Origin of the sequence: Comamonas serinivorans, assembly GCF_002158865.1 — a bacterium.
In the GTDB taxonomy this organism is placed as follows: domain Bacteria; phylum Pseudomonadota; class Gammaproteobacteria; order Burkholderiales; family Burkholderiaceae_C; genus Comamonas_E; species Comamonas_E serinivorans.
The window spans coordinates 970,545-1,026,947 of record NZ_CP021455.1; the positions used below are offsets into that span (position 1 = coordinate 970,545).

The following is a 56,403-nucleotide window of genomic DNA, read 5'->3' on the forward strand; positions in this document are numbered from 1 at the left end:
CGCTGATCGCGTGCCTGGTGGCCGCGGTGCTCAATTTCGTGATCGAGAAGGTGGCCTACCGGCCGCTGCGCAACAGCCCGCGGCTGGCGCCGCTCATCACGGCCATCGGGGTGTCCATCCTGCTGCAGGCCATCGCCATGATGATCTGGCGTCCCAGCTACAAGTCCTTTCCGTCGCTGCTGCCCACCGAGCCCTACCAAATTGGCGGCGCCTTCATCACACCCACGCAGATCATGGTGCTGGGGGTGACGGCGGTGTCCCTGGCCATCCTCATGTGGCTGGTCAACTTCACGCGCATGGGCCGCGCCATGCGCGCCACGGCCGAGAACCCGCGCGTGGCCGGCCTCATGGGTGTGCGGCCGGACATGGTGATTTCCGCCACCTTCATCATCGGTGCCGTGCTGGCGGTGATTGCCGGCGTCATGCTGGCCATGAACTACGGCACCGTCTACCACACCATGGGTTTCCTGCCGGGCCTCAAAGCCTTCACGGCCGCCGTGTTCGGCGGCATTGGCAACCTCGGCGGCGCGGTGATCGGCGGCCTGTTGCTGGGCCTGATCGAGTCCATCGGCTCGGGCTACATCGGTGACCTGACCGGCGGCGTGCTGGGCAGCAACTACACCGACATCTTCGCCTTCGTCGTGCTCATCATCATCCTCACGCTGCGCCCCTCGGGCCTGCTGGGTGAGCGTGTGGCCGATCGTGCGTGAGGAGGCCCGCATGACCACCGTGAAAACCGATCCCAAGAAAACCGCCTGGGTGATCGCCGGCGCCATCGCCCTCATCGTGCTGCCCTTCGTGCTGCAGATGTTCGGCAACTCGTGGGTGCGCATCATCGACCTGGCGCTGCTTTACGTGATGCTGGCATTGGGCCTGAACATCGTGGTCGGCTACGCCGGCCTGCTTGACCTGGGCTACGTGGCGTTCTTTGCCGTGGGCGCCTACCTGTTCGGGTTGCTGGCCTCGCCCCACTTGACGCAGAACTTTCCGGCCATCGCCGCCATGTTCCCGAACGGCCTGCACCTGTCGTTCTGGCTGGTGATTCCGCTGGCGCTGCTCGTCGCGGCCATCGTGGGCATGCTGCTGGGCGCGCCCACGCTCAAGCTGCGGGGCGACTACCTGGCCATCGTGACGCTGGGTTTTGGCGAGATCATCCGCATCTTCATGAACAACCTGGACCAGCCTTACAACATCACCAACGGTCCCAAAGGCATCAGCGACATCGACTCCGTGCACGTCTTCGGCGTCGACCTGGCGCGTTCGCTGACCATCGGCGGCTTCGAGATCGCCTCGGTCACGCTCTACTACTTCCTGTTCCTGGCGCTGGTGCTCATCACCATCGGCATCTGCGCGCGCCTGCAGGACTCGCGCATCGGCCGTGCCTGGATGGCCATCCGCGAAGACGAAATCGCCGCCAAGGCCATGGGCCTGAACACGCGCAACCTCAAGCTGCTGGCCTTTGGCATGGGGGCGTCGTTCGGCGGGGTGTCAGGCGCGCTGTTCGCGTCGTTCCAGCAGTTTGTGTCACCGGAGTCGTTCAGCCTCATGGAGTCCATCATGATCGTCGCCATGGTGGTGCTGGGCGGTCTGGGTCACCTGCCGGGCGTGGTCACCGGGGCTTTGCTGCTGGCGGCTTTGCCCGAGGTGCTGCGCCATGTCGCGGGTCCTTTGCAGGCCATGACCGATGGCCGCATCGACGCCGCCATCCTGCGCCAGTTGCTGATCGGCCTGGCCATGATCGTCATCATGCTGATGCGCCCGCGCGGCCTGTGGCCCTCGCCCGAGCACGGCCAATCGGCCCAGCCCGATGCGGCCGGCACCATGCCGGTGTCGGCCCAGGACAACCCGCCCGGCGTGGACTTTCCGGCCGATGCGGCGCCGGGCAGCACCGGCGTGCGCCAGTCCGCCATCAACCCCTGAAGGAGTCCGTCATGAGCACAGCAGACACCATCCTTCAGGTGCAGGGCGCGTCCAAGCGCTTTGGCGGCCTGCAGGCCCTCTCCGACGTGAGCCTGCAGATCCAGCGTGGCCAAATTTATGGCCTCATTGGCCCCAACGGCGCCGGCAAGACCACGTTCTTCAACGTCATCACCGGCCTGTACACGCCCGACAGCGGCCGTTTCGAGCTGGGCGGCAAGGCCTACGAGCCTGCCGCCGTGCACCAGGTGGCGCAGGCCGGCATCGCGCGCACGTTCCAGAACATCCGCCTGTTCGCAGACATGACGGCGCTCGAGAACGTGATGGTCGGGCGCCACGTGCGCACCCACTCGGGCCTGTTCGGCGCCATCTTCCGCACCCCGGGGTTCAAGGCCGAAGAGCGCGCGATTGCTGAGCGCGCGCAGGCCTTGCTGGACTACGTCGGCATCGGCAAGTTCGCGCCTTACAAGGCGCGCACGCTCTCGTACGGCGACCAGCGGCGGCTGGAGATCGCCCGGGCGCTGGCCACCGAGCCGCACCTGCTGGCGCTGGACGAGCCGGCCGCCGGCATGAACGCGACCGAGAAGGTCATGCTGCGCGGCCTCATCGACCGCATCCGCGCCGATGGCAAGAGCGTGCTGCTCATCGAGCACGACGTGAAGCTCGTGATGGGCCTGTGCGACCGCGTGACCGTGCTGGACTACGGCAAGGTCATTGCGGCCGGCACGCCGGCGCAGGTGCAGCGCGACGAGAAAGTCATTGAAGCCTACTTGGGCACCGGAGGACATTGAGATGGCGCCCACCCTGTTGCAAGCGAAACAGCTGCGCGTGGCCTACGGCGGCATCGAAGCCGTCAAGGGCATCGACTTCGAGGTGCACGAGGGCGAGCTGGTCTCGCTCATCGGCTCCAACGGCGCTGGCAAAACCACCACCATGAAAGCCATCACGGGCGGTCTGCCGCTCAAGGGCGGCGAGGTGCTGTACCTGGGCAAGCCCATCAGCGGCCAGGGCCCGTGGGACCTGGTGCGCCAGGGCCTGGCCATGGTGCCCGAGGGACGCGGCGTGTTCACGCGCATGAGCATCACCGAAAACCTGCTCATGGGCGCCTACACACGGCGCGACAAGGCCGAGATCGCGGCCGACATCGAGCGCGTGTTCACCACCTTCCCGCGCCTGCGCGAGCGCAAGGATCAGCTGGCCGGCACGATGTCGGGCGGCGAACAGCAGATGCTGGCCATGGGGCGCGCGCTGCTGAGCCGGCCCAAGGTGCTGCTGCTCGACGAGCCATCCATGGGGCTGTCGCCCATCATGGTCGACAAGATCTTCGAGGTGGTGGCCCAGGTTCATGCCCAGGGCACGACCATCGTGCTCGTGGAGCAGAACGCCAGCCGTGCGCTGGCCATCGCCGACCGCGGCTACGTCATGGAATCGGGCCTCATCACCATGACGGGCACGGGCAAGGACCTGCTCAACGACGAGAAGGTGCGCGCGGCCTACCTGGGCGAGTGAGGCTTCGGCCTGACCCAGCCCGATCGGCGCGCGTGCCGCCAGCACGGGCTCACGCCTCGCGGCCCCGTCCATGCCACTGGGGTGAGGGAAGGTTAAATGTCAAGCAGTATGGGCCCATTGCCGTTCAACATTGAACGGCAATGGGCCCATACTCATGGATGATCTTCAATAGCTGGTCAACGGGGCGCAGGTCCTGACCGCACGATGAATTCGCCATCCAGCGCATTCACGTCGCGGCAGCCCAGCAGGCCGAGGTTGCGGTCGATCTCCGCCCCCAGGATGTCGATCACGCGCGCCACCCCGGCCTGACCCGCGACGGCAGCGCCGTACAGCATGGGCCGGCCCAGAAACACCAGGCGCGCGCCCAGGGCCATGGCCTTGAGGATGTCGCTGCCGCGGCGGAAGCCGCCGTCGATCATCACGGGGAAGTCGCGCGGCACGGCGGCGACCACGCTGGGCAAGGCGTCCAGCGAGGCCTGCGCGCCGTCGAGCTGGCGCCCGCCGTGGTTGGACACGATGACGCCGTCCAGCCCCAGCCGGTGCGCCCGTTCGGCGTCGGCCGGGTGCGCCACACCCTTGAGCACGATGCGGCCCGGCCATTGCTCGCGCATCCAGGCCATGTGACGCCAGTCCAGTTTGTCGCGGCCCTGGCGCAGGCCGCCCTGGGGCTCTTCGGTGATGCGCCAGCCGTGCGTGTCGGCCACCGCGTTGCAGAAGCGCGGAATCGCGCGGTCGGTGAGCAGGGTGCGTGCAAACACGTTGGCCGACCAGCGGGGGTGGCGCACCCCATCCCAGAACAGGCCGTTGCTGAACTGGAAGGGGATGGTGAAGCCGTTGCGCTGGTTGTTCTCGCGGTTGGCGCCAATGGGCGTGTCGATGGTGACGACCAGCACCTCCACGCCGCTTGTTCGCAACCTTTGCATCAAGGGCGCCAGCACGGCCTGGTCGCCGGGGATGTAGCCCTGGTACCAGAAGGGCAGGCCGGCGTCGCGCAGCTGCTCCATGGGCAGGGTGGAGAAGCCGCTCAGCACGAAGGGGATGCCCGCTTCGGCCGCAGCCTGCGCCAGGTGCTGCTCGCAGCGGTGCCGGCACATGGCCGTCACGCCCATGGGGGCAATGCCGAAAGGTTGACGCCAGGTCTGGCCCCACAGCGTGACCGACTGCGAACGCTGTGCCACGCCCGCCAGGCCCTTGGGCCGAAACTGCACGTGGCGAAAAGCCTCGCGATTCGCTGCCAGCGTCAGGCCATCTTCGGTGCCGCCGTTCACGTAGCCAAAAACGGAACGGGGCAGCAGGGCTTGGGCGCTGCGTTCGAAATCGGCGACCGACAACAGGTGATTCAGGTTCATTGCAGTGGAATCTGGGCTTGCGTGATCTTGGCCTGCCAGAAGTCGCGCTCCTGTCGCATGCGTTGGCCGAAGGCGCTGGCCGAGGTGTCGGTGAGCATGAAGCCCAGCGCGTCCATCTTCTGCCTGAACTCGGGCGTTTGCTTGACGGCGGCGATGCCGGCCTCCAGCTGCTTGAGCACCTGCGGTGGCAGCTTGCCCGGGCCCATGACGCCGGTCCAGCCATTGACGTCGATGCCGCGGTAGCCGCTTTCCGCCATGGTCGGCACCTGGGGCAGGGCCGGATGCCGCTGGGGCGAGGTGATGGCCAAGGCCCTGAGCTTGCCGCTGTTGACCAGGCCGATGGCGCTGTCGGTCTGGGCGAACACGAAGCTCACCTGGCCGGCCATCACGTCGTTGATCGCAGGCGCGTTGCCTTTGTAGGGCACGTGCATCATGGGTGCGTTGGCGGCGCGCGAGAACAGCTCGCCCGCCAGGTGGTTGGTGCCGCCAACGCCCGACGAGCCATAGGTGACGGCATGGGGGTTCTGCCTGGCGTGATCCACCAGGTCTTTCAGCGTTTTGGCGGGCGTTTGCGGCCCGGCCAGCAGCACCAGCGCGTAGTCCACCACGGCCGACACGGCGGTGAAGTCCTTCACCACATCCAGGCGGAAGTGGGGCTGCGTGAGCGGCGCAATCGCCGTCACCGGCGAGGCCATGACGCCCAGCGTGTAGCCGTCGGCTGGTGCCCGTGACAAGGCCGTCAGCGCCACGAGGCCGCTGGCGCCAACGCGGTTGTCCACCACCACGGCCTGGCCCCAGAGTGTGCTCAGGCCGTGTGCCAGCTGACGCGCCACCAGGTCGGTGGGTCCGCCAGCCGCATACGGCACCAGCAGCGTGATGGGTTTGTTCGGGTAGGCGGTGGCATCGGTGCGATCCTGGGCGTGGCTGGGTGCGGCGCCCAGGCCCAGCGTGGCCAGGGCCAACACAGCCAAGGTGGCGCGGCGCGTGCGCATTCGCACCGGGTGGTGTGGGTGAGGCATGGTGTTGGCGTGTCCGGTCAGTCCAGGGTGATGTGGGCGGCCTGAACCGTCTTGCCCCACATCTCGGCCTCTTGAAGGATGAAACGCTGGAAGGCCTCGGGTGCCATGGGTCGGCTGCTCACGCCCATGTCTTCGAAGCGCTTGACCACGGTCGGCGCGGCCAGCGCCTCCGTCAGGGCGGCGTGCAGCTGCGCGATGACCGGGCGCGGGGTGCCCGCGGGTGCCACGATGCCGTTCCAGGCCGACACCTGGTAGCCGGGCAGTGTTTCGGCCAGGCTGGGCACGTTGGGCGTCATGGGTGAGCGTTGGGCCGTGGTCACGGCCAGGGCCTTGAGCTTGCCGGCCTTCACGTGCGGCAGGGCCGAGATCATGGTGTCGAAGCTCAACTCGCACACGCCGGCCACCGTGTCTGCGATGGCGGGGGCGCTGCCCTTGTACGGCACGTGCGTGATCCGCACGCCCGCGCGGTGGCAGAACAGCTCGCCCGCCATGTGGGTGGAGTTGCCTTTGCCCGAGCTGGAGAAGTTCAGTTTGTTGGGGTTGGCCTTGGCGTAGGCGATCAGTTCGGCCACCGAGTTCACGGGCAGGCTGGGGTGGGCCACCAGCATGATGGGCCCTTCCTGCAGGAAGCCGATCGGCGAGAAGCTGGCCTTCAGGTCATAGCCCGGCTTGGCGTACAGCCAGCCGTTGATGGGGTGGGCCGTGGTCAGGATGCCCAGCGTGTAGCCGTCGGCTTCGGCGCGCGCCAGGGCCTCCAGCCCCAGGTTGCCGCCTGCGCCCGGGCGGTTGTCGACCACGAAGGGCTGGCCCAGCGCGCGGGCCATGCCGTCGGCCGCCAGGCGCGCCGCGATGTCCGTCGAGCCGCCAGGCGTGAAGGGCACGATGACCCGCACCGACTTGCGCGGCCAGGCGGTGTTGGCCCAGGCTGCCGGGGCCAGGGCGGCCAGCGTGCCGGCGCCGGCCTGTTTCAGCACGGTGCGTCGCGTGCAATCCATGTCTTGTCTCCTTGTGGGTGTGCAGAGCCAGCGCGGGCCGCCGGGTGGTGGGCGCGAACCTTAGCGCACAGCCCTCAAAAATCCAATTAATGATTCATCCATTGAAATTATTATTTCTTTTTGATATGTTAAACGCCTTCATTTGGACCCCACGAGGCACACCTTGGCCATCACCTACGGCACCCGGCCGGCGACGTCCGCCGAACTCATCGCAGCCTTTCAGGGCCTGGCCACCAGCACCATCGGCAACGTGCTGGACGACCTGGGCATTGGCGGCATCGGGCTCAACCTGCGTCCGGTGGCGCCGGGCATGCGCTTCGTGGGGGCGGCGCTCACGGTCAAAGAGGTCACGGGGGCGCAGCACGCCTACCTGGCCTCGGAATTCGGCCTGGGCGCCGTGGTCGACCTGTGCCAGCCGCTGGACGTGGTCGTGATCGACAACGGCGGCCAGCAGGTGTCGACCTGGGGCGGCGTGGCTTCGGTGGCGGCGGTGCAGAACGGCACGGCCGGCCTGGTGGTGGATGGCGGCGTGCGCGATGCCGACGAGATCACCGAGCTGGGCTTCCCGGTGTTTTCCCGCCACGTCGTGCCGCTGTCGGGCAAGACGCGGGTCAAGGTCATCGAGATCAACACCACCGTGAAAATCGACGGCATGGCGGTGCAGGCGGGCGACATCGTCGTGGGCGATGCCAGCGGCCTGGTGGTGGTGCCGCTGGCCCGGGCAGCCGAGGTGGCGCGTCTGGCCAGCGAGCTCGAACGCCAGGACCGGCAGGCCAGCGACGAGATCCGCAAGGGCCTGAGCTTCACGGAAGCCCTGCGCAAGTTCGCTAAACTCTGACGCCGCCTGGCGCCCGCGCCGGCAAGCCGTTGACGCGTGGGCCGCAGCGGGCGTCGGCCTGGGCAAGCATCGCCCGGCTGTGGGCCCGTGGCCAGCCGGATTGGCCGGCTCGTGCGAAGGCCCGGCGCTGCCGGCCAACGCCATCGGCGCGGTGCCGCGCTGCCGAGCAGGCAATGCTTTGATTTGATGGGGTATGGGTGTATTGCCGTTCGAAATACAACGGAAGTGGCCCCATACTGCCTCGATTGCGGCTGGTCTTGCCCGTTCCAGGCTGCGCCTTGCTGACCGATTCCTCACCCACCGTCCATGCCCAGAACCCGCAAGACCCCGTCCCCTGGCCTCGATCCCGCGCGCGACGCGCAGGGCGCCTCGCCCGACGCCGCACCGCGCGACAGCGTGCCGACTGGCGTGCCGATCGGCGTACTGGACGCCGCCGAGGGCAAGGGCAAGGGCAAGGGCCTGGCCGGCACCTTGCTGCGGGGCTTGGCCATCCTCGACGCCCTGATCGCGGCGGGCCACCCCATGACGCTGGCCGAGCTGGCGGCCGGCGTCCAGCTGGACCAGAGCACCACCTTGCGCCTGCTGCGTTCGCTCGAAGAGGCCCAGCGCGTCATCCGCGTGGGGGACGGCAAGCACTACCTGGCCTCGCCGTCCACGCTGCGGCCGCTGCCGCTCAAGCACCCGCTGGAAGAGCTGCGCCGCCAGGCCGACCCGCTGGTGCGGGCGCTGGCCAACAAGATCCAGCAATCGGTGGTGCTCGTGGCCTACATCGGCGGCGAGCGCGTGGCGGTCGACGTGATGCAGGCGGGCAGTTCGCTGAACCCCTATTACGCCACCTGGCTGCACGGCCCGCTGCACGCCTCGGGGCCCGGCAAGGCGCTGCTGCTGGCGAGTGACCCGGCCCGGCGCGAGGCCCTGCTGGGCGCGCCGCCTTACGTGGCCCGCACCGCAAAAACCCTCACCACGCGGGCCGAGGTCGAGGCCGACCTGGCGCTGGCCGCGAGCCGCGGCTACGTGCTGGTGCGCGACGAGTTCTACGACGGGCTGAGCGCCATCGCCGCCAACTTCCAGGCCTGGGACAAGACTGCCCTGGGCTGCCTGGCCGTCACCGGCTACACGGCTGACTTTGACGACGACACCGTGGCCGCCATCGCCAAAGAGCTGCTGGCCTGCACCCGGCTGGTGCCGCTGCAGGTGCCGGCGCTGCAGCAGATTGCCCAGTTCTCGGGTCGTTGAATGATCTGAGGGTATGGCGCCATGCCCGTTTGAAGGCAAACGAAAGCATGGCCATACTCGCCTGATTCTCGCGCGCCTTCGCCGATCACGGGCGCCCGCATCGGGTCATGCCCTGGCAGCTGGACCCCTTGACCCGCCCAGGCGCACGCGATGCCGACCACACGCCCAGGTGCGAACCCGGCGCCGAGTGGGCCAACACTGCGGACGTCATCGACCGCAATGCGGCCTCAAGCCCGGGCTGAGGTCCAGGATCGGGGGGCTTGAGTCCGTGAACGAAGCGACGCGGCCCGGACCCGGTGTGGATCGACGCCATGCGCCATCGACACCCCGATGGACGTGGCGGGCCCGTCGGTGGCATCCAGGGGACGCTTCCTCGCAGCGCAGCAGGGTCGACGCGCGCAGCGCTCCCGTCAGCAGCATGTAGTTGGCCGACAGGCCTTTGACGAACGGCTGGGTGTTGCCCTCGATGCGCGCCTTCTGGCCGTCGATTTCCTTGTGGTCACCCAAGCCCAGCGTGGCATGGGCTCCAGCCGCCCCACACCATTGGCCACGCCCACTCACCCGCGGCCCCGGCCTGCGGCCACGGCGGCGTCGCGCACCTGCGTGAGCGTGAAGGCCGGGCTGATGGCTTCGGGGTCGATCACGCAGTGCACGATGGCCGGCAGGCCCGACGCACGGGCGCGTGCGAAGGCCGGGGCGAAGTCCTCGGTGCGCTCCACGCGCTCGCCATGGCCGCCAAAGGCCCGCGCATAGGCGGCGAAATCGGGGTTGCGCAAGGCGGTGGCGCTGACGCGGCCCGGGTACTCGCGCTCCTGGTGCATGCGGATGGTGCCGTACATGCCGTTGTCCACCACGATGACCACGATGGGCAGCCCATACTGCACGGCGGTGGCGAACTCCTGGCCGTTCATGAGGAAGCAGCCATCGCCCGCGAAGGCCACCACGGTCTTGTCGGGGAACACGCGCTGCGCCCCCACGGCCGCGGGCACGCCATAGCCCATCGAGCCCGAGGTGGGGGCCAGCTGCGTGCCATAGCCGTTGAAGCGGTAGAAGCGGTGCACCCAGGTGGCGTAGTTGCCCGCGCCGTTGCAGACGATGGCATCGGCCGGCAGCACCTGGTTCAGGTGGTCCATGACCTGGGCCATCTGCAGCTCGCCCGGCGTGGTGATGCCCTCGGTGCTGCTCCAGGCCTCGTAGATGTCGCGCAGCCCGTGGGCATAGGCCGTGCGCGATGCCGCAGCGGGCAGGGGCTCGCCCAGGGCCTGGACGAACGCGGCCGGCGTGGCGCAGATGCCCAGCGTGGGCGCGTAGACGCGGCCGATTTCGGCGGCATCGGGGTAGACGTGAATCAGCGTCTGCTGCGGCACCGGGATGTCGAGCAGCGTGTAGCCCTGGCTGGGCGTTTCGGACATGCGGCTGCCGATCAGCAGCACCAGGTCCGCGCGCTTGACCTGCTCGACCAGCTGTAGGTTGGGACCGAAGCCCAGGTCGCCGACGAAGGCGGTGTTCGCCGTGGGAAACAGCATCTGGCGGCGCAACGACACCGTCACCGGCAGGTTCGAGGCCTCGGCCCAGCGGGCGAACTGCGCCACGGCGTCGGCGTCCCAGCGCGAGCCGCCCAGCACCACCAGCGGCCGCTCGGCGCGGGCGAGCAGGTCGCGCGCCTCGGCCACCTGGTCGGCGCCGGGATGGGCAGCCACCTCGCGCACGGGCCGGGCGTCGGCGCAGTCGGCGCGCTCCACCAGCATGTCTTCAGGCAGGGCAATCAGCACCGGCCCCGGCCGGCCTGAGGTGGCCGTGTGCACGGCGCGTGAGACCACCTCGGGGATGCGGCCGGCGTCGTCGATCTCGGTCACCCACTTGGCGATGTGGCCAAAGGCCGCGCGGTAGTCCAACTCCTGCAGGGCGCCGCGCTCGCGCACACCGCGTTCGACCTGGCCCACGAAGACCAGCACCGGTGTGGCGTCGTGCGTGGCGATGTGGATGCCCGGCGTGGCGTTGGTGGCCCCGGGGCCGCGGGTGACGAAGCAGGCCGCGGGCTGGCCCGTGAGCTTGCCGTGGGCCTCGGCCATCATCATGGCGCCGCCTTCCTGGCGGCAGACGGTCACCTCGAGGTCGGCGTCGTGCAGGGCATCCAGCACGGCCAGGTAGCTTTCACCGGGCACGCAGAACACATGGCGAATGCCATGGATGCGCAGCTGGTCGACCAGGATCTGGCCGCCTGTGCGCGCAGCGGGGGAGGGGGAGGGGGAGGGGGAGTTGGAACAGGCGTGCATGGCAGAAGGGAGGCAGGCCGGAGCAGCACCGCCTCATCAATTTTGACGAATTGAAATCATAAAAATGAAATTTAAATTTCACAATAGGGGTTTGACGCCAGGGCGATGCGGGCCGCGGCGTCCAGGGTGGAGAGGGGCACGCGTGAGGGGCATGACCAGTTGCTGGCAGTAGCTGGGGTCGGTCAGGATGTCCTGATAGCCCGTCATGGCCGTGGGCTTGGCTGGGGCAGCGGGCACCGTGCGGTCGCCCTTCCCTCGCGTTGCTGGGACGCCGAAAGGGAGGAGCCGCCCGTGTACCGGCACCGTGCGGGCGTCCAGGGCGGGTGTCCGGGGCGGGTGTCCGGGGCGGGCAAATGCAGCGTGGTGGTGGGGCGAAGGTGCGAGCGGCAAGCACTCAGGGCACAGACCCTGGCTGGACGGCCTGGGTGCCCCATGCCGCAGGACCGCTGTGCGGCGATGAATGAAATGGCAGTATCGGCTGGATTGCGCTGTTGACTCAACGACAAAAGACCGATACTGCATGATGAATTGTGCAACCCGTCGCCAAGGCTGCACGGCGAGGGCGATGATCGGGCGGCCGCGGCAGCGCGGCCCGTTCTGTCTTGGTCCGACGCCGCGGCCCGGCCCTGCGGCAGGCCGGTGTGCTGCGACGGGTCTGCCGTGCGTCACATGGCCTGGCGGCCGATCAGCAGGAACTCCATCAACGCCTTTTGCGCGTGCATGCGGTTTTCGGCTTCGTCCCAGACCACGGACTGCGGACCGTCGATGACCTCGGCCGTCACCTCCTCGCCGCGGTGGGCGGGCAGGCAGTGCATGAAGAGGGCGTCGGGCTTGGCGGCGGCCATCATCTCGCTGTCCACGCACCAGTCGGCAAAGGCCTTCTTGCGGGCCTCGTTTTCCTCTTCGTAGCCCATGCTGGTCCACACGTCGGTGGTGACGAGGTCGGCGCCCTGGCAGGCCTGCAGCGGGTCCTGGAACAGCTTGTAGCAGCCGGCGCGCGGCTGGTGATCGCCAAAGGCGAGCTTCTCGTCCACCTCGTAACCGCTGGGCGTGGCCACGTGCACGGTGAAGCCCAGCAGGTCGGCCGCCTGCAGCCAGGTGTTGGCCATGTTGTTGCCGTCGCCCACCCAGGCCACGACTTTGCCTGCGATGGAGCCGCGGTGCTCGGTGAAGGTGAAGATGTCCGCCAGGATCTGGCAGGGGTGGAACTCGTTGGTCAGGCCGTTGATGACGGGCACGCGCGAGTACTCGGCAAAGCGCTGGATGCGCGCCTGCTCGAAGGTGCGGATCATGACCAGGTCGGTCATGCGACTGATGACGCGCGCCGTGTCCTCGATGGGCTCGGAGCGGCCCAGCTGGCTGTCGGTGCTGGTCAGGTGCACGACAGCGCCGCCGAGCTGGTACATGCCCGCCTCGAAGCTCACGCGCGTGCGGGTGCTGGCCTTCTCGAAGATCATGGCCAGCGTGCGGTCGCTCAGCGTGTGGTGCTTGTCGTAGGCCTTGAACTTGCGCTTGATGAAGGCCGCGCGGGCCAGCAGGTAGGCGTAGTCGTCGGCCGTCAGGTCGGCAAATTGCAGGTAATGCTGGAGGGGGGCAGCGTGCGTGCTCATGGCTCAGCCTTGTTCATCCAGAAAGGTGTTGACCACCGGAACCAGTTTGTCGATGAGTTCATCGACCTCGGCATGCGTGATGATGAGCGGCGGCAGGATGCGCACGACCTTGTCGGCCGTGATGCTGACCAGCAGCCCGGCTTGCAGGAAGCGCTGCAGCAGCTCGCCACAGGGTTTCGCCAGCTCCATGCCGATCATCAGGCCCTGGCCGCGCACGTCGACGACGCCGGGGCGGCCTTCGAAGGCGGTGCGCAGCCGGCCCATGAGGTAGGTGCCCATCTCGGCGGCATGCTGCAGCAGGCCGTCGTCTTCCATGATGGTCAGGGTTTCGATGCCTGCGCGCATGGCCAGCGGGTTGCCGCCAAAGGTGGTGCCATGGTTGCCGGGCTGGAAGATGGTGGCGGCGCGGGTGCCGGCCAGCACGGCCCCGATGGGCACGCCCGAGCCCAGGCCCTTGGCGAGCTGCACCACGTCGGGCACGATGCCGGCCCATTCGAAGGCGAACCACTTGCCGGTGCGGCCGATGCCGCACTGCACCTCGTCGATCATCATCAGCCAGTCGTTGGCGTCGCACAGCTGGCGCACCTGCTGCAGGTAGTCCACGCGCATGGGGTGGATGCCGCCTTCGCCCTGGATGGTCTCGAACATCACCGCCACCACGTTGGGGTTGCCTGTGGTGGCGCGCTTCAGCGCTTCGATGTCGTTGAGCGGCACGCGGATGAAGCCGTCGACCAGCGGGCCGAACCCTTGCTGGATCTTGAAGTTGCCGCCCGCGCTGAGCGTGGCCAGCGAGCGGCCATGGAAGGCGTGCTCGTACACCACGATCTGCGGGTTGGCGATGCCTTTGTCATGACCGAACTTGCGCGCCATCTTGATGGCGGCTTCGTTGGCTTCCAGGCCCGAGTTGCAGAAGAAGGCGTTCGTCAGCCCGCTGAGCGCGGTCAGCTTCTTGGCCAGCACTTCCTGGCCGGTGACGTGGTAGTAGTTGCTGGTGTGGATCAGCGTGGCGACCTGCTCCTGCAGGGCCGGGACCAATTTGGGGTGGGCGTGGCCCAGGGTGTTCACCGCGATGCCGCCCAGCCCGTCGAGGTATTCGCGACCCTCGGTGTCCCAGACTCGGCACCCCACGCCGCGTGCCAGAGCGATGGGCAGACGACCGTAGGTGTTCATCACGTGGGGGGACATGGGGTCAGCGGGGGACATGGGGGCTCCTGAAAAAAGCACGAGCCCGACAGCGGGCCCGTGCATGCATTCTAGGCGGCGATGGTGGCGCCGGGATGACCGCTTTCATGCAGATTGAGCAACACAGCGATGCGGCACTGGCCCGGGTTTTCACCCATCCACTAGAATGCGCGTTGCGTCAAAAGCGCGTGTTGTCAAGCATGCACCAGACAGGTGCGTGCCTTTTGTGAGCCTCCTGCATCCATGGACCAACCCATTTCCGATTTCGTCTTGATTCAAGGCGTCACCGCCTCGGGCAAGACCTTTCGGCCAAGTGATTGGGCAGAGCGACTGGCAGGGGTCATGAGCGAATTCCACCCCGCCAGCCGAGCCGGCGGCCGACGCATCGGCTATTCGCCGTGGTGCGTGCCCACCACCTGTGCCGGCACCAAGAGCGTCATCGTCAACCACAAGCTCAAGCACTACGAGCCCATGGCCTGGGACTTCGTGATGAACTTTGCGCGCGACAACGACCTGCGTGTGCTGGCTTGCGATGCCGACGGCGTGCCGCTGAATCCGGCGTGAGCCTGACCAGGCTTTGGCCATCGTGTGCAGCAGCAGGCTGGCAGCACGGGGTGCGGTGCTGACACGCCGCTGTCACCAAGTCGTTCAAGCTTCATTGGCAGTATCTGCCGATTGCCGTTGAAAAGATAACGGCCACGCAGTCATACTGCCAAATCGTTCGATTGCATGCGGATCAATTGATCGCGTCGATCTGCTGTAAATGACGCCCGGGCGACAAACTTTCCATCTGTTCGATTGACAGCCACTGGTTTTCCCTGTTTGGGACAAACCCTCTGCTGATCGCCCCCCAAACTCTCTAAGCTGCGCCCTGTTCAACGGGTGGCGGCATGCGCTGCCCGGAGCATTCACCTCGTGTGCAAACCGGGCGCCTGGCGGTTCTGGATTGCACATGCCCCGCAGTAGCCAGCCGCAGTGACATGAGTGACTTCATCCTCGAAACCGAGCACCTGAGCAAAGAGTTCAAGGGGTTTGTGGCAGTCAACGATGTCGACCTGCAGGTGCGACGCGGCAGCATCCACGCCTTGATCGGCCCCAACGGTGCCGGCAAGACCACCTGCTTCAACCTGCTGACCAAATTCCTGACGCCCACGCGGGGTCGCATCGTGTTCAACGGTGTCGACATCACGGGCGACAAGCCGGCGCAGATTGCCCGGCGCGGCGTCATCCGCTCGTTCCAGATTTCCGCGGTGTTCCCGCACATGACGGTGCTCGACAACGTGCGCGTCGCGCTGCAGCGCCAGCTGGGCGTGTCGTACCGCTTCTGGATGCGGGACGCGGTGCTGAACCAGCTCAACGACCGGTCCCTGGACCTGCTGGAGCAGGTGGGCCTGCGCGAGTTCGCGAGCGAGCTGGCGGTCAACCTGCCGTATGGCCGCAAGCGTGCGCTGGAAATCGCCACCACGCTGGCGATGGAGCCCGAGCTGATGCTGCTCGACGAGCCCACCCAGGGCATGGGCCACGAAGATGTGGACCTGGTGACCAGCCTCATCAAGCGCGTGTCACAAGGCCGCACCATCTTGATGGTGGAGCACAACATGAAGGTGATCGCGAGCATTGCGGACCAGATCACGGTGCTGCAGCGCGGCGCCGTGCTGGCCGAAGGGGCTTACGACGAGGTGTCGCGCAACCCCAAGGTGATGGAGGCCTACATGGGCGTCGAGGCCAGCGAACTGGAAGGAGCCCACTGACATGCAGCGCTTGGCATACGACGACGCGTTCACGGGGAGGCTGGCATGAGCACACCGGCGCTGGAGATCACCGACCTGCACGCCTGGTATGGCGAATCGCACATCCTGCACGGCGCGCGCCTGGTCGTGCATCCGGGCGAGGTGGTCACTCTGCTGGGGCGCAACGGCGCTGGCCGCACGACCACCATGCGCGCCATCATGGGGCTGGTGGGCAAGCGCCAGGGCTCGATCAAGGTGGCGGGGCAGGAAACCATCCACATGCCGACCTACAAGGTGGCGCGCTGCGGGCTGGGCTATTGCCCCGAAGAGCGCGGCATCTTCGCGAGCCTGAGCTGCGAGGAAAACCTGATGCTGCCGCCCGCGCTGTCGGGCGGGGGCAAGGGCATGTCGGTGGCGGAAATCTACGAGATGTTCCCCAACCTCCAGGAGCGCCGCCACAGCCCGGGCACGCGCCTGTCGGGCGGTGAGCAGCAGATGCTGGCTGTCGCACGCATCCTGCGCACCGGCGCGACCGTGCTGCTGCTGGACGAGATCTCGGAAGGCCTGGCGCCGGTCATCGTGCAGGCGCTGGCCCGCATGATCCAGGCCCTCAAGGCACGCGGGTTCACCATCGTCATGGTGGAGCAGAACTTCCGCTTTGCCGCCCCGCTGGCCGACCGGTTCTACGTCATGGAGCACGGGCAGATCGCGCTCGAATTCGAGGCCAGGGAACTGGCCGAGCGCCAAACCATGTTGAACGCCTTGTTGGGCGTGTGAACCTTTTGCGTGGGTGACCGGGCGGTCCCCCTTTTTAGTGAGGAGTAAGCGATGACCTTCAAACCCTTGACCCTGGCTGTGGCAGCCGCCAGCGTGTTTGCCATGGCTGCTGCATCGGCACAAGGCACGGGCCCGGTGCGCATCGGGTTCATCACCGACATGTCCGGCGTGTACGCCGACATCGACGGCCAGGGTGGTGGCGAAGCCATCAAGATGGCCGTGGCCGACTTTGGCGGCAAAGTCCTCGGGCGTCCCATTGAGGTGGTGACGGCCGACCACCAGAACAAGGCCGACATCGCGGCGTCGAAGGCGCGCGAGTGGATCGACAAAGGGGGCGTGACGGCCATCTTTGGCGGCACCAACTCGGGCACCGCCATCGCCACGGCCAAGATCGCCGGCGAGAAAAAGCGCGTGTACTTCAACATGGGTGCCGGTTCGTCGCGCCTGACCAACGAAGAGTGCACGCCCTACACCGTGCACTACGCCTACGACACCGTGGCCCTGGCGCGCGTGGCCGGCAAGGCCATGATCCAGCGCGGCGACAAGAACTGGTACTTCCTGACGGCGGACTATGCCTTCGGCCATTCGCTGGAGCAGGATGCCTCGGAGATCGTCAAGTCCAGCGGCGGCAAGGTCGTGGGCTCGGTGCGCCACCCGCTGGGGGCGTCCGACTTCTCATCCTTCCTGCTGCAGGCGCAGAGCTCGGGCGCCAACGTGCTGGCCCTGGCCAATGCCGGGGGCGACTTCGTCAACAGCGTGAAGGCGGCCAAGGAGTTCGGCATCACCAAGAAGATGAAGCTCGCGGGCCTGCTCGTCTTCATCAACGACATCCACAGCCTGGGCCTGAAGGACACCGCCGGCCTGCTGGTGACGGACAGCTGGTACTGGGATCAGGACGCCGAGTCGCGCAAGTTCGCCCAGCGCTTCTTTGCCAAGTTCAAGCGCATGCCCAGCTCCATCCAGGCCGCCGACTACTCGGCCACGCTGACTTACCTGAATGCCGTGAAGGCGGCCGGGACCGATGACGCCGACAAGGTGATGGAGGCCCTGCGCAAGACCAAGATCAACGACCTGTACACCAAGGGAGGCACCATCCGCGCCGACGGCAAGATGCTGCACGACATGTACCTCATGCAGGTCAAGAGCCCGAGCGAGTCGAAAACGCCGTGGGATTACTACAAGCAGGTGGCCAAGTTCTCGGGCGATCAGGCCTACAACTCCTTGGCCGAATCCAAGTGCCCCCTGGTCAAGAAGTGAGCTTGTTCTGACGGCATCCGTGTAGGCAGTATGGGGTGGTCGTCGTTCTTCAAAGAACGACAGTCCGGCCATACTGCCTGCATGATGGTGCAACCACAGAAAGTCGACGCACATGGAATTCTTTGGTGTGCCCCTGGCGGCCCTGCCCAGTCAGTTGCTGTTGGGGCTGGTCAATGGCTCGTTCTATGCCATCTTGAGTCTGGGCCTGGCTGTGATCTTCGGCCTGCTCAACGTCATCAATTTCTCGCACGGCGCCATGTTCATGCTGGGTGCCATGCTGACCTGGATGGGGCTGCAGTACGCGGGCGCACCCTACTGGGTGATGATCTTCGTCGCGCCGGCCATCGTGGGCCTGTTCGGCATCCTCATCGAGCGCCTGCTGCTGCGTCACCTGTACAAGCTCGATCACCTCTACGGCTTGCTGCTGACCTTTGGCCTGGTGCTCATCATTGAAGGCGTATTCCGCTCCATCTACGGCGCCTCGGGCCAGTCGTATTCGGCCCCCGAGGCCTTGAGTGGTGCCACCGACCTGGGGTTCATGGTGCTGCCCAACTACCGTGCCTGGGTCGTGGTGGCATCGCTGGTGGTGTGCTTTGCCACCTGGTTCGTGATCGAGAAGACCAAGCTCGGCGCCTACCTGCGCGCCGGCACCGAGAACCCGCGGTTGGTCGAGGCCTTCGGCATCAACGTGCCGGTGATGGTGATGCTGACCTATGGCTTTGGCGTGGCCCTGGCCGCGTTCGCGGGCGTGCTGGCGGCGCCGGTCATGCAGGTCACGCCGCTCATGGGCACCAACCTCATCATCGTGGTGTTCGCCGTGGTGGTGATCGGCGGCATGGGCTCCATCATGGGGGCTATCGTCACCGGACTGGCCCTGGGCGTGATCGAGGGGCTCACGCGGGTGATCTATCCGCCGGGTTCGGCCACCGTGGTGTTCGTCATCATGGCCATCGTGCTGCTGGTGCGGCCTGCCGGGTTGTTTGGCAAAGAGAAGTGAGCGCGTCGATGAACAAACACACCATGGCGCTGTATGGCGTGCTGCTGCTGGCCGGGCTGGCGGCGCCGTTCGTGGTCTACCCCGTGCTCATGATGAAGCTGCTGTGCTTCGCCTTGTTTGCCTGTGCCTTCAACCTGCTCATCGGCTACACCGGCCTGCTGTCCTTCGGCCACGCGGCCTTCTTGGGTGGGGCCGGGTACATCACCGGCTACGTGATCCAGAGCCTGGGGGCGACGCCTGAAATCGGCATCCTGCTGGGCACCGCCTTTGCGGCGCTGGTGGGCCTGGTGATGGGCTGGCTGGCCATCCGCCGCACCGGCATTTACTTCACCATGATCACGCTGGCGCTGGCCCAGATGCTGTTTTTCGTCTGGTTGCAGGCGCCGTTCACGGGCGGTGAAGACGGGTTGCAGGGCGTGCCACGCGGCAAGTTGTTCGGCCTGCTGTCGCTTCAGGATGACGTGCACCTGTATTACTTGGTGTTCGCCATCTTCGTGTTCGGCTTCTGGTTGGTGCGGCGCGTCATCCACTCGCCGTTTGGCCAGGTGTTGCAGGCCATCAAGGAGAACGAGCCGCGCGCCGTGTCACTGGGTTACGACGTGAACCGCTTCAAGCTGCTGGCCTTCGTGCTGTCGGCGGCGCTGTCGGGCCTGGCGGGTTCGACCAAGGTGCTGGTCATGGGGTTTGAAACCCTGACCGATGCGCAATGGACCATGTCGGGAACGGTGGTGCTGATGACGCTGGTGGGCGGCATGGGCACCTTGCTGGGGCCGGTGGTGGGCGCCTTTGTCATCATGATCCTGGAGAACAAGATGGGCGAGATCGGCAGCGGCCTCGCCAGCGTGACGGGCATCGAGTGGTTCAACCAGCTGGGCGAATCGGTCACCATCGTCACGGGCTTCATCTTCGTGATCTGTGTGATGGCGTTCCGGCGTGGCATCGTTGGCGAGATCCTGGTGCGTCTGCCCAAAGGCAAGTCAAGCACCGGTTAGCGCCACAAGCGGGCGTGCAGGATGGCGTTCGGCCTCCTGGCGTCTGCGGATCCAGCTCTTCGCGCACTGCTTCAAAAAGGGCAGGCGACAAAAAAGCCGCTTGAAGCGGCTTTGGTGTTTCACTGGCAGCGCACCCGATGAGAAGGCGGCCGGATGAGGCGCTGTGCCCATCTGGCCGGGCGGGGAGGGCACTGAGGCCTTCCCTGAGGTGATGCGGACCGCCTGTGGGCAGTGCCGCATTGGGCGGCTTAGGCGGCGGCGGTGGCCAGGCCCTTGACGCGGGTCGACAGGCGAGCCTTGTCGCGTGCGGCCTTGTTCTTGTGGAAGATGCCCTTGTCGGCAATGGTGTCCACCACCGATTGCATGCGCACGAAGGCTTCCTTGGCCTTGGCCAGGTCACCTGCGGCCACGGCTTTTTCAACGTTCTTGACGGCGGTGCGGTACTTGGAACGCAGCGAGGTGTTGGCGGCGTTCAGCTTGACGTTCTGACGGGCGCGTTTGCGGCCAGACGCCAGGCGGGGGTTCTTTTTCTTTGGCTTTCCAGATGCCATGATGATCTTTCGTGTTTCTTGGGGATGTTGCCAGTGAACCGCGCATTCTAGCCGATTTGACCCATGCGTGCCATGGCGCCGCCTGGGGCTGCTGGCCGGCGGAACGCCACGGTGCTGCCCTGGCGACACCCGGATGGGGTGAACGCCAGGGCTACACTCGCGGCCGTGAACCTGTTCAAAGCCGCCTCCACGATCTCCTTGCTCACCCTGGTGTCGCGCATCACCGGCTTAGCGCGGGAGCTGCTGATTGCATCGGCGTTTGGAGCCAGCGCCTTGACCGATGCCTTCAACGTGGCGTTCCGCATCCCCAACCTGTTGCGTCGCCTGTTTGCCGAGGGGGCCTTCAGCCAGGCCTTTGTGCCGGTGCTGGCGGCCACCCGGCAGACCCATGGCGAAGCCGCCACGCGCGACATGATCGACCACGTGGCCAGCCTGCTGGTGCTGGCCTTGCTGGTCACCTGCGTGATCGGGGTGGCTGGTGCGCCGCTGCTGGTCTGGGCCATGGCCAGCGGCCTGAGCCAGGATGCCGCCGGCATGCAGGCCGCGGTGGTGATGACGCGCTGGATGTTTCCCTACATCGGCTTCATGTCCCTGGTGGCCTTGTCGGCCGGCATCCTCAACACCTGGAAGCACTTTCTGGTGCCCGCCGCCACGCCGGTGCTGCTGAACCTGGCCATGATCGCGGCCGCCTGGTGGGGCGCACCGTGGTTCGAGCGCCTGGGGGTGCCGCCGGTCTACGCCCTGGCGGTCGGCGTGATGTTGGGCGGGCTGTTGCAGCTGCTGATCCAGGTGCCGGCGCTGTTGCGCCTGGGCATGCTGCCCCGGGTGCGGCTGGGCGTGGCGTCGCTGCGTGCCGCCTGGCGCAGCGAGGGATGCCGGCGCATCCTCAAGCTCATGGCGCCTGCGCTGCTTGGCGTCAGCGTGGCGCAGGTCTCGCTGCTCATCAACACACAGATTGCCTCTCACCTGCCGTCCGGCAGCGTGAGCTGGCTCAGTTACGCCGATCGCTTGATGGAGTTTCCCACCGCCATGCTGGGCGTGGCGCTCAGCGTGGTGCTCACGCCGCAGCTGGCGGCCGCCAAGGCCGCGCAGGATCACGCGCGCTATGCGGCCATGCTCGACTGGGGGTTGCGCCTGGTCGTGGTGCTGACGGTGCCCTGCGCGGTGGCCCTGCTGACCTTCGCCCAGCCCGTGGTCAGCGTGCTGTTCAACTATGGGGCCTTCAGCCCGCGCGATGTGCAGCAAACCATGCTGGCCTTGATGGGCTATGGCGTGGGCCTGCTGGCGCTGGTGGCCATCAAGATCCTGGCGCCCGGTTTCTACGCGGCACAAGACATCCGCACGCCGGTGAAGATCGCCATCTGCGTGCTGGTCATCACCCAGCTGCTCAACATCGTGCTGGTGCCGCTGCTGGCGCATGCAGGACTGGCCCTGGCCACCAGCCTGGGTGCGCTGATCAATGCGGGCTGGTTGCTCTGGGGCCTGCGCCGCAAGGGCAGCTATGTGCCCGCCGCGGGGTGGCCCCGTCTCATGGCACGGGTGGCGGTGGCCGCCGCGCTGCTGGCGCTGCTGCTGTGGCTGCTGGACCGACAGTTGCCGTGGCTCGCCTGGCAAGCCCAGCCGATGCTGCGGCTGGGGGTCTTTGCCGGCTGTGCAGCCCTGGCGGCGCTGCTGTACTTCGTGACCCTGCGTCTGCTGGGGGTCGACCTGCGGGGGCTGTTGCGCCGCTCGCTCTGACGGCAGGCTGGCGATGCGCGGGGGTGGTTGTCCCGGGCGTGCCAATCCGCACCGCGGCTTGTCGCAGTCAGCATGGTCATGTGAACCGTTTCAGGCTACAAATCTGCTCATGAATTTGAACGTGAAGTTGCCCACGCCCCTGGAGTATTTCGCGCAACTGGTGGAGAGCGACGACGAGTTTCCCCTGCTGGAAGCTGCAGCCTCGCTTGCGGCCGATGTGTACCCTGCCATGGACACCGAGCAGGTGCGCGATCAGATCGATGCCCTGGCGGTGCGGTTGCGTGGCCGGGTGGCCACGGGGGCCGATGCCTTGCAACGGCTGCGCGCGCTCAATCAGCTGTTCTTCGAAGAGCTGCGCTTTGGCCTCAACCGCAACGACTTCTACAACCCGGACAACAGCTTTGTGCATCAGGTGCTGGTCACGCGCCAGGGCGTGCCCATTTCGCTCGGCGTGCTGTGGCTGGAGTTGGCGCAGGGCCTGGGCCTGAAGGCCCGCGGCATTGGCTTTCCGGGGCATTTCCTCGTGTCGGTGCAGGTGCCGCAAGGGCTGATCGTGATCGACCCGGCGACGGGCGAGTCGCTGGGGCGCGAACAGCTGTCGGAGCACCTGGACGGCCTGGCCCCCACCGACGAGGCGGGCCACACGATTCACCTCGACGTCGACGCCTGCCTCAAGCCGTCCACGCCGCGCGAAATCCTGGCGCGCATGCTGCGCAACCTGCGCGAGATCTATGCGTCGCAAGGGGACAAGGTGCACCTGCTGGGTGTGCTGCACCGGCTGGTGCTGCTGTTGCCCGGGGTGACCGACCTGCGCCGCGAACGCGGCCTGCTGCACGCCGAGCTGGGTGAGCTGCCGGCGGCGCTGGCCGACCTGGAGTGGTGCCTGCAGCACGGGGAGCACAACGCGCAGCTCGCCGAGCGTGTGGCGCAGTTGCGGGCCGCGGGTTCATGAGTGAACCGGGAGTATGGGGCTGTTGCCGTTAATTGGATAACGGGAGTAGGCTGATACTGGTTATAGAGTCAGATTTTCTGGGCGCTTGGCGCTGCTGAGCCACGGCGCGTGGCTCGGCCTCGGTCCCGCAGGACAGGCCTCTGGCCATGCGAGCGCTTCAGACCCCAAGCCGCACCCGGCGTCACACCAGCCGCGCGGCCGAGAGTTCCTTCTTCAGGTAGGCGTAGAACAGCGGCGCGGCCACCAGGCCGGCCGGGCCAAACAACGCCTCGGCCATGAACATCACGCACAGCAGCTCCCACACCGCCATGTGCGTCTTCTGGCCGACCACCTTGGCATTGATGACGTACTCCGCCTTGTGGATGGTGATGAGGAACAGCAGGCAGGCTGCGGCGGCCATGGGCGAGACCGAGAGGCCCACGATGGTGACCACGATGTTGCACAGCAGGTTGCCCACGATGGGGATCATGCCGGCCACGAAGGTGAGCGCGATGAGCACGCTCGAGTACGGCAGCCGCATGCTCAGCGCCGGCATGACCACCAGCAGGAAGATGGCCGTCAGGCAGGTGTTGAAGGTGGCGATCCAGAACTGCGCCGCCACGATCTGCTGGAAGGCCTCGCCGAAACGCGTGATGCGCAGGGTCAGCTGACGCGTCAGGGGCGCCGTGCGGTGGCCGGGGGCGTGGACGGCTGCAAGCGCGCCGATGATGATGCCGACGTAGGCATACAGCAGCCCGGTCAGCCAGGCCTTGCCCGTGGTGGCCAGGGCGCCGGCCTTGGCCAGCAGGTGGTTGGCCACCATGCGCTGGACTTCGTCGGCCCCATCGGGTAAGTAGTCGGCCAGGTCGGGCGGCAGCTTGTCGCGCAGCTCGATCACGGTGCTGGCCACGTAGTCCAGCAGCTCCCGGTACTGCTGCGGCGCCTCGGTCAGATAGCCGCGTGAATGGGACAGGCCCACGGCCAGCAGCGCCAGGGGCGCGGTGATGACGATGGCAGCCGAGATCGAGGGCCACCAGCGCGCCGCACGCGACCGCAGGTCGTGGATGAACCGGGCCCCGAGGCGCACCAGCAGCCGCGTCAGCAGAAAGCCCACGCACACGGCCAGCAGTCCTGGCAGCAGCCCGACCAGCATCACCATGAGCAGGGTGGCGGCCACCAACAGGTAGGTTGCAACCCGCACCGCCCAATGGTCATGGGCGATGCGTGCGGGTGCAGTGGCGGTGGACACGGGATCTGGCATGCGGGAAAGACTGCGAAGGTGTTGCAGGGCGAGCCGGAATTTCACTCGAGGCGATCTCCGTCAGCCATAGGGGCTTGCCCAGTCCAGCACATTGCGCAGTCCGGCATGACAGCGAGGGCCTTACACCAACACGACTTGGGGGCCGTCGCTGTGGGTTTCAATGCGGCCCACGTTGAACACCTGCTCGCCTTGCGCGCGCAGGTGCGCGGCCACGGCCTCGGCCTGGGCCGCATCCACCACCAGCACCATGCCGATGCCGTTGTTGAACGTGCGGTTCATTTCCGTGTCGTCGATGGCGGCCGTGCGCTGCAGCCAGGCAAACAGCTCGGACTGCGGCCAGCTGCCCTGTTGCAGGGCGGCGCGCGTGCCCTCGGGCAGCACGCGGGGGATGTTCTCGAGCAGACCGCCGCCCGTGATGTGGGCCAGCGCCTTGATCGGGAACTGGGCGAGCGCGGACAGCACCGGCTTCACGTACAGCCGCGTGGGGCGCATCAAGGCCTCGCGGAAGGGCATGCCGTCCAGCTGGGCCGGCAGTGTGCCGGCGGCCTCGGCGCGGTCGATGCACTTGCGCACCAGGCTGAAGCCGTTGGAGTGCACGCCGTGCGAGCCCAGGCCCAGCACCACGTCACCGGCCTTCACGTCCGCGCCCGAGAGGATCTTGGACTTCTCGACCACGCCCACGGCAAACCCGGCCAGGTCGTATTCGCCCGCCGGGTACATGCCGGGCATCTCGGCCGTTTCGCCGCCGATCAGGGCACAGCCCGACTCCTCGCAGCCCTTGGCGATGCCGCCGACCACGGCAGCGGCCGTGTCCACGTCCAGCTTGCCGCAGGCGAAGTAGTCGAGGAAGAACAGCGGCTCGGCGCCTTGCACCAGCACGTCGTTGACGCTCATGGCCACGAGGTCGATGCCGACGGTGTCGTGCATGTTCCACTCGAAGGCCAGCTTGAGCTTGGTGCCCACGCCGTCGGTGCCCGAGACGAGCACGGGTTCCTGGTAGCGCCTGGGCACCTCGAACAGGGCGCCGAAGCCGCCAATGCTGGCCAGCACGCCTTCGCGCATGGTTTTCTTGGCCAGGGGCTTGATGCGCTCGACCAGGGCATCACCGGCATCAATGTCCACGCCAGCGTCTTTGTAGCTCAGGGCGGAAGTCGTGTTTTCTTGTGTCATGGGGGCGCAACTCGGGCCGCGGGTTGTCCGGGCAACATGGGCAACCGGGAGCGGCAAAGTACGAGAATAAAATGGAACGCTGATTTTAGGGCCGCGCGTCGGGGGCAATTCCCTGGCGTGCCACGTGAATGCAGTTTGTCTCCGCCGTTTTCCTTGACCCCCTGTGTGGCCTGCACCTGCGTGCAGGGGTGCCAGGGCGCCTGCGCGCATCGGGGACGTGTTCATGAGCATGCGCCAGATTGCGCTGGACATCGGGCTGGAGGCCCAGCCCGGTTTCGACAATTTCGAGTCCGCCGGCAACGAAGCCGCCGTCGAGGCGGTGTTGGACTGGGTGCAGGCCGTGGGGCAGCCCAACCGCGCCGTGGCCCCCGTGCTGTACCTCTGGGGTGAATCCGGTGCGGGCAAGAGCCACCTGCTGCGTGCGGCGGCACAGGCCCTTCGGCAGCGGGCCTGCCGCCATGGCTGGATGGACGAGCGGGCGCCGGTGCGCGGCCGGGCCGCCGAGTTCCAGCCCGACTGGGACGCCCTGGTCCTCGACAACGTCGATGCCTATTCGGCCGCCCAGCAGCACCAGGCCTTCAACTGGTTCGTCAATGCCTTCACGCCGCAAAGCGGCCGGCCGCGGCCGGTGCTGGCGGCGGGTGCGCTGCCGCCGGCAGACCTGCGCCTGCGCGAGGACCTGCGCTCGCGTCTGGCCTGGGGCGAGGTGCACCCCCTGCATGCCTTGAACGAGGCCAGCGTGCGCCAGGCCCTGCAGCGCCGCGCCCAGGCCAAGGGCCTGGTGTTGGGGGAAGACGTGCTGCGCTACATGCTGACGCGCTTTTCGCGCGACACCGGCAGCCTGATGCAGTTGCTGGATCACCTGGACCGCTACGCGCTGCAGACCCAGCGGGCCATCACGGTGCCCATGCTCAAGGCCATGCTGAATGACGAATGATGGAGTAGGACTTGCGTATCGCTTTATTTGATTTGGACCACACGCTGATCCCGCTGGACTCGGACCACGCCTGGGGCGAGTTCACCACCGCCATCGGCTGGACCGATGCCGAGCAGTTCAAAGCCCGCAACGATGCGTACTACGCCGACTACCAGGCCGGCACCCTGAACATCGCCGACTACGTGCGCTTCACCACCGAGGCCACGCGGGTGCGCGGCCCACAAGCGGCCCAGGCCGCCCAGCAGCGCTTCATGGACGAGTGGATCCGGCCCGCGTTCAAGCCGCAGGCGCTGGCCCTGCTCGAACGCCATCGCCAGGCCGGTGACCGGCTCGCCATCGTCACCGCCACCAACGAGTTCGTGACCCGCCCCATCGCCACGGCCCTGGGCGTGCAGGACTTGATCGCGATCGAGCTGGCACGCGACGGCCAGGGCTGGATCACCGGCGAGATCGCCGGCACCCCCTCTTTCCGGGAAGGCAAGGTCACCCGCGTGGCGCACTGGCTGGCGGCTCAGGGCCTGGATTGGTCCGGCGTGCAGATCCATTTCTATTCCGATTCCATGAACGACCTGCCATTGCTCGAAAAAGCGCAATGGCCGGTCGCCACCAACCCCGATGCGCGTCTGGAGGCCGAAGCCCTCAAGCGCCATTGGCCTGTATTGCGCCTGTTCGAGGACCCCGCATGATTCGCACCTTCATTGACCGCCTGCTGGGCAAGGGTGAGGCCGAGGCGGCAGCCCCGCGCAGCCGCAAAAAGCGCTTTGGCCAGCGTGTGGAGGTGCTGCCCGAGGAGCACGGCATCGACCTGGCCCTGGTCGACGCGCGCGCCGTGTCGGTGGTGCAGACCCTGAAAAGCGCGGGCCATGAGGCTTACATCGTGGGCGGCGCGGTGCGCGACCTGCTGCTGGGCCTGCGGCCCAAGGACTTCGACGTGGCGACCGATGCCACGCCCGAAGAGGTCAAGGCCCTGTTCCGGCGGGCCTTCATCATCGGCCGTCGTTTCCGCATCGTGCACGTGGTGTTCGGTCGTGGGCGCGAACACGAGGTGATCGAGGTGTCGACCTTCCGCGCCTATCTCGACGCGGCCGACGCCGACCACGTGAGCGGCAACGAAAAGACCGCCAAGCAGGACCTGGCGCATTCCAAGCACGCCGTGGACGCCAGCGGCCGCGTGCTGCGCGACAACGTCTGGGGGCCGCAGGAAGAGGACGCCACGCGGCGTGACTTCACCGTCAACGCCATGTACTACGACCCGCAGACGCAGGTGCTGGTCGACTACCACAAGGGCATCCAGGACGCCCGCGCCCGCGTGCTGCGCATGATCGGCGACCCGGCCATGCGCTACCGCGAAGACCCCGTGCGCCTGATCCGCGCCGTGCGGTTCGCGGCCAAGCTCTCCACGCGTGGCTTCAAGCTCGAGGCCAAGACCGCCAAGCCGCTGATGGCCATGAAGGACCTGCTGGCCGACGTGCCGCAAAGCCGCATGTTCGACGAGATGCTCAAGCTGCTGCAGACCGGGCATGCCATTGCTTCGGTGCAGCAACTGGTGCAGCTCGGCCTGGGCGAGGGCGTCTACCCGCTGCTGGACCTGGTGGTGGCGCGTGCCGATGAGCCCATGGTGCGCGCCTCGCTGGCCGACACCGACCGCCGCGTGGACGAGGGCAAAGGCGTGGCGCCGTCGTTCCTGCTGGCCTGTGTGCTGTGGCAAGACGTGCTGCAGGCCTGGGAGCGGCGCCAAAGCGCAGGCGAGCACCCGCACCCCGCGCTGCAGCAGGCCATCGACGACGTGTTCACCAACCGCATCGGCGACGTGTCGGGCCGGGGCAAGCTGGCCGCCGACATGCGCGAAATCTGGCTCATGCAGCCGCGGTTCGACAAGCGCACCGGCAAGGCGCCGTTTGGCCTGGTGGAGCAGCCGCGCTTTCGCGCCAGCTTCGACTTCCTGCGGCTGCGCTGCGAAACCGGCGAGGCCGACGTCACGCTGGCGGATTGGTGGCAGACCTTCTCACAGGGCGACGACGGCACGCGCGAGGCCCTGGTGCAAGAGCTCAAGCAGGAGCGCGGGCGCGGCCAGGGCGCTCGCGTGCACCGCGTGGCGCGCGGCACCTTGACTGGCCCCGCCGATGAGGCCGCCAGCGAAGCCCCGGACGCCGCAGACGATCACCCGTCCGACGCGGCCGAGGTCGATGCACCGGCCAAGAAACGCCGTCGCCGCCGTCGCAAGCCCAATGGGCCCAGCCGGCAGCAAGCCCCCGAGGCCTGACGGCGCCTCGGGCGCGGGCGCAGCGCATGGCGCCGGCTGCCGCTGACGTTCCAGCTGCGCGACTTCCAGCACATCCAGGCCCCAGCCACCCACGAGATCGATCGACCACAGTATGGGTGGCTTTGCGATGAAGGCATGACGGCAATCGCGGCATACTGGGCAAGTTTGCCGTTTGCAGCTGTGAAGGGCCTCGGGCTCATGGACGCGGTTGCTGAGGTTGCGCGACCTGCGATGTCGCGCCGACTCGTGACCCGCCGAGCCCGCCTTGTTCCAGCAACCCTGGAGCGGTCTGGGGGTTGATGCAGGCCGCAGCTTCCTCGATGAAGGGTTTGGCAGGCTGTGCGATGACGGGGGCAACAACTGCCGGTCCAGCTGCTGATCAAGGAGATCATCCGCCCTGCAGCGTCTTCCAGTTGAAGTACCTCACGTTGCTCACGATGGCGACGGAGTCGGGAGGCTGACGGCTGGGATCATCTGGCGCGACGACCTGGACCGTCCGCAATCATCAGCCTGGGTCGAACGGCGGATGGTGACCGAGCCCCTTGTGCAGCGGCGGGCCTTCATGCACGGGCGGCTACGCACAAGCAAAACGGTTGGACCGTGGCTACCCGGGATCCTTGCTGACGTGCTGCGGGCGGGGTCTGACGGAAGAGGGTATACCTATATTGCCGTTATTTTTTCAACGACAACTGACCCATACTCTTGGAAAATCAGCTCAGCAGGCCGTTCAGACGCGCCACATGCAGCGCCTGGGTGCGGCTGTTGACGCCCAGGCGCCGGAACAGGCGCAGCAGGTGCACCTTGACGGTGTGCTCGCTCAGGCCCAGCTCGGTGGCGATCTCGCGGTTGGAGAAGCCGTAGTCCAGCATGGCGATGAGCTGCTTTTGTCGCTTGGACAGCTTGAGGCTGCCCAGCATCTCCGACTCGTCGAATTCGCTTTCGGGCGCGATCAGGGCGCGCAGCGTGGCGCGGATCTCGGCCGAGCCGGCGGACTTCTCGATGTAGACGTCGGCACCGGCTTGCAGACAGGGGTCTTCCATTTCGGCGGCCGAGCTGCCCGAGATGACGATCAGGGGGGCGTAGGGGTGCAGGGCCTTGATTTCCGACACGCCGCGCGGGCCCTGCGAATCGCCCAGGTTCAGGTCCAGGCAGATCACATCCGGGGTGGGAAAGCTGGCGGAACCGGCCTTGGCTTCGGCCAGGCTCGAGAACTCAATCACCCGCGTGGCCGCGAACTGCCGCCGCAGCATGGCGGAGATCGCTTCGCGCATCATGGGGTGATCGTCGATGACGTAGATGACCGTCATGTCCTCGGACTGCATCGACGGAATGCGGGTCAGAGGGGCTGCCGTGCTGTTGGTTTTTTGCATTGTTGTCCATCCCTGTCGTCGTTGGTGGGGGGCGCTCAGTGCTCCTGGAAATCCTGCAGGGCCGAGGTCAGCACCTCGCGTTCGGCCTGCACCTCCAGGTCATTCGATGCCGCATCCAGCGCCGTCACGCCGCCGGACTTGAGCTGCGCCACCAGGGCACCCGCGTCCTTGGGCGAGGCGAAGCCGCGGCTTTGCAGCAGCACCGTGCCGGCATCGTCCACGAGCTTGAAGCGGAATTGACCGTCCTCGTCGCGGTACTGCTTGAAGCTGGCCTTGGCCGCCTTTTTGGCGGCTTTCTGCGGCGCGCTGGCGATCTGGGTGAGGGGCTTGAGCCCCACGGCCGCGCGGGCACGGATCAGCAGGTCCTGCGCCATGGGCTGCACCTTCTGCGCGCCCAGCAGCAGGGCGGCCTCGACCTGCGACGGGTCGGCCATGAGGGCGTCGTACCGCTCGCGCATGGGCGCAATCTCGCGGTCCACGCGCTCGAACAGCGCCTGCTTGGCATCGCCCCAGGCGATGCCGTCGGCAAAGGCCTGGCCGAAGGCCGCGGTCTCTTCAGGTGTGGCGAAGGCCTGGTACAGCTCGAACAGGGCCGAGCCCTCGGTGGACTTGGGCGCGCCGGGTGGCAGCGAGTCGGTTTTGATGCCGTTGATGAGCTTGTGCAGCTGCGCCCGGGGCACGAACAGCGGGATCGTGTTGTCGTAGCTTTTGCTCATCTTGCGGCCGTCCAGCCCGGGCAGGGTGGCCACGTTGTCGTCGATGACGGCCTCGGGCAGCGCGAACAGCTCGCCATAAAGGTGGTTGAAGCTCGACGCCATGTCGCGCGCCATCTCGATGTGCTGGATCTGGTCGCGGCCCACGGGCACCCGGTTGGCGTTGAAGATCAGGATGTCGGCGGCCATCAGCACCGGGTACATGAACAGGCCGGCCGTGACGTCGGCATCGGGGTCGGCGCCGGCCGCGGCGTTCTTGTCCATGGCGGCCTTGTAGGCGTGGGCGCGGTTGAGCAGGCCCTTGCCGGTCACGCAGGTCAGCAGCCAGGTGAGCTCCTGCACCTGGGGCACGTCGGACTGGCGGTAGAAGGCCACGTGTTCGGGCGACAGGCCGCACGCCATCCAGCTCGCGGCGATCTCCAGCGTCGAGCGCTGCAGGCGCACCGGATCGTGGTTCTTGATCAGGGCGTGGTAGTCGGCCAGGAAGTAGAAGCACTCGGTGTCGGGGCTGCGGCTGGCGCGCACGGCCGGGCGGATGGCCCCCACATAGTTGCCCAGGTGGGGGGATCCCGAAGGGGTGATTCCCGTGAGAACTCGCAAACGACTCATCTTGAACAGCTCAAATCAGACTCAACAGACCGGTGGCCAGGCGCATCACCGGGCCCACCCAGAAATTCATCAGCACGCCCGTGAACAGCAGGGCCAGCACGATGTAAAAGCCATAGGGCTCCAGCTTGGCGAAGGCCATGGCCTGCCGGGGCGGCAGCAGACCCATGATCACGCGGCCGCCGTTGAAGGGCGGAATGGGCAGCAGCGTGAAGGCAAACATGGCCGCGTTGATCAGCACCCCGGCCATGCAGACGGCACGCGGGAAGCCATCGGCCAGGCCCATGGCCGACAACAGCTTGAAGACCACGCCCCAGGCCAGCATCTGCACCAGGTTGCAGACCGGGCCGGCCAGCGACACCCAAACCATGTTGCGCTTGGGATCACGCATGGCGCCCCAGTTGATGGGCACGGGCTTGCCCCAGCCGAACAGCACCGCGCCCTTGGTCATCAGGAACACGGCCGCCGGCACCACCAGCGTGCCCAGCACGTTGAGGTGCACGAACGGGTTGAGCGTCAGCCGCCCCATCATCTTGCCGGTGGTGTCGCCGAAATGGTGGGCCGCGTAGGCCTCGGCCGCGGTGGCCCAGGTGATGGCCAGGATCACCGGGATGATGGCCGCCACCACGATCTGGATCAGGTCGTTGCTCATGCGCAGCCTTTGTCGAACGGGGAGGGCGCCAGGGCGCCAGGGCGGTCGGGCATGGTCATCGGTTCAAGCGGAAATCAGTTTACAGGCCCAATTGGGCGGGGTTGCCGCGGCCCGTACGCAAAACAATCGGGTCGCCTTGACTCAGGTCAACCACCGTGGTCGGCTGCGCCGCACAGGCGCCCGCGTCGATGATGGCGGCCAGGCCATGGGGGAAGGCTTCGGCGATGTCCTGCGCGTCGTTCAGCGGTTCGTCGGCGCCCGGCGGGATCAAGGTGGTGGACAACAGCGGGGCACCGTGCAGGTCGAGCAGCATCTGCAGGACCTTGCCCTCGGGCACGCGCAGGCCGATGGTCTTGCGCTGGGGGTGGCTCAGGCGGCGGGGCACCTCTTTGGTGGCCTCGAGGATGAAGGTGAAGGGGCCGGGTGTGCCCAGCTTCAGCATCCGGTATTGCGCGTTGTCCACGCGGGCGTAGGTGGCCAGCTCGCTCAGGTCGCGGCAGAGGATGGCGAGGTGCTGCTTGGCATCGAGGCCGCGCAGCTGGCGCATGCGGTCGGCGGCGTCCTTGTCGTCCAGGTGGCAGACCAGCGCATAGCTGGAATCGGTGGGGACGGCCACGATGTCGCCGGCCGCGAGCAGCTGCTGCGCCTGCTGCAGCAAACGCGGTTGCGGGTTATCGGGATGGACGTCGATGAGGAGGGGGGCACGAGAGGCCATGCATGCTTTCTGTGGGCGCCGCCGCAGCCGCAACCCGGTAAAGGCCCGATTGTCCGCGAAGGCGTTTACCCTGGTAACTTGTGCTGTAACAAATAGACATTAAGTACCAGTTGTTCACACCCTGTCGCCCCTTCGCCCTGGGGCAGGACTGCACGGCAGTCTGAGGTGGAGCCACCCTGCGGGCGGCCAAGGGTGGGTCCTGCCTCAGCACCGCACGCGGTCCCGCAAGGCCTGCCAGACGGGCTCCACCCCGCGCGGCAGCGGCGGCAGCTCGCCGAGGTCGACGCGGCTTTCGCCGGGGCCGTGGAAATCGCTGCCGCGCGAGGCCAGCAGCTTGAACTCGCGCGCCACGCCGGCGTATTGGTTGGCTTCGGCGTCCGTGTGGGCGCCGGTCACCACCTCGATGCCGCGCCCGCCGTGGCCGACGAACTCGTGCAGCAGCGCGTACTCCTCGTTGGGGCTGAAGCCGTAGCGCGCCGGGTGGGCGATCACCGCCAGCCCGCCGGCTTTCACAATCCAGTCCAGGGCGTCTTTCAGGCTGGCCCACTGGTGGGGCACGAAGCCGGGCTTGCCTTCGGTCAGGAAGCGGCGAAACACCTCGCCGTTGTCGCGGCAGATGCCTTGCTCGATCAGAAAGCGCGAGAAATGGGTGCGGGCGATCAGGCGGGGGTTGCCGGCCAGGGCCAGCGCGCCCCCGTAAGCGCCGCCGATGCCGACGGCAGCCAGGCCGTCGGCCATGCGGCGGGCCCGGTCATCGCGGCCGTTGCGCGTGGCGTCCAGGCCGGCCACCAGCTCGGGGTGATCGGGGTCGAACCCCAGGCCGACGATGTGCACCGACTGGTGCAGAAAGCTCACCGAGATTTCCACGCCCGTCAGGTAGGGCAGGCCCAGTGCCTGCGCGGCGGCCAGCGCCCGGGCCTGGCCGCCGACCTCGTCGTGGTCGGTCAGCGCCCACAGCGCCACGCCGTTGGCCTGGGCGCGCGCGGCCAGCGCCTCGGGGCTCAAGGTGCCGTCGGAGGCGGTGGAGTGGCAGTGCAGGTCGGCGTTGCAGCCGGCGTCGAACGAGAGGGTCACCGTGCGGATTCTATGCAGCGGCCGTGCCAGGCACGATGGCCGCCTGGGCGCGGGCGATGCGCAACCACGCCTCGCGGGGGCGATCTGCGCCGTTGAACGGGGCGCGGCGGCTTCGCGGGGCGGCAGCGGTGCGGCTGCGCATGGAAGGTGATTGAGGGTATGCCCTCACTCCCGTTTACAAGTGATCGATGTTGGCGGTATACCCACTTTCTGGGTGACGCGACGACCGAGCTGCACGAGCCCAGCTCGTTGCGCACGCCTGTGCCCGGCCCGGCCGGGCGGCTGTGGGCTCAGGCCATGGGCCAGGGGCGTTGCGGCTCGCGCAGCAGCTCGAAGGCCTGGGCCAGGCGCAGCACGCCGAGGTCGTCGAACCGCTGGCCGGCGATCTGGAGGCCGATGGGCAGGCCCGCGCGGCTGTAGCCGGCGTTGACCGACACGGCCGGCTGTTCGCCCATGTTGAACGGCAGGGTGAAGCCGATGTGCTCCAGCCCGCGCAGCGGGTCGTTGGTGGGCGTGGGCAGCTCGGCCGCAAAGGCGGTGATGGGGGCCGTGGGCGAGACGATGAAGTCGAGGCCGGCCATGGCCTGCACGCTGGCCTGGCGCATCAGGTGGTTCTGCAGCCAGGCCTGGTAAACCTCGGCGCCGGTCAGCTCGCGGGCGCTTTCGGCCCAGGTGAGGATGTAGGGCAGCAGGGCCTCGCGCTGCGCGGGCGACAGCGCCTGCACGTCCTGCAGCGAGCGCATGCGCCAGAAGCGGTCCATGCCGGCCAGCATGGCGGGCGTCATCAGCGGCGCCACGGGTTCGATGTGGGCCCCGGCGGCGGCCAGGCGGCGGGCCGCGTCTTCGGTGGCGGCGCGCACCTCGGGGTCCAGCGGCAGCCCGCAGCCGGCTTCCAGCCACAGGCCGATGCGCTTGCCGCGCAGCCAGCCGAGGTTGGCCTCGGGCTGGGCGGTGCAGGCGATCCAGGGCAGGTCCTGTGCCGGCAGGCCCATGCTGTCGCGCCGGTCCGGCAGGCTGAGCACGGCCATGGCGGCGGCGGCATCGGCCACCGTGCGCGTGAGGGGGCCGGCACAGCGGCCCATGAAAGGCGGATCGATGGGCACGCGGCCCAGGCTGGGCTTGAAGCCGACCACCCCGCACCAGGTGCCGGGCAGGCGGATCGAGCCGCCGATGTCGGTGCCGATGTGCAGCGGCCCGTAGCCCGCGGCCGCCGCGGCCCCGGCGCCGCTGCTCGACCCGCCCGGGCCACGGCTCAGGTCCCAGGGGTTGCGCGCCAGCGCGTGGTAGGTGGACAGGCCCGACGACAGCATGCCCCAGTCGGGCATGGTGGTCTTGGCGAAAGCAATGGCGCCGGCCTCGCGCAGGCGGGCGGCCGGGGGCGCGTCGTGCGCGGCGGGCACATCGGGCGTGGCCCGCGTGCCCAGGGGGGTGGGGTCGCCCTGGGTGGCGATGTTGTCCTTGAGGGTGACCGGCACGCCGTCGAGCGGGCCCAGCGGTTCACCGCGCAGCCAGCGCGCTTCGCTGGCGCGCGCGGCCGCCAGCGCGGCGTCCGGGCGCAGCAGCCACAGCGCGTGCAGCTGCGGCTCCAGGGCGTCGGCGCGTTGCAGCACGGCCTGCATCACTGCCACGGGAGAAAGCTGGTGCGCGGCATAGGCCTGGGTCAGCTCGTGCACCGACCAGTCGGCCAGGTCCAGCAGGTCGGACGGGGGCGTTGCCGCGGCCTCGGGCGGCCGGGGCGTGGTGTCGCTGAAGAACGAGGGAGGCGGCTGGGTCATGCGGGTCAGGGCGCGGAGGGCGCCGGAGCAGCGTTCGACGGCAACGCCGGGTTGAGAGAAATTAATCAGAGTATGTGCCTGTTCCCGTTTTCACATCAACGGGAATGGTGTGATACTCAAATCCGTAAGACACGACTGCGCGGCATCAGGCCCAGCTCATGGCCGACAGGTCGTTGGCGAAGATGGGCATGGCGGTCCACAGGCCTTTGAGCTGCTTGTTGGCCACCGTGGTCCATTGCGGCTGGTAGAGGAAGCCGGCGGCCGCGTCCTGGGCCAGGATGGTCTGCGCCTCGGCCAGGGCCTTGTGGCGCGCGGTCGCGTCGGTGGCCACGCGCGAGGCCTGGTAGGCCTTGTTGAAGGCCTCGGACTTGTAGCCGAAGTAGTAATCGGGGTTGGCGAAGTTGCCCAGGTCAAACGGCTCGACGTGCGAGATGATGGACAGGTCGTAGTGCCGGTCCTTGAGCGTGCCCTGCAGCCACTGCGCCCACTCCACGGCTTGCGCCTTCACCTGAATGCCGATCTTGGCCAGCTGCGAGATGATGACCTCTGCCCCCTGGCGCGCATACGGCGGTGGCGGCAGCGTCAAGGTCAGCGTCAGCGGCGTGGTCACGCCGGCCTGCTTCATCAGCGCCTGGGCCTTGGCCAGGTCGAAGGGGTTGATGCCCGTGGTGTCCACGTAGCCCGGTGCGCCGGGCACGTAGAAGCTGCCGATGGGCACGCCAAAACCCCCGGCGGCGGCGGCGATCACGGCCTTGCGGTCGATGGCGGCGCAGATCGCCCGGCGCACCCGCACGTCGTTCAGCGGCGCCTTGGCGTTGTTGATGGCCAGGATGGTCTTGGCGCGCGAGCCGGCCACCAGCACCTGAAAGCGCGGGTTGGCCTTGAACTGCGGCACGCTGCGCTCGCCCAGCCGCGGGAAGGCGTCGACATCGCCCGACAGCAGAGCCGCCGCCTGCGCCGCCGGGTCGCTGATGACGCGGAACACCGCGCGCCGGATGCCGATGCGCGCCGCATCGCGGTGGTCGGGCCAGGCCTTCAGGGTGACGGCCGAGCCGCGGGCCCAGTTGTCGAGCAGGTACGGCCCCGTGCCCACGGGCTTGCTGGCGTTGGTGTCGGCGCTCTTGGGCTCGACGATCACGGCCGTGGCCTGGCCCAGGCAGAAGAGGAAGTTGGGGTCGGGCTCGCGGTTGACGATGACCAGCGTGTGCGCGTCCACCGCCTGGATGCGCTGCATCTGCGTGAAAACGGCCTTGTCCTTGTTGGTGCTCTTGGCGTGGGCGGCCCGCTCGAACGCGAACTGGACGGTGGCCGCCGTCAGCGGTTCGCCGTTGTGGAACTGGACCCCGGGCTTGAGGTGGAAGGTGTGCGTGCGCAGGTCGGGCGCCACCTCCCAGCGCTCGGCCAGCAGGGGGGCCACGCTGCCGTCGGGCTGGATTTTGGTCAGCGTTTCGTAGACGTTGTACAGCGTCACCTCACCGATCGAGGAAGCGGCCGCCACGGTCGGGTCCATGCCGGTGGGCTCGAGCGTCATGCCCAGCGTCACGCTGGTTTTGCCGCCGCGCTGGGCCAGCGCGGGCAGGGGCGACAGGACGGCCGCGAATGCGGCCAGGGCAGACAGGTGGAACGAGCGACGTTTCATGCGCACAAAGACCGTGGAAGTCGTGAACGAGGAAGGCAACAGGCTGGCGCGCAGGGGCCGGGGGCGCCAGGTCGATGCCGTGGATCGTAGCGCAGCGCCTGGGCGGCGGCCTGGCGCCGGCCAGCTGCGCCGGTGCTGTGGCGCAGGGCGTGCGGGTCTGCAGGTGCGCGCGTGGGGTGAACCGTGTTGCCCTGGACCGGACACTGCGGCCCCGTGTGCCGCGCCGCCAGCAGGTGGCGGGCCACGTGCCGCGTCAGGCGCCGCGCGGCGCGAACGCGATGATGGCCATGCCCGCCAGCGCGACGGCGCCGCCGACGCCGTCCCACACCGTGGGGCGCACGCCATCCACCACCCACAGCCAGATCAGCGCCATGCAGACGTAGACCCCGCCATAGGCCGCATAGACGCGGCCCGAGGCCGCCGGGTGCAGCGTCAGCAGCCAGACGAAGGCCGCCAGCGCCAGCGCAGCAGGCAGCAGCAGCCAGGCCGATTTGTCCTGCCGCAGCCACAGCCAGGGCAAGTAGCAGCCCAGGATTTCGGCCAGGGCGGTCAGGGCGTACAGGCCCACGGTGTGCCAGGCGCTCATGCCGTCAAGCCGGCAGCGATGAAGGGGCAGGCGCGCTGCTGGTGCGCGCTGCGCCAGGTGGGGCGCCGGTGCCGGTTCATGGGCAGGGTTCGGGTTGCTTGACGACCTTGCACTTCTGGAAGGCCTCGGCCTTGATGCCGCCGCCGACCACCCGGTAGGGATCGAAACAGGCGTAGCTCTCGTTGTACTCGCGCCATTTGGCTTCGCAGGCCGACTCGCCGGGCAGCGGGCCACTGCCTGCGGGCGCCCGGCCGCTGGGTGGGGCGCCCGCGCCAGCCTGTTGTGCCGCCTTGGCCGCCGAGTCGGCTTGCATGGCCTCCAGCCGCGCCCGTGCCGCCTGGGTCTCGGCCTCGGTGGGCGTGTGCACACGCAGCTTCATGGGGTCGGCCTTGGGCGAGGGGGGCTGGTCGCCATAGTGCCAGCGGCCGCTGGCGTCTTTCCATTTGTAGACGCCGGTGGCTGCCGGTGCGGCAGACGGTGCCGCGCCCGAGGCGGCAGACGCGGGCGGTGTGGACTGGGCCAGGCTGGCGAGCGGCAGCAGGGCCGCCAGGCACAGGCTGGTGTGCAGGGCGAGAACGTGGTGTGTGCGCATGTGGTAACCCCGTGAGGTGCTGGTGGCCGGCCTGAGGCGTGCTGGCGCCCGGTGGGCGGGTGCTGCCGACGTGCGTTCGGCTTGGCCTTGCCCGCCAGTGTGCCCAAACGCGCGGCCCGTGGGACCAGACTGTGGCACGTTTGCCCCGTTCAGGCGCTTGCCGGTGCAGCGGCGGCGACCGCCGGCAGGCGCCTGGATGGGCCTGCAGCCAGGCGGCGACGGCCTGTGTGTGAGGGCCTCCGTGTCAGCAGCGACGCGTCGTGGCCCGCCGGGTCAGGCCACCCGCGCCAGGGCTTCCATCTCCACCAGCAGGTCGTTGCGGCAGATGTCGGCCTGCGTGACCAGCATGCGCGTCTGCGGGGCCAGCGCCGCGGCCACGTGGGCGGCCACGGCGGCCACGTCGCGGGCGTGGCGCACGTAGAGCGTCAGCAGGTCCACATCGTGCAGGCTGGCGCCCCGGGCGGCCAGCAACAGGCGCACGTTGTTCAGGGCCTCGCGCGTTTGCGCCATCACCTGGTCGATGTGCACGGTCTGGTGGCCGATGATGCTGGCCGTGCCCGAGATGAACAGCCACTGCGGGCGCCCGTGGGGCCAGGCCGTGGCGCGCGCAAAGCTGGGCGGGCGCGGCCCGTGCACGGCCGGGTAGCGGTAGGCCGAGATCTGACGCGGGTTCTCGAAGTTCAGCCCCGCCTCGGTGCTGGCGAGGAAGGCCACGGCGATGTGGTCGCCCTCGCAGCCGATGCCCGTGGCGGCCGGCATGTGGCGCGTGTCGTAACCCGAGGCGTCGAAGGCCTGGCTGCGGCCGAGGTTGAAGTCGCGGTAGACCTCCATGCCCTGGTCGTTGATCGCCGTCACCCGCGGCACGTAGTTCCAGATGCGCACCAGGTGGGGCTTGCCGCTGGCGGTCAGCAGGCGGAACAGGTCGGCATAGGCTGCGCGCACGGCGGCCGCGCAGGCCCCCGACGCGGGCAGCGGAATGTGCAGGGCGCCGAACAGCAGCGCGCCCGACTCGCGGTAGCGGATGGCCCCGAAGTGGCCGGCCTGCACCGGCGTGGGGCTGTGGCAGCGCAGCTGCAGACCGGCTTCGCGCCAATCGGGTGCGGGCAGGCGCGGCCCGGGGGCAGACGTCGGGGCCTGCGCCAGCCAGTCCTGTGCCGTGCGGATGCCGGCGTGGCCTTTGAAGGGCACGTCGATCGCGGGCGCCGTCAGCAGGTCGGCGGCTTGTCGCGCGCGCCAGGCCGATTGGCGGGTGCCGAGGTCCGCGGCCTCGTACTGCAGCACGCCCAGCAGGTGGCGCCCATCGAGGGGCGCGAGCGCGGGGCTCAGCGTGAAGTCGGGCAGGACGGCGGGGGCAGAAGGCGTGGGCATGAACGAAAAAGGCGTCGGTGAAGTGTCTGTGGGGGTATGCCGTACTTGCCGTTTTAAACGCAACGAGAGGCGCTGTATACCCCTGGATGTGCGCGTGCACGTCGAGGAACGCAGGCGCAGACCCCTGAGGGGCGATCTTACGCATGCGCGCTGGGGCCCAAAAAGGGGCTGGAATTCGCGCCACCTCCGTAGAATTCGGGTTTTCCCCTGGTTGTCACCCACGCCAGGCTCGCTGCGGCCCTCACCCTGGGCCAAGGCACGACATTTGCTGTCTGACCCGACATGTCCCCACCGCTATCCACCCCGCCCGGGCCTGTGGCGCCCGCCGCCGTGCCGGCCGCTGCGCTGAGCACCGCATCGCCAGCCCCTGCAGGCTTGTCCGGCTCGCCCTTGCGCCACGGCCGCTTTGAAGACGCCCAGGCCCTGTTCGCCGGCTCGCTGTTCGTCTCCCTCACGCTGATGCTGTTCGCGCAAGCGGGCTTGCTCACCGGCAGCACGGCGGGCGTGGCATTTTTGCTGCACTACGCCACGGGCTGGCCGTTCGGGGCGGTGTTCTTCGCCATCAACCTGCCGTTCTACTGGTTCGCCTGGCGCCGCATGGGGCCGGAGTTCACGCTCAAGACCTTTCTGTCGGTGGCCCTGCTGGCGCTGATGGCCGACGTGGGGCCGCAGTTCATCCACATCGAGTACCTGAACCCCTTGTATGCCGCCATCGCCGGCGGTCTGCTGATGGGCGCGGGTTGCCTGTTCCTGGCGCGCCACCACGCCAGCCTGGGTGGCGCGACCATCGTCTCGCTCTACCTGCAAGAGCGCTACGGCATCCGCGCCGGCAAGGTGCAGATGGCCATCGACTGCACCGTGGTGCTGCTGGCGCTGTGGATCGTGCCGCTGGAGCGCGTCGCCTACTCGGTGCTGGCGGCCATGGTGATGAGCCTGTTCCTGTGGCTCAACCACCGGCCCGGGCGCTACCAGGGCACCTGAGGCGCGGCTTCAGCGCGTGCTGAACGAGGCGCTGCGCAAGTCATCGACCTGCGCCGGCGTCTGGCGCGTTCGATGCGGCATCAGGCCTCATGGGCCGAGGGCAAGCCCAGCGCGGCTGCGCCGGCGGTGGCCGCACGCAGCACCGCGCGGCGGCTCAGCAAGGTGTGGGCGGTGGTCGGGGTGAATCGGGAAAAGGGCATGGTGTTCTCGCGATGAAGGGCAAGCGATGCACCTTAGACAGCCGCCGCCGGCTTGTGAAATGCGCAATGCGCGTGTCGATATGCGGGAAACGTTGCGCCGGCGGCCTGTCCTCGGCCTGCGGGGCGGGGCGCCGTGGGTGAGGCGCGCGGAAGCCGTGGCTCGCGTTGCCCTCACCGCCCCTCGGCATGGGGCCGCGGCTGGACGCCTTTCGGGCTGTGGGGCGATGGCGGGCAGTCGGTGTGGGCCGCTCACCCCAGCCCTGGGGTGTTGCCGTGCGGCAGGATCCGGGCTGGGTGGCTTGGTGTGATCACGCCTGGCACGGCGTCATGACGGTCACTCAGCAGCCGGGGCGGCCGGCACGGACAGGTTTGCAGGTATGCTGTGATGACCGATTGATGATCATCGAGTGTGGGTGTATACCCCGAATTTCAAAAGGTTGTCAGCGTTGCGCTGCGGGGCGACGAGGGTATGCCGAACCCAGCAAGGAGGCCCCGTGGGTCGCGCTGCGCATCGCCATGCCGCTGCTGAGAAGGCCTCCTGGCCGATGCACGGACCCGCAGACTCAGGCCACGGCGGCGAGCAGCTCGCGGGTGTAGGCCTCGCGCGGCGCGCGCAGCACCTCGGCCGTGCGGCCGGCTTCCACCACCTGGCCGGCGCGCATCACCACCAGGTCGTCGCACAGGTGGCTGATCACGGCCAGGTCGTGGCTGATGAACAGGAAGGTGACGCCGTGGCGCTGCTGCAGCTCGCTCATCAGGTTCAGCACCTGGGCCTGCACCGAAACGTCGAGCGCGCTGACGGGCTCGTCGGCCACGATGAGGCGCGGCTTGGTGATGAGGGCGCGCGCAATCGCGATGCGCTGGCGCTGGCCGCCCGAAAACTCATGGGGGTATTTGTTGCCGTCGATTGCGCTCAGGCCGACTTCGGCCAATACCCGCGACACCGCATCGCGCTGCGCGGCCTTGCCCACGGCTTGCAGGGCGGCCAGCGGCTCGGCCACGCTGCGCCACACGGGCATGCGCGGGTCCAGCGAGGCCTGCGGGTCCTGGAACACCATCTGAAAACCCGAGCGGGCGCGGCGCAGCGCGGCCGCGCCCAGCGCGTGCACGTTCTGCCCGGCGATGTGCACGGTGCCGGCGGTCGGCGTTTCCAGCGCCATGACGAGGCGCGCCAGCGTCGACTTGCCCGAACCCGATTCGCCCACAATGCCCAGGTTGCGCCCGGCCGTCATCGTCAGGCTGACGCCCTTGAGCGCATCGACCACGGGCGCGGCCCGGAACAGCGACTCGCGCGGCAGCGTGTAGCGCTGGACCAGCTGGTCGACCTGGAGCAGGGGGGCGTGGGGGCTTGCGGTGTGCATGGGGCGATTCTCCGGGGGCGGGTCACAGCGTGGCGGCGTGGGCGGTCGCGGGCGGATTCACTCCGCGCACGGGTAACCCGTGCCGTGCGCCTCGTCGCGCCAGGCCTGCGGCGATGCGTGGGGTTCAGGGCCAGGGCCAGCGCATCACTCAGGGGTTGGTGGGCGAAGACGGCACGCAGAGCGTCCATGGGCAGGTTCACGCCCCAGTAAGACCGGGACCAGCGCTGATACCACAGGGCTGCATCGGTGGTGCCCTGCCACACCCGCAGATCAGGCGCCAGGCTGTCCGGATGCCAGGGGCCCCCCTGCACCGCATGCCAGCCTGGCGTGTCGTCCGTGCACCAGGCACACCAGCTGGTGGCCGCCAGGTCGAACGCGGGCTCTTGCGCAAACGGCGCGCAGGCCGGCGGTAACTCGCGCAGCACGCGGGCCACGTACGCGGCATCGCCGGGTTGCTCGTGGGCGAACACCTTGACGGCAGCAGCGCCAGCGCCGAACCAGAGGAAGCCCTCATCGCCTTCGCCCGTGCGCAGGCTGGCCAGCTGCTCGCCGGGCGCCCACTGGGCATCGAAGCTGAAGCGGCGCGCCGCCCAGTTGTCTGGCGAGACGATGGCGTCCAGCATGGCCAGCGCTGGGGTGACGCGGCGCAGCGTGGCGATGGGGCGCAAGTCAGTCATGCGGCGGGACGGAAGCGGAGAGGTCGGCGACGCGCACGCAGCGCACGCCGTGTGCCGCGCTCACCCGCTGCATGGGGGGCGCCACCGCGCACACCGGGGCTGCGTGGGCGCAGCGGGGTGCAAAGCTGCAGCCGCGCATGGCATCCAGGCTGGGCAGGTCGGGCACCTGGCCGGCGATGGTGGCCAGGCGCTCGGGCGGCGCGCCATCGGGGCGGGGCGCGAGGCTTGGCCGCGCGGCGAACAGGCCTTGCGTGTACGGGTGGCGCGGCTGGGCGAAGACCTCGCGGGTGGGCCCGGTCTCGACGAACTGCCCGGCGTACATGACGGCGACGTGCCGCGTGGTGTGGGCCACCACGCCCAGGTCATGGCTGATGAGGATGAGCGCCATCTGGCGCTCGCGCACCAGCTCGGCCAGCAGGTCGAGGATCTGGCGCTGCACGGTGGCGTCGAGCGCCGTGGTCGGTTCGTCGGCGATCAGCACCTCGGGGTTGCAGGCCAGCGCCATGGCGATGACGATGCGCTGGCGCTGGCCGCCCGAGAACTGGTGCGGGTAGGCGTCCAGGCGCTGGGCGGCGTTGGGGATGCCCACGCGCTCGAGCAAGGCCAGGGCGCGGTCGCGCGCCGCACGGCGCGTCAGGCCCTGGTGGATGCGCAGCGGCTCGGCCACCTGGCGGCCGATGGGGTGCAGGGGGTTGAGCGCCGTCATGGGCTCTTGAAACACCATGGCGATGTGCCGGCCGCGCAGGCGGCGCCACGCGGCGTCGGGGGCTTGTGTCAGGTCCTGGCCCCCGATGCGCAGCCGGCCCTGCACCTGCGCGCCGTCGGGCAGCAAGCCCATCAGCGCCAGCGCCGTGAGCGATTTGCCCGAACCCGATTCGCCGATGATGCCCAGCGTGTCGCCCGCGGCCAACGACAGGCTGATGCCGCGCACGGGCGTGACCGGACCGTGCACGCCGGGCAGCTCGATGCGCAGATCGTGCAGGTCGATGGCGGGCGGGGCCGCAACCGGATCCGGACCCGCAACCGGACCCGGCGCAGCGACTGCGGGCTCGGGGGTCGATGCAGAAGCCGGCGTGGCTGCCGACGACGCGGCCGCCCAGGCAGAAGCGGGCGATGGCGGTGGCGCGGCAGGCGAGGTCATGGGGAAGTCACGGGTGGGTCAGGGTCGGGCAGCTGATCAGGGGGTATGGTGACAAGGTCGATTCAACGTCATCGGGAACACCCGCATACTGACCTGTTGAAAGGGGTTCGCACCCAAGTTGCCCCTCAGCGCTGGCGCGCCAGGCGTGGGTCCAGCACGTCGCGCAGGCCGTCGCCCAGCAGGTTCAGGCCCAGCACGGTGACCGCGATGGCCAGGCCGGGCCAGACCGCCAGCAGCGGCGCGTTGAACATCTCGGTCTGTCCCTCGGCCAGCATGCGGCCCCACGACACCTGCGGCGGCTGCGTGCCCACGCCCAGGTAGGACAGGCCGGCCTCGGCCAGGATGGCGACGGCAAAGCGGATGGTGGCCTGCACGATCAGCAGCGAGGCGATGTTGGGCAGCACATGCTGCCAGGTGATGGCCCAGCTGCTTTTGCCGGCCGTGCGCGCGGCCGCCACGAAGTCGCGCTGCCACACGCTGGCCGCGGCCGCCCGGGCGATGCGCGCGAAGCCGGGGATGTTGTAGATGCCGATGGCGATGATGGCGTTGGTCATGCTGGGGCCGTAGATCGCCGTCAGCAGGATGGCCGAGAGGATGGCCGGAAAGGCCAGCGTGAAATCGGCGCCGCGCAGGATGACCTCGCGCAGCCAGCCCGGCGCGCTGGCCGCGAGCAGGCCCAGCAGCGTGCCCAGCGTCAAGCCGATGCCGACGGCGATCACGCCCACGGCGATGGAGGCCTGCGCGCCCACCATGAGCTGCGAGAGCACGTCGCGGCCATACGAGTCGGTGCCCAGCCAGTGCGTGCGGCTGGGCGCCTGGCGCGCGATGTCCATGGCCGTGTCGGTGATGGCGTGGGGCGTCCACACCAGCGACAGCAGGGCCGCCAGCAGCACCAGGGCCGTGATGAGGCCGCCGATCACCAGACCCTTGTGCTGCAGCGCGCGGCGCAGGGCTTGGCGAACAGGTGAAACCGATGTGACCAGTATCGGGCTGTTACCGATGTTTGTTGATCGAGTATCGGGTGATACTGGCTGCATGTTGGTCATCACAACGCCCCTGCACGCACGCGCGGGTCGATGCAGGCGTGCGCCACGTCCACCGCAAAGTTGACCACGATGACGAGCGCCGCCAACAGCATGACCACGTTCTGCACCACGATGAGGTCGCGGTTGGCGATGGCCTGGAACACCAGCCGCCCGATGCCGGGCAGGTAGAACACATTCTCGACCACGATGGCGTTGACCACCAGCTCGGAGAACTGCATGCCCAGGATGGTGACCACGGGCACCAGCGCGTTGCGCAGCACATGGCGGCGCAGGGTCTGCGCGCGGCTGTTGCCCTTGGCCCGCGCGGTGCGCACGAAGTCCTCGCGCATCACGTCGAGCACGGCCGAGCGCGTGAAGCGCGCCAGGATGGCGGCCTGCACGGCGGCCAGCGCCAGCGCCGGCAGCAGCAGGGCGCGCAGCCCGGTCCAGAGGCCGGCCGCCAGGCCATCGTCGAACGACCAGCCGTCGAAACCGCCGGCCGAGAACCACTGCAGCTTCACCGAGAACACCAGGATCAGCAGGATGGCGAACCAGAAGTTGGGCACCGCGATGCCCAGCTGCGTCACGGTCATCACCCCCACATCGCCCAGCCGGTTATGGTGGGCGGCGGCATACACCCCGACGCTGAGCGCCACGGCGGTGCTGATGGCCAGCGCCAGCAGGGCGAGCGGCAGCGTCACGGCCAGGCGCTCGGCGATCAGCTCGGCCACGGGCGAGCCGTAGGCGTGGCTTTGACCCATGTCGCCGCGCAGCAGGCCGCCGACCCAGGCCAGGTAGCGCTCGGTGGCGGGCCGCTCCAGGCCCAGTTCGGTGCGTTTGGCGGCGATCACCTCGGGCGAGGCATCGGGCCCCATGGCCACCTGGGCGGCATCGCCCGGCAGCCACTCCAGGGCGCCAAACACCACCAGCGATGCCGCGACCAGCGTCAGCAGCAGGCTCAGGCAGCGGCGAAACAGGAAAAAACTCATGCCAGCAAGGTGCGCTTCGGGTGGCGCGTGCGCATGGGGTGCGCGCCGCGCGGCGAAGGGGTTGTGGGATGCGGGGATTATGGGCGCTGCAGGGCGTGCGGCCGACGGGTCTAAGGGTCGCCTGGGGCGTCTGCTCGGGCCGGGGGGATGCGGGTGGACCGGGAAGGCCTGCGTCGTGATCCCCAGAAACGCGCCCAGGGCGAACAGGTCGCTGGCGCCAAGGCGTTGCTCCCGCAAGCCCTTCCGCCCATGGCGACGAAGTGGCCTCTGCCCGATGGTCCTGGCGCCATTGCAGACTTTGGCGGACACGGCGACGGGCGCTTGGCGCCTAGACTGGGCCCAATCCCATCCCTCGTATCAGGAGTGTCGCGCCATGAAGTTGCCTGTTGCCCCGTTGGCCCCATCCACCCCCGTGGCCCGGACGCGTGCCCCGCTGATGCATGCCCTGCTGCTGGCCCTGGGCCTGGCGCTGGCGCAGCCCGCGCTGGCCAGCGCAGCCAAGCAGGTGGCTGCCCTGCAGCTGGCCAAGCTGGACCTGGGCCAGGCGATTGCCGCGGCGCAGACCCAGCACGGGCTCACGGTCATCGACGTGGAACTGGAGCACGAGCGGCAGCAAGCGGTGTACGAGGTCCAGGGCGTGGACGCCCAGGGCCAGGTGGTCGAGCTGACGCTGGACGCGGCCACGGGCCAGGCGCTGGACCGCAAGGCCGATGGCGCGCCCAGCCGCAAGGACCGCGACCGCCTCGCGGGCGTCAAGATCGACATCGCCGAAGCCGTGCGCGTCGCCCTGAAGCACCAGCCGGGCCGCGCGGTCGAGGCCCAGCTGGACGACCACCTGGGCACCATCAGCTACCACATCACCGTGCTGGATGCGCGCAACCGGGACGTGAAGGTGCGCGTGAGCGCGGTCGATGGCCGCATCCTGCCGGCGCATCCGCGTGCGAAGTGAAGAAGGTGGGTATGAGTTCATTCCCGTTGAATTGAAAACGAGAATGCCGGCATACTGATGTTTTGTGTTTGAGGCGACCGGTCGTGGCGTGCAGCGCTTCGGTTTCGGTCCGGTACTGCACCAGCTCGCGCCCATCTTGTATGGCGCGTTGCTGCTGGCCGGGCTGGCGGCGCAGGTCCCGCAGTGGTCGTCCGTGCCTGGTGATGCGGCCGAGCCGATGCCGTCTGGCACTGAAGGACTGTCATCCAGCCCATGGGTTCAAACGTCCGGGTGGCCATTGTTGAGGCCACCCCGTGCCACAGCGCTGGACTTGCTGCAGCTTCAAGGTGGCGCGCAGTCCCGATCACCGTGGCGGGCCGGCGTCCTTGGCCATTCAGCGACGGCCGGCACCCGACATGCGCCTGGGCGTTGTGCGCCGGGTGTGCGATGGACATGCGCGGTTGCGCGACGTCGAGGCCCGCGCCAGAAACACCCAGGGCCTCTTGCGAGGCCCTGGGGGATGGTGTGCCTGTGACGCTGGCTTGCTGCGCAAGACACGCAGCCCGGGGCACGCAGCTCGGGGCACGCAGCCCGGGGCACGCAGCCCGGGCGCGTGGCGGGTGAGGGCGCTGCGGGCCGCGATGGCTCGCCGCTCCGCGGCCTGTGGCCGGTGCCTGCGCTCCCCTGCGCTGCGCGCAGGGTCCGCTGCCCCGACGCCGGGCGCCCCCAGGGGGCTGGCCTTGCTTGGGAGCTGCCCTTCGCTGCAGGATCAGTTGCCGTACAGGCGATCCAGCGTGGCGCCCGAATGCGCCGGGGCGGCGCCTTGTACGGCCCCTTGCTGCAGGGCGGCTGGCATGGCTTGGTTGGGCTTGGTGTAACCCAGGTTCACGTAGTCCAGCCCGCCGGCTTGCTTGAAGGCTTCGTAGTCCTGCATGACCTGAGCCCGGGTGAGCTGGGCCGAACCGCTGGCATGGGCATGGGGTGCCACGATGTTGTTCTGGCCATGCTGATGCACGGGCTGGGCCAGCACGGCGGTCGGCAGGGCAAAGCCGGCGAGGGCGAGGGTGCAGCCAATGGCAACGGTTTTCATGGTCATCTCCTGTGTTGAATGTGTGGGGTGAGCCCCCGCGTGTGGAGGCGTCGTGAGGCGCCAGCGGGAAGTGACAAATCTATGAAAAACGTGCCCTGCCGTGTCTTAACGACACATGACCAAATGGCAAGGTTGACGTCATGGGGGGCGTGGGTGCGGCCCGGCCTGCAAGGGCTCGGAAGGGCATCGGCTGGCGCGTGGTCGCGGTGCCGAGGGCAGACGGCTTGATGCGTCCAGAGCTGCTGGCGCTCGCGCGAGCCCAACCTGTTCGCACAGGCGAATGCCTACGGGCCAGCGGGGATGCGTCACGCCCGCCATGGCAGGTGGCCGACGCGCTCGGCGCGTCAGGCGCCATCCGCGTGAACTCAGCCCGTTCGCGTGTGCCAAGGTCTGCGGGCCCGGGCGCATCCGAAACGCCAGGGCCAAACCGTCGCCACGTCCCGTGATCGGCTTTGGCCGCGCCACGCCGTTGCCGCCGCGCAGGCCAAGTCCGCACACCGTCTGCTCAGGGGCTTTGCAAGCGACCGGTTTGGTGGGACAGTGCGGGCCTTTCACCGCCCGCGACCGATTCCCCACCACGATGTACACCCCCACGCACTTCGCCGAAACCCGGCCGGATGAACTGGCCCGCATCCTCCGCGCCCATCCCCTGGGCGTGCTGGTCACCCACGGCCCGGAGGGGCTGGACGCCGACCACCTGCCGTTCGAATACGACCCTGAGCCCGGGCCGCACGGCGTGCTCACGGCGCACGTGGCGCGCGCCAACCCCGTCTGGCAGCGCAGCGCCGGCAGCCCGGTGATGGTGGTGTTCCGGGGCGCGCAGGCCTACGTCTCGCCCAACGGGTATCCCAGCAAGCACGAGACACATCGGCAGGTGCCCACCTGGAACTACGAGGTCGTGCACGCGCATGGCGTGCTCACCGTGCGCGACGACGAGCGCTTTGTGCGCGGCATGGTCGGCCGCCTGACGCGCCGGCACGAAGCCAGCCAAACCAAACCCTGGAAGATGTCGGACGCCCCGCCCGACTACATCCGCGACATGCTGGCCCACATCGTCGGCATCGAGATCGCGGTCACCGCGCTCGTGGGCAAGCGCAAGCTCAGCCAGAACAAAGACCGCCGCGACCGCGAGGGCGCGGCCGACGCCCTGCACGCCAGCGGCCACGCCGAACTCGCGCAGCGCATGCGCGAGCAGGCATGAATCCTTGACCACGCCTCGCCATGTCCACCTGCTACACCTCGACCTTCACCTTTGCCCTGCGTGACGTGGGCGACGAGTTTCACCAGCTCGACCAGACCATTGCCCAGGCCGCCCGGGCCATTCCCGGTTACCTGGGTGAAGAAGCCTGGGAGAACCCCGCGACCGGGCTCATGGCCAACGTGTACTACTGGCGCAGCCTGGAAGCCCTGGAAACGCTGATGCGCCACCCAGCCCATGTCGAGGCGAAGCGGCGCCAGGCCGAGTGGCTGAACGGCTACCACGTGGTCATCGCCCAGGTGGTGGGCTCGCATGGCGATGGCGGTGTCGCCCATCCGTTGGGCACGGTGGCACTGCCCGGGCGCTGACGTTGGCGCGGGATGCCTTTGGCCTCGCAGTGCACAACACGCGGGTGGGGCGTGTACGCCGGCATGGTGTCGCGTAGCGTGGGCAACGCCCCCAGGCGCTTGCAGTGCCACCGTCTCCGCTGGTCGAACACCACGCTGACGCATCGCCAACACGGCCATCGCCTGTGCACGCGCTTCGGCCACGCTCATCAGCGGCCAGTAACCCAGATTGACCCGGAACTGCTTGCCGCCCACGCTCGTGGCGACCCGGAATGTGCGCTTTCTGGGGTTCATTCGCACCACAAAGCCCGACAGCATTCGGTTGCGCAACAGGCTGCCGTCCCTCAAGCTGCTGGGACGCAGTCAGGCATCGGTGATCAGTACAATTGACATCAGTTTTTCAGTGGCAAAACGCGGACCCAAGCCGCTCCCGCTGACCCATTTCCACCCCATCTCTTGAACGACCCTGGCTCGCTGCATTCAGGCGCAGCGCCGGCACCTCGATGACGCCCATGTTGGGCCAGGTGGTGCACAAAGGGTTGATTCACAAAGGAATTTCGATGAGCCTCCAATGCGGCATCGTTGGCTTGCCCAACGTCGGCAAGTCCACGCTGTTCAACGCCCTGACCAAGGCGGGCATCGCTGCCGAGAACTACCCCTTCTGCACCATCGAGCCCAACACGGGTGTGGTCGAGGTGCCGGACCCGCGCCTGCAGCAGCTGGCCGACATCGTGCAGCCCGAGCGCATCCTGCCGGCCATCGTCGAGTTCGTCGACATCGCGGGCCTGGTGGCCGGTGCCAGCACGGGCGAAGGCCTGGGCAACAAGTTCCTGGCCCACATCCGCGAGACCGACGCCACCGTCAACGTGGTGCGCTGCTTCGAAGACCCCAACGTGATCCACGTGGCCGGTCGTGTCGACCCGATCGCCGACATCGAGGTCATCCAGACCGAGCTGTGCCTGGCTGACCTGGCCACGGTCGAGAAGGCCTTGCACCGCCACACCAAGGTCGCGCGCTCGGGCGACAAGGACGCGCAGAAACTCGTGGGCCTGCTGGAGCGTTGCCAGGCGGCGTTGAACGAGAACATCCCGGTGCGGACGCTGGACTTCACCAAGGAAGAGCGCCCGCTGGTCAAGACCTTCAGCCTGATCACGGCCAAGCCGGCCATGTTCGTGGCCAACGTGGCCGAAGACGGCTTCGAGAACAACCCCTTCCTGGATCGCCTGACCGAGTATGCGACCAAGCAGGGCGCGCCCGTGGTCGCCATCTGCGCCAAGATCGAGGCCGAGCTGTCCGAGATGGACGACGAGGACAAGAAGATGTTCCTGGCCGAGATCGGCCAGGAGGAGCCGGGCCTGAACCGCCTGATCCGCGCCGCCTACAAGCTCTTGGGCCTGCAGACCTACTTCACGGCCGGCGTGAAGGAAGTGCGTGCCTGGACCATCCACATCGGCGACACCGGCCCGCAGGCGGCCGGCGTGATCCACGGCGACTTCGAGAAGGGCTACATCCGCGCCCAGACCATCGCGTTCGATGACTACATCGCCTACAAGGGCGAGCAGGGCGCCAAGGACGCCGGCAAGATGCGCGCCGAAGGCAAGGACTACGTCGTCAAGGATGGTGACGTGATGAACTTCCTGTTCAACGTCTGAGCCAATCAAGCTCTTTCTAGAGGTTTCACAAGATTGCATTGAGACCAGAAACAGCGCGAAAACCCCGGATTTCCCGGGGTTTTTCATTTCAAGAAACCTCTTGCAATGACCTGGGCTTGCCAGCGCAAAGTGCCTACGTCGGTGTATATGACAGATAGACTGATGCCTTGGAGGTGTATATGATCGTGATGTCACCCACTGATCCCATGCTGCCGTGCTCACTGATGCCCACTGCCGTGCTGCCAAACCGAAGGAGCAGCTTTACCGCCTGAACGACTTTCGCGGTCTCTACCTCGAAGTCAAACCCAATGGCGTCAAGGCTTGGCGCTACCGCTTCAAACTTGCGGGCAAGGGGTCATGGTTCGCGCTTGGCGACTACCCCAGTGTCAGCCTCGCAGAAGCTAGGGATAAGTGCGAAGAGGCGCGGAAGCTGGTCAAACAGGGCATCAACCCCGTTCAGAACAGACAGGTCGAACGGATCAAGCGAGAACAGGACTCTGCCAACACATTCGAGGCGGTGGCTAAAGAATGGCTGGCCTTGAAGGACTGGGAGGAAGTCACCAAACGCCGCAGGCTGGACATGCTGCAACGGGTGGTCTTTCCCTCTATCGGCAAGATGCCCGTGCGGCAAATCACGCCTGCACACGTCCTAGACATCCTCAGCAAGACGGCGAAGCGCGGCGCGCCGACCGTGGCTGCCGAAGCCAAGCGCACCATGTCCGGCATTTTCGAGCTGGCGGTTGCCACCTTGCGGGCAGATAACGATCCTGTCTGGCCCGTCCGCAAGGCGTTACCCGCCAACAAGACACAACACAAGACCGCGCTGACCACGGCGCAGATCGGCAAGTTGCTCACGGACTTCGACAACCACCGTTGCGGCTATCAGGTGAATTTCTGCATCCAATTGATGTGGTGGACGCTCGCTCGCCCAGGCGAGGCTGCGGAGGCAGAATGGGCCGAGTTCGATCTCGACAAGGCGCTATGGTGCATCCCCGCTCGCCGCATGAAGGCTCGACGCGAACACGTGGTGCCGTTGCCACGACAAGCCGTAGAAATGCTGCGTCGATTGCACGCTATCAGCGGCGACCGGATGCATATTTTCCCCGGCCGGGATGACCGCAACAAACCGATGTCTGCGCATTCAATCCGGCAGGCGCTCAAAGCGCTTGGCTGGAGCGGCACCTACAGCCCACACGGCACGAGAACGACGGGCAGCACCCGCCTGAATGAAATGGGCTACCGTCCCGACGCCATTGAAGCCCAGCTTGCCCACGCCGAGCCGAATTCTGTGCGCCGGACGTACAACCATGCCACCTATCTCGACGAGAGGCGCGAGATGATGCAGGCGTGGGCGGACAAGCTCGAACTCTGGAAGCGGGAGGCGCTCAATGGCAAGAACTAAGGGTCAGCAAGCCGTCGACCAGAGAGAGCGGCGACAGCTCCGCTTCAGCCTGCTGAAGGAAATCTTGCGCTGCGAGTCAGTGCGCGCCCTGTCCAGCGATCACAAAAAGCTGCTTTTCCGGCTTCTGTCGAACGGCTGGAGCATCACCGATACGCCGCCCGATACTTCGCGCATCCGAGCGCTTGAAAAGGTAGCGTCCGACGCTCGTCGGCTACGCGGCGCACTCAACAGTCTTGAGGCAAAGGACGCCGCCAGCCTGGACAGCAACTACCGGCAAACCATTCCGCTCTCTACGCGACTGCTCGCACTGGAAGAGTTGGAGCATGATGCCGCCGCGCTGGCTCAGGTTATCAAGGGCGAACAGGCAGACATCTCCCGATTGCGGCAAAAGCGCACAGCGGCGCAGTTGGTGAAAACGCTTTGCATGTTTGGAATCCCATGCAGCACCCGCAACGATCATGATGTAGACGCTCGCAACGTGACAACCGCGATGCGCTGCGTGATGTTCTCCATGCTGGAAGCAGGTTCGAAGAACCTGAGCTGGAGCACTACCGCGTCCATCATCAAGCTGGGTATCCGGGTCCAGACAGACCCAAGCGAGAACAGAGTGCTGCCACTTGAAGGACTCCAGGCAGTTACGCAGGCGGGTGAGGATGCACTTCGCCTGTTCATGCTTGAGGAACCGCTATGGAACGGCATCAGGCTGGAGACATGAGGCAGGGCTTTCCGCGGCATCGTATTGGCCTTATCATCTTGAAAATTAGCGGATAGGGAAAAGCGGTCTTCATGCAAATACGGGTGCAGACCTACAAAGGCAAAGATGGGCGGATTAGGCAGGGCAAGACCGTCTCCCTGCTGCGGTATGCCTATGATCCTGAGAAACGGCGCTCAAAGCAGGTCGTCATTGGTACGCTGGATCGTTGGGCAACAGAGTTACCGCCAGAACTCGACAGCCTGCTCACTGATGCGGAGCATCACGAGTTCAAGGAGTGGATTGCTGAGCGGGATCAGCAGCGTCAGGAACTCGCGCAGCGCCATCATTTGCTGCATGCCGCAGAGCACATGGGATGGGCCGCAAAGGCGCTTCTGGCCGGGGCGGACCCAGTGCGGCCCGAGCGGATTTGGGAGGCTCTGGACGTGCTGGCAAAGGCGCTTGAGAAAGCAGGTTACCCAAGGCCAAGCAGAGGGCGTGGGCGTCCATCGAAAGACGAAACCCCAACCCCGGATGATCTGGTTGTAAGTCTTTACGATGATCCGATGCTGGCGGCAGAGATAGAAGATGCGCAAGAGCGGGTGGCGGCGTTGCCAAACTTCATCCCGCTCCCCCCGGCAGCACGAAAGGGGAAAGGGTCAGATGGCCCGTAATGCGTTAGGATTATGAGATAAGAGTATTGGTGAAAAAATGGCCACAGCCGAGCAAATTAAAGCACTTTTAAGAAGCCATGCTGATCGGGACGATCAGCGCTTCTACGCTACGGCTTTGCAGGTCGCAGCTCAAGAGGCTCGCCAAGGCCATCGTAAACTGGCCAGCGATATCAAGGAGATGGTTGAAAAATCCCAAGTTAATAGCAACTTGGGGCTCGCGCCGGTAAAACCAACGCCACTTGTTCAGCAACCCAAAGGCGATTTAAGGGGATTGCTTGAGCTTACGCACTCGACAGTAAGAATTGGCGAACTGGTCCTCGGTGCCGAGGTTCTGGAGCGCCTCCATCGCGTACTGCTTGAACAACGACAAAAAGATCGCCTTTCCCAATTTGGATTGCTCCCGAGACGCAAGCTCCTGTTCACCGGACCGCCAGGAACGGGAAAGACAATGTCTGCCTCTGTGCTTGCGACAGAGCTGAAGCTACCGCTCTATACGATTGTTCTTGATAGTTTGATTACTAGGTTCATGGGGGAAACCGCAGCAAAGCTGCGACTTGTCTTTGATCACATCAAGCAAACTCGGGCGGTCTATCTCTTCGACGAGTTCGATGCCATCGGTACCCAGCGCGGAGCGCAAAACGATGTAGGGGAAATTCGGCGCGTTTTGAACTCGTTTCTTCTTTTCGTGGAGCAGGACGACTCCGAAAGCATTATCGTCGCCGCGACCAACCATCCCGAGCTTCTAGACAAGGCGCTTTATCGCAGATTTGACGACATCATTCGGTTTGAGAAGCCGTGCGATGACCAAATTCAGAAGATTATCGAGAACCGACTGGCCATGTTCGAGACCCGATCTCTTGCTTGGAATGAGGTTACTGCGGCAGCTCACGGCCTGAGCGCTGCGGAAGTGACACGAGCCTGCGAAGATGCGGCGAAAGAGGCGGTTCTTCATCATGACAAGAAACTCTCTACCACGCTTGTATTGAAGGCGATTGAGCAACGTCAAGCTGGCAAAGAATAAGGAGTGGTTATGCCAGACCAGAAGCGGCACCTTCTGATCGAAGGTTTTCTGTCCAACGAAGATTTTAGATCGCGCAGAACTGGTAGAAACCCAGCCATTCCTCTTCAAGATCGGATTCCACACGGCCAGCAGTTGTCAGCCAGATACGCCGATCTAATGCAGCAGTACGATGGGAAACGGCAGAATGCCGAGCCACCAATCACAGAAGATGTGGGGATATTTGTAGAGATCGTCGGGGTCCCCGGCATCAAGTTGCCTCTAGACAGCCTAGATACGCGGGACTTCAGGTTGCACGCTTGCCGCAAGGTTGGCGATCGCGAGGTTGCTCTGGTATTTATTCCTGAGACTCGTCGAGAAACGTTTCAAAGGAAGGTCACGCAATATCTTGACCCGGATAAAGATGGGAAAGGTGGTCCTCGCAATCATAATTTGATCGACAGTATCGCCGAAATGCGCTTGGCGGACCTGCGTGCATTTTGGACTGATGACCCCAGCCTATTCCCCCAGGACTCCAATCAACAGATTTGGTGGGAGCTTTGGCTCAAACGACGTAACGGCGAAGACCCGCAAATCATTGCGGCACAGCTATCAGAGAGGATCGGCGGGCGACTCGGAAATACCTCGCTAAGTTTCTTCGATAGCATGGTATTTCTGATCAGAGCTTCCTCTCAACAGTTGGAACGTGCCCCCGAGTTAATCTCTTCGCTTGAGGAACTGCGGCGCGCCAAGGAAACTCCGAACGTCTTGGTGGAGTCTTCGCCAAAAGAACAGCGTGAATGGGCGGACGATTTGGCCGCACGGTTGAAAATTTCGGACGAGGCATCCGTTTCTGTAGCCATTCTCGATACCGGCGTAAACTACAATCATCCATTGCTATCTTCTGTCTGCAATCAGCCGCAATCGGAAACATGGCAGCCGCAGTGGCCGCGTTACGATGAGGTCAATGACCATGGCTCCAGACAAGCCGGTTTGGCGACATTCGGGGATTTGCATGACGCGCTGGTGAGTCGGTCTGAAATACCTCTACAGCATCGCATTGAATCAGGGCGTATTTTACCGCCACGAGGTGCGAATGACCCGGAACTGTACGGCGCAATTACTGTAGGTACCGCATACAAACTGGAAGCAACGAGACCCGAATGGCGGCGCGTCTATTCCTTGGCAGTAACGGCCGACTCGGAAAAGGAAGGCGGAATCCCTACCTCATGGTCAGCGGAAATTGATCAATTCTCGTCGGGCGCAGAGGACGGGCGACAACGACTTTTCGTGATCTCAGCCGGTAACAATCGCTCCCTCCTGCCAAACGTGGACCACTGGGAGCAGCTACATCTTGCGGAGATAGAAGACCCGGCGCAGGCATGGAATGCCCTGACGGTTGGGGCATACACCGAGAAGACAACCA

The 56,403-nt window shown here is 67.1% G+C and carries 52 protein-coding genes and 1 pseudogene (2 of these 53 running past the window's edge); 27 read left to right on the forward strand and 26 right to left on the reverse strand.

From position 1 onward, the window contains the following. The 4 genes in view from CCO03_RS04070 to CCO03_RS04085 are tightly spaced (at most 11 nt apart) and all read left to right on the forward strand, a layout consistent with a single transcriptional unit that may run on beyond the window. Nucleotides 1-710, forward strand: partial view of a branched-chain amino acid ABC transporter permease gene (locus tag CCO03_RS04070; protein ID WP_087284138.1) — the 3' portion only. The gene continues 220 nt to the left of window position 1, outside the view; 710 of the gene's 930 nt are visible here — the last part of the coding sequence; the start codon falls outside the window, past its left edge; its stop codon occupies nt 708-710. A gap of 10 nt (nt 711-720) precedes the next feature. Further along, on the forward strand, nt 721-1,920 hold the full coding sequence (locus tag CCO03_RS04075) for an ABC transporter permease subunit (protein ID WP_087284141.1): 1,200 nt from the start codon (nt 721-723) through the stop codon (nt 1,918-1,920). Between the two features lie 11 nt (nt 1,921-1,931). Continuing rightward, on the forward strand, nt 1,932-2,708 hold the full coding sequence (locus tag CCO03_RS04080) for an ABC transporter ATP-binding protein (protein WP_087277592.1): 777 nt from the start codon (nt 1,932-1,934) through the stop codon (nt 2,706-2,708). A gap of 1 nt (nt 2,709) precedes the next feature. Further along, a complete protein-coding gene (locus CCO03_RS04085; protein ID WP_087277595.1) occupies nt 2,710-3,426 on the forward strand; it encodes an ABC transporter ATP-binding protein in 717 nt (238 codons plus the stop codon). Nucleotides 3,427-3,602: 176 nt separating this feature from the next. Here the strand turns inward: CCO03_RS04085 and CCO03_RS04090 are convergent, their stop codons facing one another. The 3 genes from CCO03_RS04090 to CCO03_RS04100 are packed head-to-tail and all read right to left on the reverse strand — an operon-like array spanning nt 3,603 to nt 6,789. Further along, nucleotides 3,603-4,775: an alpha-hydroxy acid oxidase gene (locus CCO03_RS04090; protein WP_087277598.1), complete on the reverse strand. Its 1,173-nt coding sequence runs from the start codon at nt 4,773-4,775 to the stop codon at nt 3,603-3,605. Continuing rightward, nucleotides 4,772-5,794 carry a Bug family tripartite tricarboxylate transporter substrate binding protein gene (locus CCO03_RS04095; protein WP_087277600.1) on the reverse strand — a complete coding sequence of 341 codons (1,023 nt, stop codon included), beginning with the start codon at nt 5,792-5,794 and terminating at the stop codon, nt 4,772-4,774. The genes CCO03_RS04090 and CCO03_RS04095 overlap by 4 nt, the downstream gene beginning before the upstream one ends. A gap of 17 nt (nt 5,795-5,811) precedes the next feature. Then, the gene (locus CCO03_RS04100; RefSeq protein ID WP_087277603.1) at nt 5,812-6,789 is read right to left on the reverse strand and encodes a tripartite tricarboxylate transporter substrate binding protein; all 978 of its coding nucleotides are present in this window, start codon (nt 6,787-6,789) and stop codon (nt 5,812-5,814) included. A gap of 163 nt (nt 6,790-6,952) precedes the next feature. On the opposite strand from CCO03_RS04100, the gene CCO03_RS04105 reads away from it, so the two are divergent. Both CCO03_RS04105 and CCO03_RS04110 read left to right on the forward strand, forming a co-directional pair. Then, nucleotides 6,953-7,627 (forward strand): RraA family protein, encoded by a 675-nt coding sequence (locus CCO03_RS04105; protein WP_157667488.1) that lies wholly within the window; start codon nt 6,953-6,955, stop codon nt 7,625-7,627. 306 nt (nt 7,628-7,933) lie between these two features. Further along, nucleotides 7,934-8,863, forward strand: a complete 930-nt coding sequence (locus CCO03_RS04110; protein ID WP_087277609.1) for an IclR family transcriptional regulator — start codon at nt 7,934-7,936, stop codon at nt 8,861-8,863. Between the two features lie 557 nt (nt 8,864-9,420). On the opposite strand, the gene CCO03_RS04115 is transcribed toward CCO03_RS04110, so the two are convergent. The 3 genes from CCO03_RS04115 to CCO03_RS04125 form a co-directional block, all read right to left on the reverse strand. Next, nucleotides 9,421-11,139: a thiamine pyrophosphate-binding protein gene (locus CCO03_RS04115; protein WP_087277612.1), complete on the reverse strand. Its 1,719-nt coding sequence runs from the start codon at nt 11,137-11,139 to the stop codon at nt 9,421-9,423. A 665-nt stretch (nt 11,140-11,804) separates the two neighbouring features. Continuing rightward, nucleotides 11,805-12,749, reverse strand: a complete 945-nt coding sequence (gene argF / locus CCO03_RS04120; protein ID WP_087277615.1) for an ornithine carbamoyltransferase — start codon at nt 12,747-12,749, stop codon at nt 11,805-11,807. Nucleotides 12,750-12,752: 3 nt separating this feature from the next. Further along, a complete protein-coding gene (locus tag CCO03_RS04125) occupies nt 12,753-13,952 on the reverse strand; it encodes an aspartate aminotransferase family protein (RefSeq protein WP_087277617.1) in 1,200 nt (399 codons plus the stop codon). A gap of 222 nt (nt 13,953-14,174) precedes the next feature. On the opposite strand from CCO03_RS04125, the gene CCO03_RS04130 reads away from it, so the two are divergent. From CCO03_RS04130 to CCO03_RS04155, 6 genes are all read left to right on the forward strand, one after another. Continuing rightward, the gene (locus CCO03_RS04130) at nt 14,175-14,495 is read left to right on the forward strand and encodes a DUF3579 domain-containing protein (RefSeq protein ID WP_087277620.1); all 321 of its coding nucleotides are present in this window, start codon (nt 14,175-14,177) and stop codon (nt 14,493-14,495) included. A 416-nt stretch (nt 14,496-14,911) separates the two neighbouring features. Then, a complete protein-coding gene (locus tag CCO03_RS04135) occupies nt 14,912-15,682 on the forward strand; it encodes an ABC transporter ATP-binding protein (protein ID WP_087277623.1) in 771 nt (256 codons plus the stop codon). A 45-nt stretch (nt 15,683-15,727) separates the two neighbouring features. Continuing rightward, nucleotides 15,728-16,438: an ABC transporter ATP-binding protein gene (locus CCO03_RS04140; protein WP_087277627.1), complete on the forward strand. Its 711-nt coding sequence runs from the start codon at nt 15,728-15,730 to the stop codon at nt 16,436-16,438. 51 nt (nt 16,439-16,489) lie between these two features. Continuing rightward, nucleotides 16,490-17,695 carry an ABC transporter substrate-binding protein gene (locus CCO03_RS04145; RefSeq protein ID WP_087277629.1) on the forward strand — a complete coding sequence of 402 codons (1,206 nt, stop codon included), beginning with the start codon at nt 16,490-16,492 and terminating at the stop codon, nt 17,693-17,695. Nucleotides 17,696-17,807: 112 nt separating this feature from the next. Next, nucleotides 17,808-18,692: a branched-chain amino acid ABC transporter permease gene (locus CCO03_RS04150; protein WP_087277632.1), complete on the forward strand. Its 885-nt coding sequence runs from the start codon at nt 17,808-17,810 to the stop codon at nt 18,690-18,692. Nucleotides 18,693-18,700: 8 nt separating this feature from the next. Beyond that, entirely contained in the window at nt 18,701-19,684 is a 984-nt protein-coding gene (locus CCO03_RS04155; protein ID WP_236904025.1) for a branched-chain amino acid ABC transporter permease, read from the forward strand. Nucleotides 19,685-19,932: 248 nt separating this feature from the next. On the opposite strand, the gene rpsT is transcribed toward CCO03_RS04155, so the two are convergent. After that, the gene (rpsT, locus tag CCO03_RS04160; RefSeq protein ID WP_087277635.1) at nt 19,933-20,235 is read right to left on the reverse strand and encodes a 30S ribosomal protein S20; all 303 of its coding nucleotides are present in this window, start codon (nt 20,233-20,235) and stop codon (nt 19,933-19,935) included. Nucleotides 20,236-20,400: 165 nt separating this feature from the next. Here rpsT and murJ point away from each other — a divergent pair, with 165 nt between their 5' ends. Further along, the gene (gene murJ / locus CCO03_RS04165; protein ID WP_087277638.1) at nt 20,401-21,972 is read left to right on the forward strand and encodes a murein biosynthesis integral membrane protein MurJ; all 1,572 of its coding nucleotides are present in this window, start codon (nt 20,401-20,403) and stop codon (nt 21,970-21,972) included. Nucleotides 21,973-22,081: 109 nt separating this feature from the next. Beyond that, nucleotides 22,082-22,924 carry a SirB1 family protein gene (locus CCO03_RS04170; RefSeq protein WP_087277641.1) on the forward strand — a complete coding sequence of 281 codons (843 nt, stop codon included), beginning with the start codon at nt 22,082-22,084 and terminating at the stop codon, nt 22,922-22,924. Nucleotides 22,925-23,105: 181 nt separating this feature from the next. On the opposite strand, the gene CCO03_RS04175 is transcribed toward CCO03_RS04170, so the two are convergent. Further along, nucleotides 23,106-24,164 (reverse strand): AI-2E family transporter, encoded by a 1,059-nt coding sequence (locus tag CCO03_RS04175; protein WP_087277644.1) that lies wholly within the window; start codon nt 24,162-24,164, stop codon nt 23,106-23,108. Nucleotides 24,165-24,284: 120 nt separating this feature from the next. Continuing rightward, nucleotides 24,285-25,334: a phosphoribosylformylglycinamidine cyclo-ligase gene (gene purM / locus CCO03_RS04180; protein ID WP_087277647.1), complete on the reverse strand. Its 1,050-nt coding sequence runs from the start codon at nt 25,332-25,334 to the stop codon at nt 24,285-24,287. A gap of 229 nt (nt 25,335-25,563) precedes the next feature. On the opposite strand from purM, the gene hda reads away from it, so the two are divergent. The 3 genes from hda to pcnB are packed head-to-tail and all read left to right on the forward strand — an operon-like array spanning nt 25,564 to nt 28,534. Beyond that, complete coding sequence (hda, locus tag CCO03_RS04185) at nt 25,564-26,271, forward strand: DnaA regulatory inactivator Hda (RefSeq protein ID WP_087284148.1); 708 nt, start codon at nt 25,564-25,566, stop codon at nt 26,269-26,271. An 11-nt stretch (nt 26,272-26,282) separates the two neighbouring features. Next, complete coding sequence (locus CCO03_RS04190; RefSeq protein WP_087277650.1) at nt 26,283-26,957, forward strand: HAD family hydrolase; 675 nt, start codon at nt 26,283-26,285, stop codon at nt 26,955-26,957. After that, entirely contained in the window at nt 26,954-28,534 is a 1,581-nt protein-coding gene (pcnB, locus tag CCO03_RS04195; RefSeq protein WP_087277654.1) for a polynucleotide adenylyltransferase PcnB, read from the forward strand. The genes CCO03_RS04190 and pcnB overlap by 4 nt, the downstream gene beginning before the upstream one ends. 710 nt (nt 28,535-29,244) lie before the next feature. Here the strand turns inward: pcnB and CCO03_RS04200 are convergent. The 10 genes from CCO03_RS04200 to CCO03_RS04245 form a co-directional block, all read right to left on the reverse strand. Then, complete coding sequence (locus tag CCO03_RS04200) at nt 29,245-29,904, reverse strand: response regulator transcription factor (protein ID WP_335583031.1); 660 nt, start codon at nt 29,902-29,904, stop codon at nt 29,245-29,247. Nucleotides 29,905-29,939: 35 nt separating this feature from the next. Continuing rightward, nucleotides 29,940-31,226 (reverse strand): tryptophan--tRNA ligase, encoded by a 1,287-nt coding sequence (locus tag CCO03_RS04205; RefSeq protein ID WP_087277657.1) that lies wholly within the window; start codon nt 31,224-31,226, stop codon nt 29,940-29,942. A 10-nt stretch (nt 31,227-31,236) separates the two neighbouring features. Then, the gene (locus CCO03_RS04210) at nt 31,237-31,875 is read right to left on the reverse strand and encodes a site-2 protease family protein (RefSeq protein ID WP_236904026.1); all 639 of its coding nucleotides are present in this window, start codon (nt 31,873-31,875) and stop codon (nt 31,237-31,239) included. 79 nt (nt 31,876-31,954) lie between these two features. Then, entirely contained in the window at nt 31,955-32,590 is a 636-nt protein-coding gene (locus CCO03_RS04215; RefSeq protein WP_087277663.1) for an L-threonylcarbamoyladenylate synthase, read from the reverse strand. 204 nt (nt 32,591-32,794) lie between these two features. Continuing rightward, the gene (locus CCO03_RS04220) at nt 32,795-33,664 is read right to left on the reverse strand and encodes a 3',5'-nucleoside bisphosphate phosphatase (protein ID WP_087277666.1); all 870 of its coding nucleotides are present in this window, start codon (nt 33,662-33,664) and stop codon (nt 32,795-32,797) included. Between the two features lie 290 nt (nt 33,665-33,954). Next, on the reverse strand, nt 33,955-35,361 hold the full coding sequence (locus tag CCO03_RS04225; RefSeq protein WP_418236047.1) for an amidase: 1,407 nt from the start codon (nt 35,359-35,361) through the stop codon (nt 33,955-33,957). 223 nt (nt 35,362-35,584) lie between these two features. Continuing rightward, on the reverse strand, nt 35,585-37,078 hold the full coding sequence (locus tag CCO03_RS04230) for an ABC transporter substrate-binding protein (protein ID WP_087277672.1): 1,494 nt from the start codon (nt 37,076-37,078) through the stop codon (nt 35,585-35,587). Between the two features lie 253 nt (nt 37,079-37,331). Then, a complete protein-coding gene (locus CCO03_RS04235) occupies nt 37,332-37,664 on the reverse strand; it encodes a YnfA family protein (RefSeq protein WP_087277675.1) in 333 nt (110 codons plus the stop codon). 76 nt (nt 37,665-37,740) lie between these two features. Further along, nucleotides 37,741-38,256, reverse strand: a complete 516-nt coding sequence (locus CCO03_RS04240) for a DUF4124 domain-containing protein (RefSeq protein ID WP_087277678.1) — start codon at nt 38,254-38,256, stop codon at nt 37,741-37,743. 273 nt (nt 38,257-38,529) lie between these two features. Further along, the gene (locus CCO03_RS04245; RefSeq protein ID WP_087277681.1) at nt 38,530-39,624 is read right to left on the reverse strand and encodes a chorismate transformation FkbO/Hyg5 family protein; all 1,095 of its coding nucleotides are present in this window, start codon (nt 39,622-39,624) and stop codon (nt 38,530-38,532) included. A 282-nt stretch (nt 39,625-39,906) separates the two neighbouring features. Here CCO03_RS04245 and CCO03_RS04250 point away from each other — a divergent pair, with 282 nt between their 5' ends. After that, nucleotides 39,907-40,605, forward strand: coding sequence for a YitT family protein (locus CCO03_RS04250; protein ID WP_087277684.1), 699 nt, complete (start codon nt 39,907-39,909; stop codon nt 40,603-40,605). 80 nt (nt 40,606-40,685) lie between these two features. Here the strand turns inward: CCO03_RS04250 and CCO03_RS19490 are convergent, their stop codons facing one another. The 5 genes from CCO03_RS19490 to CCO03_RS04270 form a co-directional block, all read right to left on the reverse strand. Continuing rightward, nucleotides 40,686-40,805 carry a twin-arginine translocation signal domain-containing protein gene (locus tag CCO03_RS19490; protein ID WP_157667490.1) on the reverse strand — a complete coding sequence of 40 codons (120 nt, stop codon included), beginning with the start codon at nt 40,803-40,805 and terminating at the stop codon, nt 40,686-40,688. 563 nt (nt 40,806-41,368) lie between these two features. Then, nucleotides 41,369-42,166 carry an ATP-binding cassette domain-containing protein gene (locus CCO03_RS04255; protein WP_087277687.1) on the reverse strand — a complete coding sequence of 266 codons (798 nt, stop codon included), beginning with the start codon at nt 42,164-42,166 and terminating at the stop codon, nt 41,369-41,371. Between the two features lie 669 nt (nt 42,167-42,835). Continuing rightward, nucleotides 42,836-43,984, reverse strand: a complete 1,149-nt coding sequence (locus tag CCO03_RS04260; protein WP_087277690.1) for an ABC transporter ATP-binding protein — start codon at nt 43,982-43,984, stop codon at nt 42,836-42,838. 125 nt (nt 43,985-44,109) lie between these two features. Continuing rightward, nucleotides 44,110-45,021: an ABC transporter permease gene (locus CCO03_RS04265; RefSeq protein ID WP_087284154.1), complete on the reverse strand. Its 912-nt coding sequence runs from the start codon at nt 45,019-45,021 to the stop codon at nt 44,110-44,112. Nucleotides 45,022-45,029: 8 nt separating this feature from the next. Beyond that, complete coding sequence (locus CCO03_RS04270; protein WP_087277693.1) at nt 45,030-45,998, reverse strand: ABC transporter permease; 969 nt, start codon at nt 45,996-45,998, stop codon at nt 45,030-45,032. Nucleotides 45,999-46,371: 373 nt separating this feature from the next. On the opposite strand from CCO03_RS04270, the gene CCO03_RS20045 reads away from it, so the two are divergent. Then, nucleotides 46,372-46,947: a PepSY domain-containing protein gene (locus tag CCO03_RS20045; protein WP_169717452.1), complete on the forward strand. Its 576-nt coding sequence runs from the start codon at nt 46,372-46,374 to the stop codon at nt 46,945-46,947. Nucleotides 46,948-47,695: 748 nt separating this feature from the next. Here the strand turns inward: CCO03_RS20045 and CCO03_RS04280 are convergent. After that, nucleotides 47,696-48,016: a DUF4148 domain-containing protein gene (locus CCO03_RS04280; RefSeq protein WP_157667492.1), complete on the reverse strand. Its 321-nt coding sequence runs from the start codon at nt 48,014-48,016 to the stop codon at nt 47,696-47,698. Between the two features lie 580 nt (nt 48,017-48,596). Here CCO03_RS04280 and CCO03_RS04285 point away from each other — a divergent pair. After that, nucleotides 48,597-49,217, forward strand: coding sequence for an FMN-binding negative transcriptional regulator (locus CCO03_RS04285; protein WP_087277703.1), 621 nt, complete (start codon nt 48,597-48,599; stop codon nt 49,215-49,217). A 20-nt stretch (nt 49,218-49,237) separates the two neighbouring features. After that, complete coding sequence (locus CCO03_RS04290) at nt 49,238-49,582, forward strand: antibiotic biosynthesis monooxygenase family protein (RefSeq protein ID WP_087277706.1); 345 nt, start codon at nt 49,238-49,240, stop codon at nt 49,580-49,582. Between the two features lie 171 nt (nt 49,583-49,753). Here CCO03_RS04290 and CCO03_RS20710 read toward each other — a convergent pair. Beyond that, nucleotides 49,754-49,879, reverse strand: a pseudogene (locus CCO03_RS20710) (hypothetical protein); the annotation flags it as partial. Between the two features lie 242 nt (nt 49,880-50,121). Here CCO03_RS20710 and ychF point away from each other — a divergent pair. The 6 genes from ychF to CCO03_RS04320 all read left to right on the forward strand — a co-directional run. Further along, nucleotides 50,122-51,213, forward strand: a complete 1,092-nt coding sequence (gene ychF, locus CCO03_RS04295; protein WP_087284158.1) for a redox-regulated ATPase YchF — start codon at nt 50,122-50,124, stop codon at nt 51,211-51,213. 214 nt (nt 51,214-51,427) lie between these two features. Then, complete coding sequence (locus CCO03_RS04300) at nt 51,428-52,615, forward strand: tyrosine-type recombinase/integrase (protein WP_033989012.1); 1,188 nt, start codon at nt 51,428-51,430, stop codon at nt 52,613-52,615. Continuing rightward, entirely contained in the window at nt 52,602-53,330 is a 729-nt protein-coding gene (locus tag CCO03_RS04305) for a hypothetical protein (protein ID WP_169717453.1), read from the forward strand. Before CCO03_RS04300 ends, CCO03_RS04305 begins: the two co-directional genes overlap by 14 nt. Nucleotides 53,331-53,413: 83 nt before the next feature. Next, nucleotides 53,414-53,980, forward strand: coding sequence for a hypothetical protein (locus tag CCO03_RS04310; protein WP_205690360.1), 567 nt, complete (start codon nt 53,414-53,416; stop codon nt 53,978-53,980). A gap of 37 nt (nt 53,981-54,017) precedes the next feature. Beyond that, nucleotides 54,018-55,001 (forward strand): AAA family ATPase, encoded by a 984-nt coding sequence (locus CCO03_RS04315; RefSeq protein ID WP_033989010.1) that lies wholly within the window; start codon nt 54,018-54,020, stop codon nt 54,999-55,001. Nucleotides 55,002-55,010: 9 nt separating this feature from the next. Beyond that, nucleotides 55,011-56,403, forward strand: partial view of a S8 family peptidase gene (locus CCO03_RS04320; protein ID WP_058129606.1) — the 5' portion only. 1,097 nt of this gene lie beyond the right edge of the window; 1,393 of the gene's 2,490 nt are visible here — the first part of the coding sequence; its start codon is at nt 55,011-55,013; the stop codon falls past the right edge of the window.

Bases quoted from the DNA above. Each gene is read 5' to 3' on its own strand.
- CCO03_RS04075 (WP_087284141.1), top strand. From the start codon at position 721: ATGACCACCGTGAAAACCGATCCCAAGAAAACCGCCTGGGTGATCGCC.
- CCO03_RS04090 (WP_087277598.1), bottom strand. From the start codon at position 4,775: ATGAACCTGAATCACCTGTTGTCGGTCGCCGATTTCGAACGCAGCGCC.
- CCO03_RS04100 (WP_087277603.1), bottom strand. From the start codon at position 6,789: ATGGATTGCACGCGACGCACCGTGCTGAAACAGGCCGGCGCCGGCACG.
- purM (WP_087277647.1), bottom strand. From the start codon at position 25,334: ATGACACAAGAAAACACGACTTCCGCCCTGAGCTACAAAGACGCTGGC.
- CCO03_RS04085 (WP_087277595.1), top strand. From the start codon at position 2,710: ATGGCGCCCACCCTGTTGCAAGCGAAACAGCTGCGCGTGGCCTACGGC.
- CCO03_RS04200 (WP_335583031.1), bottom strand. From the start codon at position 29,904: ATGCAAAAAACCAACAGCACGGCAGCCCCTCTGACCCGCATTCCGTCG.
- pcnB (WP_087277654.1), top strand. From the start codon at position 26,954: ATGATTCGCACCTTCATTGACCGCCTGCTGGGCAAGGGTGAGGCCGAG.
- hda (WP_087284148.1), top strand. From the start codon at position 25,564: ATGCGCCAGATTGCGCTGGACATCGGGCTGGAGGCCCAGCCCGGTTTC.
- CCO03_RS04080 (WP_087277592.1), top strand. From the start codon at position 1,932: ATGAGCACAGCAGACACCATCCTTCAGGTGCAGGGCGCGTCCAAGCGC.
- argF (WP_087277615.1), bottom strand. From the start codon at position 12,749: ATGAGCACGCACGCTGCCCCCCTCCAGCATTACCTGCAATTTGCCGAC.
- CCO03_RS20045 (WP_169717452.1), top strand. From the start codon at position 46,372: ATGAAGTTGCCTGTTGCCCCGTTGGCCCCATCCACCCCCGTGGCCCGG.
- CCO03_RS19490 (WP_157667490.1), bottom strand. From the start codon at position 40,805: ATGCCCTTTTCCCGATTCACCCCGACCACCGCCCACACCTTGCTGAGC.
- rpsT (WP_087277635.1), bottom strand. From the start codon at position 20,235: ATGGCATCTGGAAAGCCAAAGAAAAAGAACCCCCGCCTGGCGTCTGGC.
- CCO03_RS04235 (WP_087277675.1), bottom strand. From the start codon at position 37,664: ATGAGCGCCTGGCACACCGTGGGCCTGTACGCCCTGACCGCCCTGGCC.
- CCO03_RS04290 (WP_087277706.1), top strand. From the start codon at position 49,238: ATGTCCACCTGCTACACCTCGACCTTCACCTTTGCCCTGCGTGACGTG.
- CCO03_RS04315 (WP_033989010.1), top strand. From the start codon at position 54,018: ATGGCCACAGCCGAGCAAATTAAAGCACTTTTAAGAAGCCATGCTGAT.
- CCO03_RS04140 (WP_087277627.1), top strand. From the start codon at position 15,728: ATGAGCACACCGGCGCTGGAGATCACCGACCTGCACGCCTGGTATGGC.
- CCO03_RS04250 (WP_087277684.1), top strand. From the start codon at position 39,907: ATGTCCCCACCGCTATCCACCCCGCCCGGGCCTGTGGCGCCCGCCGCC.
- CCO03_RS04245 (WP_087277681.1), bottom strand. From the start codon at position 39,624: ATGCCCACGCCTTCTGCCCCCGCCGTCCTGCCCGACTTCACGCTGAGC.
- CCO03_RS04145 (WP_087277629.1), top strand. From the start codon at position 16,490: ATGACCTTCAAACCCTTGACCCTGGCTGTGGCAGCCGCCAGCGTGTTT.
- CCO03_RS04175 (WP_087277644.1), bottom strand. From the start codon at position 24,164: ATGCCAGATCCCGTGTCCACCGCCACTGCACCCGCACGCATCGCCCAT.
- CCO03_RS04205 (WP_087277657.1), bottom strand. From the start codon at position 31,226: ATGAGTCGTTTGCGAGTTCTCACGGGAATCACCCCTTCGGGATCCCCC.
- CCO03_RS04215 (WP_087277663.1), bottom strand. From the start codon at position 32,590: ATGGCCTCTCGTGCCCCCCTCCTCATCGACGTCCATCCCGATAACCCG.
- CCO03_RS04255 (WP_087277687.1), bottom strand. From the start codon at position 42,166: ATGCACACCGCAAGCCCCCACGCCCCCCTGCTCCAGGTCGACCAGCTG.
- CCO03_RS04265 (WP_087284154.1), bottom strand. From the start codon at position 45,021: ATGCAGCCAGTATCACCCGATACTCGATCAACAAACATCGGTAACAGC.
- CCO03_RS04285 (WP_087277703.1), top strand. From the start codon at position 48,597: ATGTACACCCCCACGCACTTCGCCGAAACCCGGCCGGATGAACTGGCC.
- CCO03_RS04260 (WP_087277690.1), bottom strand. From the start codon at position 43,984: ATGACCTCGCCTGCCGCGCCACCGCCATCGCCCGCTTCTGCCTGGGCG.
- CCO03_RS04130 (WP_087277620.1), top strand. From the start codon at position 14,175: ATGGACCAACCCATTTCCGATTTCGTCTTGATTCAAGGCGTCACCGCC.
- CCO03_RS04280 (WP_157667492.1), bottom strand. From the start codon at position 48,016: ATGAAAACCGTTGCCATTGGCTGCACCCTCGCCCTCGCCGGCTTTGCC.
- CCO03_RS04270 (WP_087277693.1), bottom strand. From the start codon at position 45,998: ATGAGTTTTTTCCTGTTTCGCCGCTGCCTGAGCCTGCTGCTGACGCTG.
- CCO03_RS04210 (WP_236904026.1), bottom strand. From the start codon at position 31,875: ATGAGCAACGACCTGATCCAGATCGTGGTGGCGGCCATCATCCCGGTG.
- CCO03_RS04095 (WP_087277600.1), bottom strand. From the start codon at position 5,794: ATGCCTCACCCACACCACCCGGTGCGAATGCGCACGCGCCGCGCCACC.
- CCO03_RS04150 (WP_087277632.1), top strand. From the start codon at position 17,808: ATGGAATTCTTTGGTGTGCCCCTGGCGGCCCTGCCCAGTCAGTTGCTG.
- CCO03_RS04125 (WP_087277617.1), bottom strand. From the start codon at position 13,952: ATGTCCCCCGCTGACCCCATGTCCCCCCACGTGATGAACACCTACGGT.
- CCO03_RS04110 (WP_087277609.1), top strand. From the start codon at position 7,934: ATGCCCAGAACCCGCAAGACCCCGTCCCCTGGCCTCGATCCCGCGCGC.
- CCO03_RS04170 (WP_087277641.1), top strand. From the start codon at position 22,082: ATGAATTTGAACGTGAAGTTGCCCACGCCCCTGGAGTATTTCGCGCAA.
- ychF (WP_087284158.1), top strand. From the start codon at position 50,122: ATGAGCCTCCAATGCGGCATCGTTGGCTTGCCCAACGTCGGCAAGTCC.
- CCO03_RS04305 (WP_169717453.1), top strand. From the start codon at position 52,602: ATGGCAAGAACTAAGGGTCAGCAAGCCGTCGACCAGAGAGAGCGGCGA.
- CCO03_RS04155 (WP_236904025.1), top strand. From the start codon at position 18,701: ATGAACAAACACACCATGGCGCTGTATGGCGTGCTGCTGCTGGCCGGG.
- CCO03_RS04135 (WP_087277623.1), top strand. From the start codon at position 14,912: ATGAGTGACTTCATCCTCGAAACCGAGCACCTGAGCAAAGAGTTCAAG.
- CCO03_RS04115 (WP_087277612.1), bottom strand. From the start codon at position 11,139: ATGCACGCCTGTTCCAACTCCCCCTCCCCCTCCCCCTCCCCCGCTGCG.
- CCO03_RS04240 (WP_087277678.1), bottom strand. From the start codon at position 38,256: ATGCGCACACACCACGTTCTCGCCCTGCACACCAGCCTGTGCCTGGCG.
- CCO03_RS04230 (WP_087277672.1), bottom strand. From the start codon at position 37,078: ATGAAACGTCGCTCGTTCCACCTGTCTGCCCTGGCCGCATTCGCGGCC.